At 69.0% G+C, this 56,541-nt stretch carries 51 protein-coding genes and 2 tRNA genes (1 of these 53 only partly in view); 44 read left to right on the forward strand and 9 right to left on the reverse strand.

What is annotated here, in order from left to right:
* Positions 1–361: 361 nt before the first annotated feature.
* The 9 genes from ACIBEJ_RS42580 (at position 362) to ACIBEJ_RS42620 (ending at position 9,563) form a co-directional block, all read left to right on the forward strand.
* Positions 362–1,291, forward strand: a complete 930-nt coding sequence (locus ACIBEJ_RS42580) for a hypothetical protein (RefSeq protein WP_397188658.1) — start codon at positions 362–364, stop codon at positions 1,289–1,291.
* 79 nt (positions 1,292–1,370) lie between these two features.
* Positions 1,371–2,312, forward strand: a complete 942-nt coding sequence (locus ACIBEJ_RS42585; RefSeq protein WP_397188659.1) for a hypothetical protein — start codon at positions 1,371–1,373, stop codon at positions 2,310–2,312.
* A gap of 152 nt (positions 2,313–2,464) precedes the next feature.
* A complete protein-coding gene (locus ACIBEJ_RS42590; protein WP_397188910.1) occupies positions 2,465–3,337 on the forward strand; it encodes an ImmA/IrrE family metallo-endopeptidase in 873 nt (290 codons plus the stop codon).
* An 80-nt stretch (positions 3,338–3,417) separates the two neighbouring features.
* A complete protein-coding gene (locus ACIBEJ_RS42595; RefSeq protein ID WP_397188660.1) occupies positions 3,418–4,446 on the forward strand; it encodes a hypothetical protein in 1,029 nt (342 codons plus the stop codon).
* A 486-nt stretch (positions 4,447–4,932) separates the two neighbouring features.
* Complete coding sequence (locus ACIBEJ_RS42600; RefSeq protein WP_397188661.1) at positions 4,933–5,619, forward strand: hypothetical protein; 687 nt, start codon at positions 4,933–4,935, stop codon at positions 5,617–5,619.
* Positions 5,620–5,801: 182 nt separating this feature from the next.
* Positions 5,802–6,659, forward strand: coding sequence for a DNA methyltransferase (locus tag ACIBEJ_RS42605; RefSeq protein WP_397188662.1), 858 nt, complete (start codon positions 5,802–5,804; stop codon positions 6,657–6,659).
* 9 nt (positions 6,660–6,668) lie between these two features.
* On the forward strand, positions 6,669–7,526 hold the full coding sequence (locus ACIBEJ_RS42610) for a TRM11 family SAM-dependent methyltransferase (RefSeq protein WP_397188663.1): 858 nt from the start codon (positions 6,669–6,671) through the stop codon (positions 7,524–7,526).
* A gap of 229 nt (positions 7,527–7,755) precedes the next feature.
* Positions 7,756–7,908: a hypothetical protein gene (locus tag ACIBEJ_RS42615; RefSeq protein ID WP_397188664.1), complete on the forward strand. Its 153-nt coding sequence runs from the start codon at positions 7,756–7,758 to the stop codon at positions 7,906–7,908.
* A complete protein-coding gene (locus ACIBEJ_RS42620; protein WP_397188665.1) occupies positions 7,905–9,563 on the forward strand; it encodes a recombinase family protein in 1,659 nt (552 codons plus the stop codon). The genes ACIBEJ_RS42615 and ACIBEJ_RS42620 overlap by 4 nt, the downstream gene beginning before the upstream one ends.
* Here the strand turns inward: ACIBEJ_RS42620 and ACIBEJ_RS42625 are convergent.
* Positions 9,545–9,630: transfer RNA gene (locus ACIBEJ_RS42625), tRNA-Leu, on the reverse strand. The genes ACIBEJ_RS42620 and ACIBEJ_RS42625 overlap by 19 nt on opposite strands.
* Before the next feature lie 311 nt (positions 9,631–9,941).
* Here ACIBEJ_RS42625 and ACIBEJ_RS42630 point away from each other — a divergent pair.
* Both ACIBEJ_RS42630 and ACIBEJ_RS42635 read left to right on the forward strand, forming a co-directional pair.
* Positions 9,942–10,523 carry a hypothetical protein gene (locus ACIBEJ_RS42630; protein WP_397188666.1) on the forward strand — a complete coding sequence of 194 codons (582 nt, stop codon included), beginning with the start codon at positions 9,942–9,944 and terminating at the stop codon, positions 10,521–10,523.
* Positions 10,524–10,728: 205 nt separating this feature from the next.
* Positions 10,729–12,708 (forward strand): chaplin family protein, encoded by a 1,980-nt coding sequence (locus ACIBEJ_RS42635; protein ID WP_397188667.1) that lies wholly within the window; start codon positions 10,729–10,731, stop codon positions 12,706–12,708.
* A 123-nt stretch (positions 12,709–12,831) separates the two neighbouring features.
* Here ACIBEJ_RS42635 and ACIBEJ_RS42640 read toward each other — a convergent pair whose 3' ends face one another.
* Positions 12,832–12,999, reverse strand: a complete 168-nt coding sequence (locus ACIBEJ_RS42640; RefSeq protein WP_397188911.1) for a DUF5703 family protein — start codon at positions 12,997–12,999, stop codon at positions 12,832–12,834.
* 209 nt (positions 13,000–13,208) lie between these two features.
* Here ACIBEJ_RS42640 and topA point away from each other — a divergent pair, with 209 nt between their 5' ends.
* From topA to ACIBEJ_RS42730, 18 genes are all read left to right on the forward strand, one after another.
* Positions 13,209–15,899, forward strand: coding sequence for a type I DNA topoisomerase (gene topA, locus ACIBEJ_RS42645; RefSeq protein ID WP_397188668.1), 2,691 nt, complete (start codon positions 13,209–13,211; stop codon positions 15,897–15,899).
* 56 nt (positions 15,900–15,955) lie between these two features.
* A complete protein-coding gene (locus ACIBEJ_RS42650; protein WP_397188669.1) occupies positions 15,956–17,182 on the forward strand; it encodes a metallophosphoesterase in 1,227 nt (408 codons plus the stop codon).
* Positions 17,183–17,252: 70 nt separating this feature from the next.
* Positions 17,253–17,762: a helix-turn-helix domain-containing protein gene (locus ACIBEJ_RS42655; protein WP_397188670.1), complete on the forward strand. Its 510-nt coding sequence runs from the start codon at positions 17,253–17,255 to the stop codon at positions 17,760–17,762.
* Positions 17,763–17,897: 135 nt separating this feature from the next.
* Complete coding sequence (tmk, locus tag ACIBEJ_RS42660; RefSeq protein ID WP_397188671.1) at positions 17,898–19,940, forward strand: dTMP kinase; 2,043 nt, start codon at positions 17,898–17,900, stop codon at positions 19,938–19,940.
* A 10-nt stretch (positions 19,941–19,950) separates the two neighbouring features.
* Positions 19,951–21,123, forward strand: coding sequence for a DNA polymerase III subunit delta' (locus ACIBEJ_RS42665; RefSeq protein ID WP_397188672.1), 1,173 nt, complete (start codon positions 19,951–19,953; stop codon positions 21,121–21,123).
* A 200-nt stretch (positions 21,124–21,323) separates the two neighbouring features.
* On the forward strand, positions 21,324–22,061 hold the full coding sequence (locus tag ACIBEJ_RS42670; RefSeq protein WP_397188673.1) for a VOC family protein: 738 nt from the start codon (positions 21,324–21,326) through the stop codon (positions 22,059–22,061).
* A gap of 257 nt (positions 22,062–22,318) precedes the next feature.
* On the forward strand, positions 22,319–23,482 hold the full coding sequence (locus ACIBEJ_RS42675) for an MFS transporter (protein WP_397188674.1): 1,164 nt from the start codon (positions 22,319–22,321) through the stop codon (positions 23,480–23,482).
* Entirely contained in the window at positions 23,482–23,847 is a 366-nt protein-coding gene (locus ACIBEJ_RS42680) for a MerR family transcriptional regulator (protein ID WP_397188675.1), read from the forward strand. Before ACIBEJ_RS42675 ends, ACIBEJ_RS42680 begins: the two co-directional genes overlap by 1 nt.
* A gap of 396 nt (positions 23,848–24,243) precedes the next feature.
* On the forward strand, positions 24,244–24,771 hold the full coding sequence (locus ACIBEJ_RS42685) for a SigE family RNA polymerase sigma factor (RefSeq protein ID WP_397188676.1): 528 nt from the start codon (positions 24,244–24,246) through the stop codon (positions 24,769–24,771).
* Positions 24,768–25,421: a permease-like cell division protein FtsX gene (locus ACIBEJ_RS42690; RefSeq protein ID WP_397188677.1), complete on the forward strand. Its 654-nt coding sequence runs from the start codon at positions 24,768–24,770 to the stop codon at positions 25,419–25,421. Before ACIBEJ_RS42685 ends, ACIBEJ_RS42690 begins: the two co-directional genes overlap by 4 nt.
* A gap of 108 nt (positions 25,422–25,529) precedes the next feature.
* A complete protein-coding gene (locus tag ACIBEJ_RS42695) occupies positions 25,530–26,387 on the forward strand; it encodes a stage 0 sporulation family protein (RefSeq protein WP_397188678.1) in 858 nt (285 codons plus the stop codon).
* A gap of 74 nt (positions 26,388–26,461) precedes the next feature.
* Positions 26,462–26,761, forward strand: a complete 300-nt coding sequence (locus ACIBEJ_RS42700) for a hypothetical protein (protein WP_397188679.1) — start codon at positions 26,462–26,464, stop codon at positions 26,759–26,761.
* Between the two features lie 3 nt (positions 26,762–26,764).
* Positions 26,765–27,697: a sigma-70 family RNA polymerase sigma factor gene (locus tag ACIBEJ_RS42705; protein WP_397188680.1), complete on the forward strand. Its 933-nt coding sequence runs from the start codon at positions 26,765–26,767 to the stop codon at positions 27,695–27,697.
* Between the two features lie 44 nt (positions 27,698–27,741).
* Complete coding sequence (locus ACIBEJ_RS42710; RefSeq protein WP_397188681.1) at positions 27,742–28,650, forward strand: LLM class flavin-dependent oxidoreductase; 909 nt, start codon at positions 27,742–27,744, stop codon at positions 28,648–28,650.
* On the forward strand, positions 28,640–29,290 hold the full coding sequence (locus tag ACIBEJ_RS42715) for a TetR/AcrR family transcriptional regulator (protein ID WP_397188682.1): 651 nt from the start codon (positions 28,640–28,642) through the stop codon (positions 29,288–29,290). Before ACIBEJ_RS42710 ends, ACIBEJ_RS42715 begins: the two co-directional genes overlap by 11 nt.
* A gap of 54 nt (positions 29,291–29,344) precedes the next feature.
* The gene (locus tag ACIBEJ_RS42720; protein ID WP_397188683.1) at positions 29,345–30,793 is read left to right on the forward strand and encodes an alpha/beta hydrolase; all 1,449 of its coding nucleotides are present in this window, start codon (positions 29,345–29,347) and stop codon (positions 30,791–30,793) included.
* A 57-nt stretch (positions 30,794–30,850) separates the two neighbouring features.
* Positions 30,851–30,924 (forward strand) — tRNA-Thr (locus ACIBEJ_RS42725).
* 325 nt (positions 30,925–31,249) lie between these two features.
* Positions 31,250–31,816, forward strand: a complete 567-nt coding sequence (locus ACIBEJ_RS42730; RefSeq protein ID WP_397188684.1) for a DUF4352 domain-containing protein — start codon at positions 31,250–31,252, stop codon at positions 31,814–31,816.
* Positions 31,817–32,295: 479 nt separating this feature from the next.
* On the opposite strand, the gene ACIBEJ_RS42735 is transcribed toward ACIBEJ_RS42730, so the two are convergent.
* Complete coding sequence (locus tag ACIBEJ_RS42735; protein WP_397188685.1) at positions 32,296–32,697, reverse strand: VOC family protein; 402 nt, start codon at positions 32,695–32,697, stop codon at positions 32,296–32,298.
* A 38-nt stretch (positions 32,698–32,735) separates the two neighbouring features.
* Positions 32,736–33,329 (reverse strand): GNAT family N-acetyltransferase, encoded by a 594-nt coding sequence (locus ACIBEJ_RS42740; RefSeq protein ID WP_397188686.1) that lies wholly within the window; start codon positions 33,327–33,329, stop codon positions 32,736–32,738.
* 89 nt (positions 33,330–33,418) lie between these two features.
* Between ACIBEJ_RS42740 and ACIBEJ_RS42745 the strand changes: the two genes are divergently transcribed.
* Positions 33,419–33,943: a DUF305 domain-containing protein gene (locus ACIBEJ_RS42745; protein ID WP_397188687.1), complete on the forward strand. Its 525-nt coding sequence runs from the start codon at positions 33,419–33,421 to the stop codon at positions 33,941–33,943.
* Between the two features lie 200 nt (positions 33,944–34,143).
* On the opposite strand, the gene ACIBEJ_RS42750 is transcribed toward ACIBEJ_RS42745, so the two are convergent.
* On the reverse strand, positions 34,144–35,262 hold the full coding sequence (locus ACIBEJ_RS42750; protein ID WP_397188688.1) for an alpha/beta hydrolase: 1,119 nt from the start codon (positions 35,260–35,262) through the stop codon (positions 34,144–34,146).
* Between the two features lie 65 nt (positions 35,263–35,327).
* Between ACIBEJ_RS42750 and ACIBEJ_RS42755 the strand changes: the two genes are divergently transcribed.
* From ACIBEJ_RS42755 to ACIBEJ_RS42785, 7 genes are read left to right on the forward strand one after another with little or no spacing between them, the layout of a single operon-like run.
* The gene (locus tag ACIBEJ_RS42755; RefSeq protein WP_397188689.1) at positions 35,328–36,035 is read left to right on the forward strand and encodes a FadR/GntR family transcriptional regulator; all 708 of its coding nucleotides are present in this window, start codon (positions 35,328–35,330) and stop codon (positions 36,033–36,035) included.
* A gap of 10 nt (positions 36,036–36,045) precedes the next feature.
* A complete protein-coding gene (locus ACIBEJ_RS42760) occupies positions 36,046–37,293 on the forward strand; it encodes an ABC transporter substrate-binding protein (RefSeq protein ID WP_397188690.1) in 1,248 nt (415 codons plus the stop codon).
* An 11-nt stretch (positions 37,294–37,304) separates the two neighbouring features.
* A complete protein-coding gene (locus tag ACIBEJ_RS42765; protein WP_397188691.1) occupies positions 37,305–38,132 on the forward strand; it encodes a carbohydrate ABC transporter permease in 828 nt (275 codons plus the stop codon).
* Entirely contained in the window at positions 38,129–38,938 is an 810-nt protein-coding gene (locus ACIBEJ_RS42770; protein WP_397188692.1) for a carbohydrate ABC transporter permease, read from the forward strand. Before ACIBEJ_RS42765 ends, ACIBEJ_RS42770 begins: the two co-directional genes overlap by 4 nt.
* The gene (locus ACIBEJ_RS42775; RefSeq protein ID WP_397188693.1) at positions 38,938–41,937 is read left to right on the forward strand and encodes a glycoside hydrolase family 38 C-terminal domain-containing protein; all 3,000 of its coding nucleotides are present in this window, start codon (positions 38,938–38,940) and stop codon (positions 41,935–41,937) included. The genes ACIBEJ_RS42770 and ACIBEJ_RS42775 overlap by 1 nt, the downstream gene beginning before the upstream one ends.
* Positions 41,924–43,156: an enolase C-terminal domain-like protein gene (locus ACIBEJ_RS42780; RefSeq protein ID WP_397188694.1), complete on the forward strand. Its 1,233-nt coding sequence runs from the start codon at positions 41,924–41,926 to the stop codon at positions 43,154–43,156. The genes ACIBEJ_RS42775 and ACIBEJ_RS42780 overlap by 14 nt, the downstream gene beginning before the upstream one ends.
* A gap of 10 nt (positions 43,157–43,166) precedes the next feature.
* On the forward strand, positions 43,167–44,591 hold the full coding sequence (locus tag ACIBEJ_RS42785; RefSeq protein ID WP_397188695.1) for a S10 family peptidase: 1,425 nt from the start codon (positions 43,167–43,169) through the stop codon (positions 44,589–44,591).
* Here the strand turns inward: ACIBEJ_RS42785 and ACIBEJ_RS42790 are convergent.
* The 3 genes from ACIBEJ_RS42790 to ACIBEJ_RS42800 are packed head-to-tail and all read right to left on the reverse strand — an operon-like array spanning position 44,580 to position 47,487.
* On the reverse strand, positions 44,580–45,380 hold the full coding sequence (locus ACIBEJ_RS42790; protein WP_397188696.1) for an SDR family NAD(P)-dependent oxidoreductase: 801 nt from the start codon (positions 45,378–45,380) through the stop codon (positions 44,580–44,582). The genes ACIBEJ_RS42785 and ACIBEJ_RS42790 overlap by 12 nt on opposite strands.
* Positions 45,377–46,339 (reverse strand): DUF4432 family protein, encoded by a 963-nt coding sequence (locus ACIBEJ_RS42795; protein ID WP_397188697.1) that lies wholly within the window; start codon positions 46,337–46,339, stop codon positions 45,377–45,379. Before ACIBEJ_RS42795 ends, ACIBEJ_RS42790 begins: the two co-directional genes overlap by 4 nt.
* Before the next feature lie 44 nt (positions 46,340–46,383).
* Positions 46,384–47,487, reverse strand: a complete 1,104-nt coding sequence (locus ACIBEJ_RS42800) for a DUF4185 domain-containing protein (protein ID WP_397188698.1) — start codon at positions 47,485–47,487, stop codon at positions 46,384–46,386.
* Positions 47,488–47,625: 138 nt separating this feature from the next.
* Between ACIBEJ_RS42800 and ACIBEJ_RS42805 the strand changes: the two genes are divergently transcribed.
* From ACIBEJ_RS42805 to ACIBEJ_RS42825, 5 genes are all read left to right on the forward strand, one after another.
* Positions 47,626–49,236: an ABC-F family ATP-binding cassette domain-containing protein gene (locus ACIBEJ_RS42805; protein WP_397188699.1), complete on the forward strand. Its 1,611-nt coding sequence runs from the start codon at positions 47,626–47,628 to the stop codon at positions 49,234–49,236.
* 64 nt (positions 49,237–49,300) lie between these two features.
* The gene (locus tag ACIBEJ_RS42810; RefSeq protein WP_397188700.1) at positions 49,301–50,104 is read left to right on the forward strand and encodes a hypothetical protein; all 804 of its coding nucleotides are present in this window, start codon (positions 49,301–49,303) and stop codon (positions 50,102–50,104) included.
* Between the two features lie 131 nt (positions 50,105–50,235).
* The gene (locus ACIBEJ_RS42815; RefSeq protein ID WP_397188701.1) at positions 50,236–51,678 is read left to right on the forward strand and encodes an RNA polymerase sigma factor; all 1,443 of its coding nucleotides are present in this window, start codon (positions 50,236–50,238) and stop codon (positions 51,676–51,678) included.
* A gap of 5 nt (positions 51,679–51,683) precedes the next feature.
* The gene (locus ACIBEJ_RS42820) at positions 51,684–52,340 is read left to right on the forward strand and encodes a hypothetical protein (RefSeq protein ID WP_397188702.1); all 657 of its coding nucleotides are present in this window, start codon (positions 51,684–51,686) and stop codon (positions 52,338–52,340) included.
* 81 nt (positions 52,341–52,421) lie between these two features.
* Positions 52,422–53,546 carry an NlpC/P60 family protein gene (locus ACIBEJ_RS42825; protein ID WP_397188703.1) on the forward strand — a complete coding sequence of 375 codons (1,125 nt, stop codon included), beginning with the start codon at positions 52,422–52,424 and terminating at the stop codon, positions 53,544–53,546.
* Between the two features lie 6 nt (positions 53,547–53,552).
* On the opposite strand, the gene ACIBEJ_RS42830 is transcribed toward ACIBEJ_RS42825, so the two are convergent.
* Positions 53,553–54,044 (reverse strand): inorganic diphosphatase, encoded by a 492-nt coding sequence (locus ACIBEJ_RS42830; protein WP_397188704.1) that lies wholly within the window; start codon positions 54,042–54,044, stop codon positions 53,553–53,555.
* A 112-nt stretch (positions 54,045–54,156) separates the two neighbouring features.
* Here ACIBEJ_RS42830 and dacB point away from each other — a divergent pair, with 112 nt between their 5' ends.
* Positions 54,157–55,533: a D-alanyl-D-alanine carboxypeptidase/D-alanyl-D-alanine-endopeptidase gene (dacB, locus tag ACIBEJ_RS42835; RefSeq protein ID WP_397188705.1), complete on the forward strand. Its 1,377-nt coding sequence runs from the start codon at positions 54,157–54,159 to the stop codon at positions 55,531–55,533.
* Between the two features lie 45 nt (positions 55,534–55,578).
* Positions 55,579–56,541: the 5' portion of a zinc-dependent metalloprotease gene (locus ACIBEJ_RS42840; RefSeq protein WP_397188706.1), read on the forward strand. It continues 114 nt past the right edge of the window; the window shows 963 of its 1,077 coding nt (coding positions 1–963); it begins with the start codon at positions 55,579–55,581; its stop codon lies beyond the right edge, outside the window.

A 56,541-nucleotide genomic window follows, 5' to 3' on the forward strand; every position in this document is an offset into this window, starting at 1 on the left:
GCGAGAAAGGCCTCCGCTGGGGCGGACGCACACGCACGAACGCAGCCTGAAGCCAGTCATCCAACCCGGCGATCGTTTCCGGTCACGGCACTAGCTGACCTGCGGCGATAGATGCACCCTGAAGTGACGCTCAAGGAGCGCACCAAGGCCGCCAGCCCTCACCTGACCTGCTGGTATGTGCTCGGCTAAGCGAGCTGTGAAAGTTCTCGTCAAGCCGTCGCGCTACGCCTGACGATGGTGGATGTGGTTGTAACACCTGCGGTCACCGAGCGATGAGACGAGACGTGTGGCTTGTGCCTGGTCTTCCTTGTTGCCGAAGGATTAGGTAAAGCCCGACAGACCTGTGCATACGGGAGCCGTCATGGACGCGTACCGCGAGCTGCAACAGTTCGGTCACTTCGATCAGCTCGGTTTGAAGCTGCTCTTCAAATTGATGCGGGAAGAGGTGCGCCGGTTTCCGGTGCTGGAGCCCGGCTCGGGGTGGACCGAGGACTCGGTGTGGGATCTGGTGCAGAGCTTCTTCGCCGCGAAGGGGCGCCAGGTGACGGCTGCCGTTCTGGCGCAGACAGCCAACCTTCCTTCGATGGAACGCTACCTGCGCAGGTCGATCCGGAACTTCCTTGTGAGCGAGGCGCGCAAGACCCCCGTGGGGTCGGTGCGACGTAAGATTGAGGAACTGCTGGCCGCGACGTTGAAGTTCGAGCAGGTGCCATCCGGTACTCCCGGTGCCGGGCGCTGGCAGTTGGTCGGCGCTCAGTTCGCCCCCTACTCGGGAGAGTTACGGCCATTAGTCGCTGCGGCGTACTCGGTACCTGGAGTACTCGCCGTCCGTTGGTCTGGTGAGCGGCGTGCGCCGCTGGCCAGTGACGATTCGTTGATCGCCATTTTGGAAGCGGTGTTTTCGGCGGCCACCGGCTCGCTTGAGGTAGCCGCGCTCACATGGATCTTTCTGCAGCGTTTCCCAGCCGCAGCGGAGTATGCCGACGCAACTCTTGATCAGACGGCGTTCGACTTGGCTGTCGCGCCGTTCGAGGATCGACCTGATGTTCTCGTCGAGGTCGGAGAGCGAGCTCAAGAGGTGTTTGCCCAGCTGTCCCCGTCGCAGCGGGCTCTGCTGCCGCATCTGAACAAGCCGGCGGGTGACCAGATGCAGGTCTTAGGCGTCGGCCGGACCCAAGCATACGAAGCGGCCAAGAAGCTCAAGGCTGTATTGAGTGAGATGGTGCCCGATGATGACCTGCGCGAGAACGTGATGCTGGAGGTACTACGGCTGTGTTTGGTCAATCCGTAAGGGAGCCCGGACAAATGGGGCCGTTTCGGCGTCAGCCATGGTGTAGGCCGTCAACCCGCTCGATGGAAGGGTGACCGTCGTGACATCCAGTGAGACCGGCCGAGTGCCAGAGCGTCTGGTTGCTCTAGCACAAAAAGCAGCCGCTCCTCAGTTAACCGAGGCGGCGCTGGTACGCCGATTCGGACCCCGCTCGACGTGGCTGCCATTGCGAGGGCAGATCTGGCGTGCTCTCCGTGACGACATCGGTGTGCTGGTGCTGCTCCTTGCCGTCGACACCAACTCGGTGACCGCCGTTCCGGTGACGATCGAGCCCATCGCGGATGATTCCGAAGCCATGCTGATCGAGGGTGAGGTCACTTCTCTCGAAGGTGCAGTAACCGTATGGCCAGGGCTGCGCCGGCAGCTACCGGCCAGCGCGCTGGACAGGCCCGTCGACATGGTGGGCGCCGATCTCTTAGGACGGATCGTCGACCGGGTAACGCGACCAGAAAAGGTACCTGAGGCCGCCACCTCATGGTTGGTCGATCCGGCGTTGTCCGAGGCCAGGGCCGCGTTGGAAGACGATCTGGCAGCGATGGCTGAGGTGACTGCGGCTGAGGCCGAGACAACCGAAACGGAGACCACAAGCGGCATCAACATCGACGCTCTTGAGCCAGAGGCGCTTGATGAGGTCGCCGCTCGGCTGAATGTCCCGCTCCCAGTCGTTCTCGACCTGATTGACGGTAAGCGGGCGACGACGGGTCAAGAGGCCGCCATCATGCGTGAGGTACTCGGCGCCGCACCTACAGCTGCTCCGCCTCCGCTGGGTCTCGTCAGGGAGCTCGACCAGCCTAGGTGGCGAGGCCTGGTCCGGCAGCGCAGGCGCCGGGACGAGCTCACTGACAGTGAGACCCGTCTCGCCATGGCCTATGAGGTCAGTGCGATGGCGGCGCGGCAGACCGGTGATCAAGAACCTTCTTGGCCCGATCGGATCCGCCGATGGGCGGAAGCGCATCAGCTCGATCCGGACGCCGCAGAATGAACGTTCTTCGCGTTGAGGCTGTCGCACAAGCGCGCCGCATGCTGCTACTCCTCGAGAAGAGGTGGCCGGGCGCAGCTGAGCGGCTGAATACTGACGCCCTCAACGAACTCGACACCTGGCCCGACGTGCAGGTCCGCAGGGTCCCTGACGAGATGATCGGGGCGCGATGCTCTGTCGCGGGCGGGTACGTACACTCCACCACCCCACCGACTCTCACCGTGACCGAGTCGCTCAGCCTCCGGCGTCGACAGTTCACTGCCCTCCACGAACTTGGGCACCACCTGCAGAAGACGGACTCCAGGCTGGCCCTTGCGGTTCGTCGGCAGTCGGCGGCCCCTGAAGCGTTTGAGGACGCTGCATGTGACGTGTTCGCCTCGCTGGTGCTCATCCCGGACGACACGCTTCAGCCCCGTCTTGACGGCCGGTCGCCATCCGCCGGCGATGTCGTCTCGTTGTTCGAGCGGACGCAGGCATCCCGTGCCGCCTGCTCTGTACGGATCGCTGAACAGTTGGGCACCGACGGCATTGTCGCAGTACTGGATAGCGCGGGGACCGTATCGTTCGCCGCCACCCATGGCGAGGTCTACCCTCCGGCCCGAGGCTGGAGTCAGGCAGACACGCCGTTGGTCCGGGCGGCCCTGCACCGCCGCACCAACGTGCAGGTCGACGACACCTACGTGCAATACAGATCCGGATCGACCAGCGTTCGGCTCTACGGTGATGCCGCATGGTCGGGCGACTATCTGATCACCGTTGCCGTCCTGGATCGGCCAGGTTGGAAGTCCTTCGCTCTGCCGCGCACCGGTTCCAGCGGTTTCGTCTCTCGGCAGCAATTCTGCGAGGTCTGCGAGGAACAGTTCTTTCCGGCGGAGAATTGCTCGAAGTGCCGCACCTCGCGCTGCCCGGCTGGGCATTGTGCCTGCACTTACGCAGCCGACCGCCAGTGCGAGCGGTGTTTTCTCACCTTGAACCCGAATCAGTTCGCCAGTCCCACGGCGCGGGTGTGTAAGGAGTGCGCGGAGTAGCCGGACGGTCCGGTGAGGTTCGGCGTCAGTAGGTGTGACAGGGGTGAACGACCCCTCTAACACCTGAAGGGACCCTCACCGTGGGTTACACCAACGACTATCTGACGTCCGTCGGCAGCGACATCGCTGCCGACGACGCCGCATTGACCGAGACCCGGGGACGGCTCGCGCTTGTCCGCAAGATCGCGATTGGCTTCCGGGGAGCGCAGCGTACGTACGCTTCTGGGTCTCTGGCCCATCACACCATCAACGACCCGGTCACTGACGGCGACGGAGGCGTTGTCCTGAACCGGAGCTACTACCCTCAGCTCGGCCCGGACGGTGGTGGGGAGGCGCCCAACAGCGTTGCCGCCGATCTGTGTGCTCTGCTTGGGCCCGAGATCCGGAACACCTACCCGAATGCCCGATGCGGAACCTCGAAGCGCGGGCCGAAGATCACTTTCGGCGAGCCTGTTAACGGCCAGGATCCTTCCGTTGACCTGGTCCTCGCGCTCACGCGCCGCGAGGGCAGTGGGCTGTGGATCCCCAATCTGCACATGGATCGCTGGGAGGCCTCCGATCCGGAGAAGCACGTCGAGCTCCTCAACGGTGGCACAGTGGCGCTGCGCCGTACCCGCCGCCGGGTCATCCGGCTGGCGAAGGCATGGAACAAGCAGTGGACCTTGCCGGGGCTTTCCTCATTCCACCTTTCGGCGCTGGCTCTTGAACATGTCACACCGGGCATGAGCGTCGCCACCGGGCTGCACGCCGTTTTCGATGAGGGAGCGACCTTCCTCGCCACCGGGTGCAACACCTCGGACCCCGCTGGCGTCTCCAAGCCTCTGAAGCTGATGAAGGGCGTTACCCGCGAGGCCGTGGTTCAGCGACTGCGTGCCGCCGCCGACGCAATGGCCGACGCTTTGGCCCATGACGACGATGAGACCGCTGTACAGTCCGCCCTGCACAAGGTGTTCCGAAACTATGTCGAGGCACCGGCGAGCGACCAGCTGGCGGCGGTCGTTGCGGCGATGCGGCCCCGCACGCCGATGACCACGGTCGCGCTAGGGCTCTCCGCTCCGGCGGTTGTCATTCCGCCGACTCGGGCATACGGCGGGCGCAGGGCGTCGTGAGACGAGTTCCTTCCTATCGGCACCCCGCCTGGTTCGAGCGTCCGGTGAATCGCCTGCGGCTCATCGCCGACTTGCATGCTGTGGGGCATGACGTCGCTGTGGTGAGGACTCTTAAGGCGAGATCGGTGACCGGGCGGCGAAAGGGGTTCGCCGTCCGGGTCACCCTCACACCCACCGGCCTCGATGCACGACGGGTGACCGTTGCGTTCGCCGTCAACAGCCCAGACACCCCGCAGATCTACGTGCCCGGCCCCGGCTCGCCTCACCGCTACGACGACGGCAGCCTCTGCATCTGGTATCCAGGCGACCCGCCCTCTCAGCGCTGGCGCTGGTACGACGGCGGCGTTGCCCTCGCCGGGCACATCTGTGCTCACTTGATCCGTGAGGCCTGGTGGCACCAGACCGGGGAATGGGTCGGAGAGGAGGTGCCCCACAGTCCACAATCACCCCTCGCGTGGCACGCAGGCTAGGGCCAAGACTGAGAATATGACCGGCCCCACCCCCAACCTGTCCAACGCTGTCGCGCCTGCGGTGCCCACCACAGGGATGCCAACTGTTCAGCCGTCAACCGTAAACATCGCTGTGGCCCCCGCCGTGGGTGACGGCCTCCTCGCCGCAGTGTTGTCCGGCGCGGTTGTCGCCGCCGTGGTGACCGCCATGATCAATTCAGCTCTCGCCCGGCGTAGCACCCGTCTCGAGGAACGGGCACGGGTCCGCAGCACCCTGGCGGAGGCATACCAGGCCTACGCCGACTACAAGGAGTTTCCCTACGCTATCCGCCGCCGTCGTACGGACCAGAAGGAAGCTGAGCGAATCAGGTTGTCAGAGGAACTCCGCAAGGTGCAGTCCCGGATCTCCTACTACCAGGCATGGACCCGAGCCGAGTCGCCAGAGACCGGCGCCGCCTATGGCGAGTTGATTGCCGCAGTGCGCAAGATTGCCGGCGGCGCTATGCACGAGGCATGGAAGGTCCCCGGGCTTGAGGATGACAAGGGCATGAATATTGGCCCCGATCGCGTCGACCTCACGGACTTGGGGGCAGCGGAGGAGAAGTTCATTGCCAGTGTTGAGCAGCACGTGGCTGCGATCACGTCTCCCTGGTGGAAACGCACCGGTACCTTGGCGCGGACATCGGTGTTGGCCCTCAGAGGACGCTCGACTCCCAAGGCTTGATCAAACGTCGGACCGAGTTCCACCGACCTGTGTGGCTCCCTTGGCCCATGGCGACGAAGGGCGGTAGTTGATGCGCCGTCCCGCTGAGCAGGGAGGCTGGAGGATCGAACGCGGTTCCAATCAGCGCCGATCAAGTGGTGTTTCATTTCATGGGAACGGGTGGCCGTCACGGGTCACCGTAAATGAGCAAGAACCATGGACCGCGGTCGAAAGGCTCGCGTGCCGTCGAGAGGCGGTTGGTGCCGCTCTCGGTGTGGCTGTGTTCTGACGCCACGTCCGGAATGTCCAAGGCCAAGGACGGTCCGCGCATTACCGAAGCAGTGTGCGGTCGGCATCATCAGGCTGTAGGGCGAGAGCTGGCGCGGCATCTGATCGAGGCCTGTACGCGTCCGGGCGGGATCGTCACAGACGTCTTCACGATGAGCGAGACGGTGCTCGTGGCGGCGGCGGAGATGGGGCGGCTGGGGGTCGGGTGCGTTCCTCGTTTCCCGGTCGCGCAGCATCTCGTCGGCCGGCTGCGGCAGGTGCTCTCGGCGGAGCAGCGGGCGGCGGTGAGGGTGCGTCCGCACGGGCCGCAGGACCTGCGGGAGGCTCTGCTCGGTTTCGCGGGCCGGGTCGAGTTGCTGATCGCGGCGCTTCCGCCCTATCCCGAATCGGGGCGGCCGGGCGATTCAGCGTTGGTCGCGTGTCCGTTGTGCAGGTCGGAGCGGCCGACGCTCAGCGCGCCGCAACTGGGTCGGTTCCTGGAGGATGCGCGGCATGTTCTCGCGCCAGATGGTCACTTGGCGGTGATCACCACGGCCCGGCATGAGCGGGGTCGGTTGGTGGACCTCGCGCCGGGAATCATCCGGCGCGCAGATGCGGCCGGGCTGGCCTATGTCCAGCACGTCATCGCGGTGCGGGTCCCGGTCGAGGGGGACGCGCTCGTTGTTCAGCCGGGGCCGGCGGAGCTGGCGCAGCTTCGTCGTGTTCAGTCTGCGGAGTTGCCGCCGGTTGCGTCGGTGCACGCGGACGTTCTCCTGTTCGCACGGACAGGCTGAGGTGGTCCGATGAACGAGAACAACGTTTTGCCGTCGGTGCTGGCCACGGGCCAGCTGCAATCGCGGGTCCAGCGGCGCGGCCGGTATATCGCGGAGTCGATGAGACATCCGGGCAAGATGCTCCCGGCGATCGCCTCCCAGGTCATCTCCGCCTTCACCGAGCCGGGGGATCTGGTGGTGGATCCGATGTGCGGGATCGGGACCACGTTGGTGGAGGCGGTGCATCTGGGGCGGCACGCGGCAGGGATGGAGTACGAGGAGGACTTCGCCGGCCTTAGCGCTGCGAACGTCCAGCATGCCCGCTCTCAAGGTGCTGCTGGATACGCCAGGGTGACCTGTGGGGACGCACGGAACATCGCGACCGTGCTCGCGGATCTACGGGGCATGGCCGCGCTGGTGCTGACCTCGCCGCCGTACGGTGTCCGGACGCATGGGCACGTCCGCTGTGGGAGCCGGGAGGGCGGCGGATCGGTCAAGAAGTCGAACCACCGATACTCCACCGACAAGGGCAATCTTGCCCACCGGCCGCTGCCACAGCTGATGGAGGGCTTCGGGCAGATCCTTGCCGGGTGCGGGGAACTGCTGCGGCCCGGAGGAGTGGTCGCGATCACGGTTCGGCCGATTCGGGTCGGTGGTCGGCTCGTGGATCTTTCCGGTCAGGTCATCGATACTGCGGAGGCGGCCGGCCTGGTGCTCACACACCGCCTGGCGGCGTTGCTGTGTGGGCTGCGTGACGGTGGGCTGGTGAATCGGGCGTCGTTCTTCCAGATGCTGGAGGCGTGGAGGGGCCAGGAGAAGGGGCGGCCGGTGTACGCGGCAGCGCATGAGGATCTCCTCATCCTGAGCAAGCGAGGGGGCCAGGGATGAGGCCCGCCTTCTCCGGCAGCGGGTCAAGCACGAGTGGCGCCGGTCTTCATCTGTCCACAGGCTGTGCACGGCCGTCTGCGGCTGGACGGGCGTGTGGTCGTGTCCAGGTGGTGATTGACATCGGCTGTGGAGGCGAGCGGTCATGTAGGCCCGCCGGGGTGGGCGGGCCCGTAGGGCCCGATCCGGTCGCCGGTGGGATGCGGGGGCCCGTTCCGAGCTGGGACGAGTCGTGAGCGGTGCAGAGGTCGGGCTGCGGTTGGTGGTGCCGGGGGAGGAGTTGGAGCTCACCCCCGGCGCGGGCAGCGTGTTGCTCCGAATTCTGCTCAAGGCCGTCGCCCGCGTGAAGCATCCGCAGACCGCGAAAGAGGGGCAGCAGAAATGACCATCAGGTTCGGCTTCTACGGCCGGGTGTCGACCGAGGACAACCAGGATCCAGAAGCGTCGCGGGCTTGGCAGTTGCATCGGGCGCGGGCGCTGATCGAGTCGCGGGGCGGGGAGATCGTCGCGGAGTTCTTCGACGTCGACAAGTCCCGCTCGATCCCCTGGCAGCTCCGGCCGTACGCGGCGGCGTTGATCGAGGAGCTGAAGGACCCGCGCCGAGGCTTCGACGCCGTGGTGATCGGTGAGCCGCAACGGGCCTTCTACGGCAATCAGTACAGCCTCACGTTCCCGTTGTTCGAGCACTTCGGCGTGCCACTGTGGGTGCCCGAGGTCGGTGGGCCGATCGACCCGGTGAACGAGGCCCACGACATGATCATGGGCGTCTTCGGCGGGTTGTCCAAGGGCGAGCGCAACCGCATCAAGATCCGCGTCCGGGCCGCCATGGCGGCGATCACCGCGACGGAGGGCCGCTTCCTCGGCGGACGCCCACCGTACGGGTACACGCTCCAAGACGCCGGACCGCACCCGAACCCGGGCAAAGCCGCTGACGGCCGGAGACTGCGCAGGCTGGTGGCCGATCCGGTCACCTCCCGCGTGGTGCGGTGGATCTACAGCGAGTTTCTCAAGGGACGGGGCTATCTGGACCTCGCCGAAGACCTCACATTGCAAGGCATCCTGTCGCCGTCCGCCAACGATCCCGGGCGGAACAAGCATCGGGATCAGCGGGCGTGGTCGAAGTACGCCGTCCGGGTGATCCTCACCAACCCGCGCTACACCGGCCATCAGGTGTGGAACAAGCAGCGCAAGGACGAGGTGCTGCTGGACGTGGAGAACGTCGCGCTGGGGACGACGACCAAGCAGCGGTGGAACACCAATGACCAGTGGATCTGGTCGGAGCATCCGGTCCACGACGCGATCGTGAGCGTCGAGGAGTACCAGCGGGTCCAGGAGATCCTCTCCAGGCGAGCGAACGGCCAATACAGCCAGCGTCCGCACCCGACCCGGCGCCCGTACGCCTTCCGGGGCGTGCTCTTCTGCGGATACTGCGAGCGCCGGATGCAGGGCAACTGGAACAACCAGCAGGCCTACTACCGGTGCCGCTTCCCCGCCCAGTACGCCATCACCAACGAGCTCGACCATCCGAAGATCGTCTATCTGCGGGAGGCGGAGATCCTGGATGAGGTGGATGGCTGGCTGGGGACCGCCTTCGGGGCGAGCAGGCTGGAGCACACGATCGCGGCCATGGCCCAGCAGGCGATCGACCCGAACGAGGCGGCCCTGATCGGCCTGCGGAAGCGGCTGTCGCAGTGTGATCGGAAAATCAGCCAGTACCGCTCGGCGCTCGACGCCGGAGGTGACCCGGTCGAGATCAGTTCGTGGATCAACGAGACCAAGAGCGAACGCGCCCGTCTGGAGGGGGAGCTGAAGGCCGTTCCGGCCGCGCAGCGCGTCAGCGCCGAGGAAATCCGATCGATGCTCGAGGAAGTCGGCGATCTGGTGCGGCTCGTCGGGGAGGCGGACCCCAACGACAAGGCCGCGCTCTACACCCAGCTGGGCCTGAAGCTCACGTACTACCCCGGAAAGCAGTATGTGGAGGCCCGGATCGATCCGGAACCCCCACATGTGCGTGCGGTGTGTGTCCGAGGGGGGACTTGAACCCCCATGCCCCGCAAAGGGCACTAGCACCTCAAGCTAGCGCGTCTGCCTATTCCGCCACCCGGACTTGGTGCCTGCACGCGGGACCGTCATCCCGCGTCGGCGAGAGAAAGGTTAGCAAACTCTGGGGGGTGCGTCATACATGGTTTCCGTCCAACCCCGTGAAGGGGTTGCGGGGAGCCCCCGGCCAACAAAGAAGGGCATGCCCAAGGGACGGGGATGAGCTGGTCCAGAGGCAGGGTTCTTGACCTCTTCCTGGTTGTCTGGTGAAAAGCCCTTGCGGCAACGTTGGGTGGTGCTACGGTTACGGACCGTTGAGGGGTGAGTCCATGGACCGGCCTCACACGGTGAGGTCGGTTCTGGAGCTTGGGAGGCCACGTGGCACGCACGCCGGTGCAGCAGCAGAGGGCGATCGCCCTGGCTGCGCGGCGCGTGCGCGTGGCCGTTCCCTCGGAGGGCGCGATCGCTGATCGGCAGGACCGGATGGCGCGGTTCGCGGCCGGCGCCGGTCACGTCATCGCCCGGGCAGTCGCGGTCGGGGCCCTGGTGGCCGCCGGATGGCTGCTCGCTCTTCTCTTCGGGATGCTCACCGCCGCTCCGGCGGCGGCCGACACCTCTCATCCCATGCTCGCCGCCGGACCCGTATCGGGTGATTTCCCCACGGCAGGCGACGCCGTCTCGGTCACGGACAATGCCGAGGCGATGGCAGGCCTGACGGTCGACGGGCTGACCAGCCAGTCGACCCCGGGCATGCCCGCACCATCCACCGCCTCCAAGAACATGGGCGCCAATGGGCTGGCCCCCAACGGCGGTGGCAGCGGCCCCTTCGGGCCGAGCGTGGGGGACGTCGCGAGGTCGTCGTTCGACCCGCGCCTCACGGCACAGCGCGCCCCCCTGGCGTGCGTGCTGCCCCCCGTCGTCCGCACGGCGGCGGACGACCCTTCCTTCTCACCTGACTGATCTAACGCGTCATCGGCCGGCCCTGGTTTGAGGCCCGGCGGCGGAGCGTGGGCGAATCCAGAATCCCCTCCGCATGCGAGTCAGTCACAGGTTCGCGTACCCCGTGATCTCCGCTGAGCGTCGCCCCGTCCAGAGGGCGCGCACGGTCTCGGGCTGCCCGCGAATCGTCAGGTAATCCCCCCAAGAACCACTAGGAGCATTCATCATGCGTACGTGGGCAAAGGCATCGGCCCCGGCGGCTCTGCTCGCCGTAGCGGTCATGTCCTTCGGCGGCGGTACGGCTGTCGCCGACACCTCGGGCAACTCATCGGTCGGCGGCGGGAACCAGGTCAACCTGCCCGTCTCCCTGCCGATCGACATCAGTGGCAACGCCGTCGGCGCGGCCGGCCAGTCCAGCGCCACCTCGCAGGGCGGCGCCTCGGTCGAGAACACCGGCAAGGGCGGCATCCCCGGCAAGACGTCGGGCAACAGCAGTGTTCTGGGCGGCAACCAGGTCAACGCGCCGATCAGCGCGCCGGTCAACGCCTGTGGCAACGCGGTCTCGCTGTTCGGCAGCTCCGACGCGGGCTGCAAGGGCGGCGCGACCGTCAAGAACTCCGGCAAGGGCGGCGCCGGCGGCAACAAGACCTCCGGCGACAGCAGCCTGCTCGGCGGCAACCAGGTCACCGCGCCCATCAGCGCCCCGATCAACGCCTGCGGCAACGCGCTGGCGATCTTCGGCGACGCGACCGCGGGCTGCAAGGGCGGCTCGTCGGTCAAGAACACCGGTGTCGGCGCCGGTGGCAACACCACCTCGGGCCGGAGCTCCGCGCTCGGCGGCAACCAGGTGATCGCGCCCATCAGCGGCCCGATCAACATCTGCGGCAACGCGATCGCCGTCTTCGGCCAGGCGTTCGCCGGGTGCAAGGGCGGCTCGTCGGTCACCAACGGCGGCGGCAAGCCCGGTCACGGCTACCACTCCGCGCACGGCAGGGGTTCGAGCGGCAACGACACCGACGGGCGCTTCGGCGCCGGCAGCGGCAACCAGGTCATCGCCCCGGTCAGCCTGCCCATCACGGCCTGCGGCAACGCGGTCGGCAACGCGCCGGCCGGGTGCAAGGGCGGCAGCACCGTCGAGAACACCGCCGCTGGCAGCGGCGCGGGCGGCAACACCACCTCCGGGCGTTCGGGCGTGCTGTCCGGCAACCAGGTCGTGGCTCCGATCACCGCTCCGATCAACGTCTGTGGCAACGCCGTGGCCGCGTTCGGCGAGGCGTTCGCCGGGTGCCGCGGCGGCGTGTCGGTGAAGAACGGCGGCAAGGGCGCCGGCGGCAACACCACCTCTGGCAAGTCGGGTGTCGGATCCGGCAACCAGGTCGTGGCCCCGATCACGGCTCCGATCAACGCCTGTGGCAACGCGGTGGCCGCGCTCGGCCTGGCCGAGGCCCACTGCAAGGGCGGCGCCAGCGTCAACCCGCACAACGGCATCGGCGGCGGTGGCAACACCACCTCGGGCCAGTCCGGCGTGCTCGCCGGCAACCAGGTGATCGCGCCGATCACCGCTCCTGTCAACGTCTGCGGCAACGCGGTGGCCGTCCTGGGTGACGCCGCCGCCGGGTGCCTGGGTGGTTCGCACGTCGGCAAGCCGGTAGACGAGGGTCACGGCTACGATCACTACGCGCGTCCGCGCCAGGGGAGCGTCGCCAAGAACAGCGGCCTGCTGCCCGCCCTGCCCCTTCCCGCTCTGTCGAGCCTGAAGGACGCCGGGAACGTGACCCAGCAGATGCGCTCCGGCGGTCTGCCCCCGCTGCCCGTCGTGGGCGACGTGACCCAGACCCTGGGCCTGCCCGCGCTTCCCGGTCTGCCCGGTCTGCCCGGTCAGCCGGCCACGCCTGCCACGCACGGCAAGACCAACCTGCCGGTCAAGAACAAGAACAAGATCAAGAACCACACCGCTTCCGGCAACCCGCTGTCGGCCCTCGGCCCGGTGGGCGGGCTGGCCTCGGCGACTCCGGTCGGCGGCGCCGTAGCCTCCACCGCGGGCTCGCTGCCCGTCGGCGACCTGGGCCTGATGAGCGCCGCTCAGCCCGCGGGCGTCACGGGGATGAACTCGACCTCGCTGTTCGCACTGGTGCTCGGCGCGATGTTCGCCGCGTCCACGACGCTGTTCGCGACCACCCGCCGGCTGCGGCTCGGCAGGAAGTAGTCCAGGTACGGCTCTCGCTCACAGCCAGTGAGTAAGGAGCGCCAGACGCTTTGCCCGTTCTGGGGGGCGCGGCCCCGGGACGGGCAAAGCCATGTCCACATTCGGCCGCCCGGGGGAAGGAAATCAGAGGGTGCTGCGAACTCGTATGATCTTGCGGCGCAGCCGTACACGGCGGCTTCCGTCGGGGTACAACCGCACGCGGGACAGTTCCCACTGGCCGTATTCGGCGTGTTCGGTCAGCAGTTGACGTGCGGCTTCGCGGGAGGTGTCGGGTGGAATGAAGATATCCATGTAGGAGTAGTCGGGCACAACGATTAGTCTCCAGGGTGAGTCAGGGCGCGAGGCTGCTCGGTGGGCCTTATTCTGCGTCCTTGTGGGTGGACCCGAAAGGTAGTGGGTAGCCCGGGGGAAGGAAAAAACCCGCAATCCGGGTTACCTTGCAGATCTGTGCCGGACTCCGGCAGGGGGAAGCGCGAACGAACAGCGAGGTAGGAAGCAGCGTGCCAGCCAACAACGGCGCCGGCGGAACACGCCTGGTGATCGTCGAGTCGCCCGCCAAGGCGAAGACGATCGAGAAGTACCTGGGGCGTGGCTACGTCGTCGAGTCCAGCATCGGCCACATCCGTGACCTGCCGGAGCGGGCCGACGACATCCCCGAGAAGTACAAGGGGGAGTCGTGGGCTCGGCTCGGCGTGAACGTGGAGCACGAGTTCGAGCCGCTGTATGTCGTCAACGCCGACAAGCGAGCCCAGGTCACCAAGCTCAGGCAGCTCCTGAAGGACGCCGACGAGCTCTACCTCGCCACTGACGAGGACCGCGAGGGCGAGGCCATCGCGTGGCACCTGCAGGAGGTGCTGAAGCCCAAGGTGCCGGTGCACCGCATGGTCTTCCACGAGATCACCAAGCAGGCGATCCAGGAGGCCGTCGCGAACCCGCGCACCCTCAACCTGCGCCTGGTCGACGCCCAGGAGACGCGCCGCATCCTCGACCGCCTCTACGGCTACGAGGTCAGCCCGGTCCTGTGGAAGAAGGTCAAGCCTCGGCTGTCGGCGGGCCGCGTGCAGTCGGTCGCGACCCGGTTGGTCGTGGAGCGCGAGCGGGACCGGATGGCGTTCACCGTCGCCAACTACTGGGACCTTTCCGCGCTTTTCGACACGGGCAAGGCCGAGGAGCGTCCGCGTGACTTCACCGCGACGCTGACGACGGTCGACGGCAAGCGGGTCGCGCAGGGCCGCGACTTCGCCTCCACCGGCCAGTTGAAGACGTCCGGGGTGCTGCACCTGTCGGAGGCGGCCGCCGGTGAGCTGGCCGGGCGCCTGCGCGCCTCGTCCTTCCGGGTCAAGTCGGTTGAGCGCAAGCCGTACACGCGCAAGCCTTATGCGCCTTTCCGGACGACCACATTGCAGCAGGAGGCCAGCCGGAAGCTGGGCTTCTCCTCGAAGCACACGATGCAGGTCGCGCAGCGGCTGTACGAAGAGGGATTCATCACCTATATGCGTACCGACAGCATCACGCTGTCGGAGACCGCCATCGCCGCCGCGCGCTCTCAGGCCATCAAGCTGTACGGCGCGGCCTACGTGCCCGACAAGCCGCGGGTATATGCGAGCAAGGTGAAGAACGCGCAGGAGGCGCACGAGGCGATCCGGCCTTCGGGGGAGGAGTTCCGCACTCCCGGCGAGACGGGGCTTTCCGGCGACAAGTTCCGCCTGTACGAGCTGATCTGGCAGCGGACCATCTCCTCGCAGATGAAGGACGCGGTCGGCGAGTCGGTCACCGTCAAGGTGGGCGGCGCGTCGTCGGCGGGTGAGGAGGTCGAGTTCAGCGCCTCCGGCCGGACGATCACCTTCCACGGGTTCCTCAAGGCCTACGTCGAGGGCGCCGACGACCCGTCGACCGACCGCGACGACTCCGAGAAGCGCCTGCCCAACCTGGCCGAGGGCGACGCGCTCGACCTGAGCAGGCTCGACGTGGCCGCGCACGCGACCAAGCCGCCGGCCCGCTACACGGAAGCGACGCTGATCAAGGAGCTGGAGGACCGGGAGATCGGGCGTCCTTCGACGTACTCCTCGATCATCGGGACGATCCTCGACCGCGGCTACGTGTTCAAGAAGGGCACGGCGCTGGTGCCGTCGTTCCTGGCGTTCGCGGTGGTCAACCTGCTGGAGCAGCATTTCGGCAACCTGGTCGACTACGACTTCACGGCCGAGATGGAGAAGGTCCTCGACGACATCGCCAACGATCGCGCCGAGCGGGTGCCCGAGTTGCAGCGGTTCTACTACGGGGCCGACGGCGACGAGGGACTGAAGGAGATGGTCACCGACCTCGGCGAGATCGACGCCAAGGAGATCAGTTCCTTCGCGATCAGGGACAGCGACATCGTCCTGCGTGTCGGTCGATACGGCCCGTACCTGGACAGGGAGGGCTCGCGCGTCAACGTCCCCGAGGACATGACGCCGGACGAGCTGACCGCGGAGAAGGCCGAGGAACTGTTCTCGCGGCCGACGGGTGATCGCGAGCTGGGGCACGACCCGGTGACCGGCAACATGATCGTGGCCAAGGACGGGCGGTTCGGGCCGTATGTGACGGAGATCCTGCCCGCTCCGCCCGAGGACGAGACGCCCAAGAGGCGGACGAAGAAGGCGGACGCCCCCAAGCCGCGCACGAGCTCGTTGTTCAAGACGATGTCGCTGGACACGATCACGTTCGAGGACGCGCTCAAGCTCCTGGAGATCCCGCGGCTCGTCGGCGAGCTGGAGGGCGAGCAGGTCGTCGCGCACAACGGCAAGTTCGGCCCCTACCTGAAGAAGGGGACGGACTCGCGCTCGCTGGCCGCCGAGGACGACCTGTTCACGGTCACGATCGAGCAGGCCAAGGAGCTGTTCGCGCAGCCCAAGCAGCGTGGCAGGGGCCGTGCCGCGGCGGCGGCGCCGCTGCGCGAGCTGGGCGAGGACCCGCACTCCAAGAAGCCGATCGTGGTGAAGGAAGGGCGTTTCGGACCGTACGTCACCGACGGCGAGACCAACGCGTCCCTGCGCAAGGACGACACCGTGGAGGAGATCACCACGGAGCGGGCGGCCGAACTGCTGGCCGAGCGGCGTGAGCGGGCGCCGGCGCCGAAGAAGAAGACGACCACGACCAGGAAGGCTCCGGCCAAGAAGGCGCCGGCGAAGAAGCCGGCCGCCAAGTCCTGAGAGGGCTCTCAGGCGGCGCCGCGCGCATTGTCGGCGCCGCCTCGTAGCATGACCGCGTGGGATTCGCCGTCATGATGATCGTGGTCGTTCTGGCCGTGCACTACTACCTGTGGCGCAGGCTGGTCCGTTCGACCACCGTGCCCGGGCGCTCGCGCCGGGCGCTGACCTGGGCCATGGTCGGCCTGGTCCTGCTCGTGGTGGCGACCTTCATCGGCACCCGTGTGGAGGCCGGGCTGTGGTGGCTGGCCTGGCCCGGTTACATCTGGTTCGCGATGATGTTCTACCTCGTGGTCTTCCTGGTGATCCTGGAGATCCCGCGGGCCGTGGTGAGCCGGTTGTGGCGGCGGCCGGCCGTACCTGAGGTGAAGGAGCCCGTGCTGGTCTCGGGCGGGGCGCCGCCCGAGACGGAGCCCGCGCGGACGTCCGCGCAGACGTCCGGCGACGCGGACGACGTGAGCAGACGGCTGTTCATCGGGCGCACCACCGCGCTGGTCGCGGGCGTCGCGGCCGCGGGGACCGTGGGGTACGGCATGCGCACCGCCCTGGGGCCGCCGGTGATCGAGCCGGTCAAGGTCACGCTGCCGAAGCTCGATCCCCGGCTGGGCGGGCTGCGGTTCGCGGTGGTCAGCGACATCCACCTGGGGCCGTTGACCGGGATCGGGCACACCGAGCGCATCGTCCGGATGATCAACGAGCTCGAGCCCGACGTGGTGGCGATCGTGGGCGACCTGGTGGACGGGTCGGTGGCGGAGCTGGGGGCGCTGGCGAAGCCGTTCCGGAGCCTCGAATCCCGATATGGCTCCTATTTCGTGACCGGTAATCACGAGTACTACACGGCCAACGGGCCGAACGAGTGGGTCAAGGAGCTCGACGGGCTCGGCGTGCGGTCGTTGCGCAACGAGCGGGTGGAGATCCGGCACCAGGGCGCGGTGCTCGACCTGGCCGGGGTCAACGACATCAACGGCGCGTCGATGGACGACGGGCCCGACTTCGACAAGGCGCTCGGCGGGCGGGACGCGGCGCGGCCGACCGTGCTGCTGGCCCACCAGCCGGTTCAGGTCGATCGGGCCAAGGACTACGGCGTGGACCTGCAGCTTTCCGGGCACACGCACGGCGGGCAGATCGTCCCCTTCAACCTGGTGGTGCCGTTGCAGCAGCCGGTGGTGTCCGGGCTGGCCACGGTCGACGGCGTGCAGGTCTACGTCACCAGGGGCGCCGGCTTCTGGGGCCCGCCGGTGCGGGTGGGGGCGCCGCCGGAGATCACGTTGCTGGAGTTGCGCTGACTTCCCCATTCGCCTGACGCACCCACCCTGCCCGGCGTAGTATCCAACCGGATACCGAGGAGGTGGCCGGGTGAGTACGCCTGACGTCAGATTCTGGGCCGAGCGCGGCGGGTTGCTGCTCAAACGGGCCAGACAGGCCGCGAGCATGAACCAGACCGTGCTCGCGGACCTCAGCGGCACGTCGCGCACGACGCTGTCCGCCTACGAGCACGGCCGCAAGTCGCCGACGCTGGAGACCGCGGGCCGCATCCTCGACGCGGCCGGGTTCCATCTGGCGCTGGAGCCGAAGATCGAGTTCACCGAGCACGAGGGCCCCTTCCACGTGCCCGACCGGCTGCCCCGGCTGCCGGCCGAGCGCGCGCTGGCCATGGTCGACTACCCGGTGGGCCAGCGGCGCGACCTGGCCGACAGAGCCGATCGCGGCAAGGTCTACTCCGCCGTGCTGCGCGAAGGAAGCCCCGATGACCTGCTGCGCTACGTCGACGGCGTGTTGCTGGTGGAGCTCTGGGGAGATCTGGAGCTGCCGGAGACGGTGAGAGCCGCCTGGACGCCTCTGGTGCGCGAGTGCCGAACGGCATAGCGATGGGGGCCCATTCGGGGTTTGTGCCCTGCACACGGGCCTCAGGACGTAATACCCTCAGGCGCGAGCAGCCGGGTATATCCGGCTCGTCTCGTGACCTCCCACGCCCGGCGAGCACCTGGATACGCTGACACTATGACCGCCCCTGGCCGACGCAGACCAGCACAGTTGCTGGCTAACGCCCCATTTCGCAAGCTGTGGACGGCCACGTCGGCGTGCAGCATGGGTGACTGGCTGACCATCCTGGCGCTGACCGCCGTCGCCGGGAACCTCTTCCAGGGCGACCCGCGCACGCAGGCGCTGGCTGTCGGCGGCGTCTTCGTCGCCAAGATCCTCCCGGCGGTCCTGCTGGGGCCACTGGCGGGCGCGTTCGCCGGCCGCTTCGACCGCCGGCTGACGATGGCCGCCGCCGATCTGGTCAGGTTCGCGGTGGTGCTGTCGGCCGTGTTCATCGGCGGCTACCAGTGGCTGGTCGTCGCGATGTTCCTCGCCGAGTGCGCCAGGCTGCTGTGGACGCCGGCCAAGGACGCGACGGTGTCCGACCTGGTGCCCGCCGAGCAGCGGGAGGCGGCCAACCGGCTCGACCTGCTCGCGGCCTACGGCACCGCGGCGCCCGCGGCCCTGCTGTTCGCCGCGCTGTCGGTCGTCGGCGACCTGCTGCGGGACGTGACGCCGTTCTCACCCGCGACCGCGACGGCCGGACCGGCGCTGATCATCGCCGCCGTCGCCTACCTGGTCTCCGCGGCGCGTGTCTTCATGCTCGGCGACCTTCCCCGGCGCTCCGGCACGGTCGCGACCCCGTCGGTGATCAGGGAGATCGCCGAGGGCCGCCGTGCCGTCGGCGGCGACCGGCTGGTCCGCGGCCTGATCATCGGCATGTTCGGCGCCTTCGCCGCGGGCGGCGCGGTGGTGGTCGTGGCGGAGCAGTACGTCAGTCAGCTTCGGGGCGGCGACGCCGCGTACGCGATGGTGTTCTTCGCGGCCTTCGCCGGTGTCGCGTTCGGCGTCTTCTTCGGGCCGAGGCTGCTGGCGGGGCTGTCGAGGCGGCGGCTGTTCGGGCTTTCCGTCGTGCTCGCGGGCGTGGTGCTCGTCGCGATCGCGCTCATCCACAACCTGGTGATCGTGGTCATGCTGACCGCGCTGCTGGGCGCGTGCGCGGGCCTTTCGTGGATCATCGGCTACACGCTGATCGGGCTGGAGGCCGAGGACTCCCTGCGCGGGCGGGCCCTGCCGTTCCTGCGGGCGGCCGCGCGGGTGACGCTGCTGCTCGTGGTCGTGGTGGCCGCCGCGCTGGCGGCGGCGTTCGGGGTGCACAACATCGCCTTCGCCGGGTACGACTACCGCTTCGACGGCGTCAACCTGGTGCTGGTCATCGGCGGCGTGCTGGTCACCGTCGTCGGCGTTCTGAGCCTGCGCCACCTGGACGACCGCAAGGGCGTCCCGCTGTCGGAGGACCTTGTCGCGGCGCTGCGCGGGCAGCGGTACGCGGCCGACTCCGACGAGGAGACGCCCGGGCTGTTCCTCGCCTTCGAGGGCGGAGAGGGCTCGGGCAAGACCACGCAGTCCAGGCTCGTCGCGATCTGGCTGCGCGACCAGGGCTACGACGTCGTGCAGACCCGCGAGCCAGGATCCACCAAGGTCGGCATGCGGCTGCGCGCCATCCTGCTCGACGCGGCCGAGCGCGGGCTGTCGGCGCGCTCGGAGGCGCTGCTTTACGCCGCCGACCGGGCCGAGCACGTCGAGAAGGTGATCAGGCCGGCGCTGGAGCGGGGCGCCGTGGTGGTCACCGACCGCTACGTCGACTCGTCGCTGGCCTACCAGGGCGCCGGGCGGGAGCTCGAACCCGGCGACGTCTCCAAGGTCAACGCCTGGGCGACCGGTGGGCTGGTGCCGCACCTGACCGTGCTGATCGACACGCCGCCGGAGATCGGGCTGACCCGGCTGGGCGGGGCGGCCGACCGGATCGAGTCCGAGCCGCTGGAGTTCCACGAGCGGGTGCGCAAGGAGTTCCGCGCGCTGGCCTCGGCGGCGCCCGCGCGTTACCTGGTGGTGGACGGCACGCTGCGGCCCGAGGAGATCACCCGTACGATCCAGGACCGAGTCAGGGAGATCCTGCCCGACCCGGTGCCGCAGGCCTCAGAAGACATCACGGGCACGATGCCGGCCATCCGCGACTAACCTTGCTCCCGTGGGCGTCTTCGATGACCTTGTCGGCCAGGACCAGGCGGTAGCCGTACTCTCGCGTGCCGCGGCGGCCGCGCGCGAGGTCGTCGGCGGCGGGCGGGGCGCGGGCATGACGCACGCGTGGTTGTTCACCGGCCCGCCGGGTTCCGGGCGTGAGGACGCCGCCCGGGCCTTCGCCGCCGCGCTGCTCTGCCCGGACGGCGGATGCGGCCACTGCGACCAGTGCCATCAGGTGATGATCGGGTCGCATCCCGACCTCGAATCGGTCCGGCCGCAAGGGCTGTCCTACGGCGTCAAGCAGACCCGCGAACTCATCCTGCGGGCCGCGGGCGCGCCCACCCAGGGGCGGTGGCGGGTGATCCTGTTCGAGGACGCCGACCGGGCCACGGAATCGGCCCAGAACGCGGTGTTGAAGGCGATCGAGGAGCCGCCGCCGCGTACCGTGTGGCTGCTGTGTTCGCCGGCGCCGGACGACATGATGATCACCATCAGGTCCCGCTGCCGGGTGATCACGCTGACCACGCCCGGGACCGAGGCCGTGGCGCACGTGCTGGCCACGCGTGACAGCGTGCCGCAGCCGATGGCGGTGTTCGCGGCGCGGGCGGCGCAGGGGCACATCAGCCGGGCGCGGTCGCTGGCGCTGGACGAAGGGGCCAGGTCGCGGCGGGAGGCGGTGCTGGCGATTCCCCGGTCGTTGACGGGGGTGGGGGAGTGCATCACCGCGGCGGAGCGGCTGGTCAAGACGGCTGAGGAGGAGGCCGCCGCGGCCACGGCGGCGCTCAACGAGACTGAGACGTCCGAATTGCGCAAGCTCTATGGCGAGGGGTCCACGGGGAAGGGGCTCAACCGGGGGTTGGTGCGTGGGGGCGCGGGGGCGCTGAAGGAGCTGGAAGATCGGCAGAAGTCCCGCGCTACACGGATAAAGCGGGATTCACTGGATTCGGCGTTGCTGGAGCTGGTCTCGTTCTATCGGGACGTGCTGGCCATGCAGTTTGGGGCGGGGGTGGAGTTGGCCAACGACGACCTGCGGTTCGATCTGGATCAGGTGGCTCGGGGGGGCACGGCGGAGGAGACGTTGCGGCGGATCGAGGCGATCATGATGTGCCGGGAGCGCCTGGAAGCCAACGTCAACCCGCAGATCGCGGTCGAGGCCATGATGCTGTCCCTGCGCGGCTGAACCCGGTTCAGCCTTGCGGTCTGTGCTCTCTGCGCGATGCTTTCCGCCCTTTCCCGTTACGGCAAGCCACCCCACGCCACCCGCCGACCCGGGCGGGCGTGTCGTGGGGATCGCTTCTCACGTCGGACGTGGCTCTCGCCGTAACGGCGTACGGAGGGCGTGAGCCGGTTCGGGTTTCGGCTGGTCGTAGGATCGGCGGCATGGCGACGCGAGTGGTGCAGATCAGTATCAAGGCTCAGGACGACGCCGCGGTCGGCCGGTTCTGGGCGCAGGCGCTCGGGTGGGGGCTGGACAGCGAGGCGCCCGGGGTGACGAACCTCGAACCCGAGAACTTCGTCTACCCGGACCCCGTCGCCGTCTGCGTGGACGTGGTTCGCGTACCGGAACCCAAGACGGTGAAGAACCGGCTGCACGTCGACCTCGCCACCACCTCCGCGGCTCATCAGGCGGAACTGGTCGAGCGGCTCCTGGATCTTGGGGCGACGCGTGCCGACGTGGGCCAGGGCGATGTCCCGTGGACGGTTCTGGCCGATCCGGAGGGCAACGAGTTCTGCGTGCTCGAGCCTCGTCCGGTCTACCGGGACACCGGGCCGATGGCCGCGGTGATCGTGGACTGTGTGGATCCGCGGGCCATGGCGCGGTTCTGGGACCAGGCTGTGGACTGGACCCTGCACGAGGTGACCGACGACCACGCGGTACTGCGGTCCGCCAAGGGCGTCGGGCCGTACCTGGAGTTTCTCCGCACTCCTGGCGCGGAAAGCGAGGGCCAGCGCATCCACCTGGACCTCCGGCCGTACCCCGACGACGACAAGGCGGCGGAGGTGGACCGGCTGAGGGCCCTCGGCGCCACCGACGTCGACCTGGGCCAGGGTGACGTGCCGTGGACGGTTCTGGCCGATCCCGAGGGCAACGCTTTCTGCGTCCTCACACCACGCTGACTTCGCCCCCCCGAACGAGCCCGACACCCCGAGGGCTGACCGCCTGAGGGCTGACCATCCGAGGACTGACATCCCGCAGGCCGACATCTTCCACGTGGCGTCGCCGCGCAGGGTTTCCGCCCTCCCGGTAGGACGCAGATCTGAGGCAGTGGGGCTTGACCTTGACGCTGGCGTCAAGCTCCTACCGTCGCCGCATGACGACGTACGGCACCCGCCCAGCTCCACTCGGCACAAGCCCCCCGCTGTCGATGTGGCTGTTGAGCCTCTTTCTCCTCGCCTTTTCGTTCGGCACCGACGACCTGATCATCGCGGGCATCCTCCCGGCCATCTCCCACGACCTGAACGTCTCGGTCGCGATGAGCGGACAGCTCGTAACAGCCTTCGCACTGACATACGCCCTGGGAGCGCCGATAGCCGCGTTCCTCACGGCCAGACTGCCCCGGCGGCCGGTGATGATCGGCGCGGTCGCCGTGTTCGTCCTGGCCAACGTGGGGGCCGCGCTGGCTCCCGCGTACGGTCCGCTGCTGGTGGCGCGCATCCTCTCAGGGCTGGCCGCCGCGACAGCCTCGCCCGCCGCCTTCGCGATCGCGGCCACGTCCGCCCCGCCAGGCCGTAAGGGACGGTTCCTCGCGATCGTGGGGGCCGGACTGACCACCAGCCTGGTGGCAGGCGTCCCGCTGGGCACGTGGATCGGCGGCGAGCTGGGCTGGCGGGCCACGATGATCTACGTCGCCATCGTGGCCGTCGTGGCGGGACTCGGCCTGCTCCTGACGTTGCCACCGTTGCCCGGCGAGGCAAGGTCCGCGCTGAAGGACCGCCTGGCGCCGTTGCGCAACCCGGTCGCGTCGACGGCGCTCCTGGCGATGATCCCCAGCGGAGCCGGAGGCATGATGTCGTACGTCTACGTCACCGAGATCGTCCGCACCCTCGGCGACCTGCGCGGCTCCGCCGTAGCCCCGCTGATCATCGCGGTGGGCCTGGCCGGGATCGTCGGCGCGCTCGCCGGCGGCCGGTTGGTGGACCGGCTCGGCGCCCTCCGCGCGCTGATGATCCTCCTGGTCGGGGTGCTCGCCGCCCCCGTGCTCATGTTCGTCCTGGGCGTCGCCGGAGGCCCGTACCCCATCCTCGTCATCGCGCTGCTCCTGATCTTGTACGGCCTGGCGACCTGGGGAATCGCCCCCGCGACCCAGGCATGGCTGCTCGAACGCGGCGCCGGCCCCGCCGCGGCCGGCGAGCTGCTCGCGCTGAACAACAGCGCCATGTTCCTCGGTTTCTCGCTGGCCGGAGGGTTGGGCGGGCTGGTGCTGGAGGCGTACGGCGTGCTGGCGGTCCCACTCACCGCGGCGGGATGTGTGCTGGTGTCACTCGTGTTGTTCTGGGTGGCTTTCAGATCCGACCGGCGAAGGAGAGCGGCCAGTTGATGCGGATCGGCGAGGTGGCGCGCTGCGCGGGGGTGTCCACGCGCGCCCTGCGGTACTACGAGGAGCAGGGCCTGATCAACGCGGAGCGCGACCACAACGGCTACCGGATGTACGACGCCGACACCGTGCTCCTGGTGCGCGACATCGCCCGCCTGCTGCATGCCGGGCTGAATTCTGATGATGTACTGCAGTTCGTCCACTGCCTGGGCACGGGAGAACCCGATCCGCCCAAGGACTGCGTGGCCCTGATCAGGACCTACTCCGAACGCCTCGGTGCCCTCGACGCGCGCATCGCCGCCATGACCGAGGTCCGCGAACGCCTGGCAGCCGAAACCGACCGCCTAGCCAACCTCCTGCAACCCTAACGAGCCCCCCGCCTCAGAACATCTCCCTCGCCTCAGGACCCGTCAGGACGTCTCCTCACGCCAGCACCTCTCCTCACGAGCTCCTCTCACCTCACGAGCTCTCCTCGTCTCAGTGAAGGAAATGCTCCGTTACGGCAAGCCGCCCCACCCCCACCCGCCGCACCCACCTGAGGGCACCTCCAGGGAAACGGCCGTCGGGCGCTCCCGTACAGCGCCGCGACGTGCGCCCCCATGACCAGCGACGCGGAGATCTCTGAGACGAGGCGACCTCAGAGGGGCTGACTCCGAGACGTGAACCCCTGGAACAGGGAGATCTCCGAGGCGAGGAGATCCCGGAGGCGGGAAGATATTGCGGTGACGGAAGCAGCAGAACGGCTTCGCAGGCGTCTCTGTGATGTGGAAGTCGAACTGCTCACCCACGGAGGCCCCCCGACCCGGCAACACGTCGACGTCGCGGCCATCTTCGCCGAGCACCAACTGGGCCTCGTCCGGCTGGCCCTGCTCATGCTCGGCGATCAGGCCAGCGCCGAAGACGTGGTCCAGGACGCGTTCGCGCGTACCCATGCCGGCCGCGCCAGGCTGCGTGATCCCGACAAGGCGCTGGCCTACGTGCGTTCGGCGGTGCTCAACGGCTGCCGGTCGGTGCTGCGGCGCAGGGCGACGGTGTTCCGGCGGGCCCTGCCGTACGATCCGCCGGTCTGGTCGGCGGAGAGCGCCGCGCTGGTCGGCGAGGAGCGCCGTGAGGTGCTGCTCGCGCTCCAGCGCCTGCCCCGCAGACAGCGCGAGGCGCTGACGCTGCGCTACTACCTCGACCTCTCCGATCCGGAGATCGCCGAGACCATGGGGATCAGCGCCGGCACCGCTCGATCCACGATCGCCAGAGGGCTCGCCGCCCTCGCCAAGCAGTTGGGGGAGAGATCATGAACAGCCCTGTGGAAGAACGCCTGCGGCAGGCCCTGTCCGAGGCGGGGGCGGTCATCGACCCGGAGACGCTGCGTCCGCTGCGCACGGTGCCGACGGCGCGACGGCACCGGGTGGACCTGCGGTGGATCGGGGTGAGCTGGGCGAGTATGCGCCTGCTGATCGGCCGGGTGGGACGTCGCTGGGTGGCCGTGTCCTCGGTCGTGGCGGTGGCCGGGCTGGTGGCGGGGGTCGTCATCGTGGCGCCCGGCGGGCATCAGAGCACCGCCGCCGCGGTGTTGCCTCCCAACCGCGACCGGGCCGACCTGTCGGTCTTCCTCTGTCACGCCCAGTCCACGTCGCCGACCTGCCGGGGCGAGGCCATCACGGACGAGCAGCGCGCAGCCGTACAACAAGCTCTGGGGGAGGCACCCATGGTGCAGACGATCACCTTCGAGAGCCAGAGAGAGGCCTACGAGAATTTCAAGTCCGACCCCGACCTGCCCGAGCACGTCAAGAAGGTCGTCCAGGTGCGGGACATGCCCGAGTCGTTCCGGGTGAAGATGAGAGCAGGAGCGGATTACCGGTCGCTGATCGCCAAGGTCAAGGTCATGCCCGGCGTCGCGCAGGTGGTGGATGCCAGGCTCGTCCCCCAACCGGCCGGAGGAGCGTAGCCGTGGGCCGGGAAACTAGTGCTAGTGACTCTCACGTTCGGGCGGTCCGCACACGTAGTGTGGCAATGGCAGGCACCCCCGACGCCGTCAGGAGGCGAGCTCTAGCCCATGGGAATGATCATGGCCGTGAGCTTCACCCGCTACGGGAGGCTTTACTACCTCGACCCCGGCGGGCACAGTCCCAAGGTGGGCGACAAGGTGCTGGTGCCCACCGACTCCGGTCCCGAGGTCGCGGAGTGCGTGTGGGCGCCGCAGTACTCGAGTGAGGACATCGACGGGCTGCCCGTGTGCGAAGGCGTCGCCGGTGACGAGCACCTGGCCAGGGACGAGAGCAACAAGCGTCGCCGGGCCGAGGCCCGCAGCGTCTCCAAGCGCCTGATCAAACGCCACAGCCTGCCGATGAAGGTCGTCGGCGTCGACTACCTCGACAGGGACAACGTCTACACCGTCTACTTCTCCGCGCCGCACCGGGTCGACTTCCGGGCGCTGGTCCGCGACCTGGCCCGCAACCTGCGTGCCCGGGTCGAACTCCGCCAGATCGGTCCCCGCGACGAGGCCCGCCTCCAGGGCGGCATCGGCCCGTGCGGCCGTGACCTGTGCTGTGCGACCTTCCTCAAGGACTTTGAACCGGTGTCGGTCCGCATGGCCAAGGACCAGGACCTGCCCGTCAACCCGCTGCGCATCGCGGGGGCGTGCGGGCGCCTGATGTGCTGCCTCAAGTACGAGCATCCGCTGTACGTCGAGACGCGCTACCGGATGCCGAAAGCGGGCAGCCGCGTGACCACGCCCCAGGGCGACGGGACGGTGACGGGGCACAACGTTCCCTCGGACACGGTCCTGGTCCGGCTGGACGACGGGGGCCGCCGATGCGCGTGCCCGTCGGCGTCGGTGTGCTCGCCTCGCCAGCAGCACGACAAGCTGTACGGCCCGGAGGGCGCCAACCCCGAGGGCACCCCCGGCCCGTAGCCGTGATGAGTTTCCTGCCGACGGCGTGTCTGTATCAGTGAGGGAGTTGCCGACACGCCATTGAGGAGACCCAGATGAGCAGGATCGTGATGGTCCGCTACCAGACCCGCCCGGAGGCGGCCGACCTCAACCAGCAACTGGTCGAGAAGGTCTTCGCCGAGCTCAACGCCGACGATCCGGGCGGCCTGCGCTACCTGACGCTCCGCCTGGAGGACGGCGTCAGCTTCGTACACGTGGCGATCACCGAGAACGAGGACTCACCACTGTCCGGTTCGCCGGCGTTCGCCGAGTTCCAGCGGGGGATCGGCGATCGGGTGGTGGCGCCGCCGACCGTGAGCAGCGCGACGCTGGTCGGTTCCTACCGCGCCGTGTGAGCGATGAGTGAGCCCACCGATGAGTTCGTCCTGAAAAGTACCCCTTACCGGGGCGAACTCCTGGCCCTGTGCTACCGCATGCTCGGTTCTTTCCATGAGGCGGAGGACGCGGTTCAGGAGACGTACCTGCGGGCCTGGCGGTCTTATGACGGGTTCGAGGGGCGCGCGTCCATGCGGACGTGGCTGTACAAGATCGCCACCCGGACCTGTCTGCGTTCTCTGGAGAAGGCGGCTCGCCGGCCGTTGCCCTCCGGGTTGTCCGCGCCCAGCGGCGATCCGGAGGGTCCGCTGGCGCCCGGGGTTCATGACATCGCGTGGTTGCAGCCGTTCCGTACCGAACCGGCCGAGCGGTCGGACCCGGCCCTGCTGATCGAGAACCGGGCCGGGCTGCGGCTGGCGCTGATCGCCGCGCTGCAGCACCTGCCGCCGCGCCGCCGGGCGGTGCTGATCCTGCGCGATGTCCTGGAATGGCGGGCCGCCGAGGTGGCGGACCTGCTCGGCACCACCGCGACCGCGGTCAACAGCCTGCTCCAGCACGCCCGCGCCCAGCTCAAGCAGGTCGACAGCACACCGCCGCCGCCGTTGGACGCACGCCAGCGGGAGCTCCTGGACAGGTACGCCGCGGCGTTTGAGAAGGCGGATATTTCAGGACTTACGAGCATCCTGGCGGAAGACGCGGTCTGGGAGATGCCGCCGTATCCCACGTGGTTCGTCGGCAGGGAGAACATCGTCCGCTTCCTCGCCACCCGCCTGACTTCTCCGGGCGCCACCAAGGTGATCAGCACCGAGGTCAACACGCAGCCCGCGTTCGCCCTGCACACCGCGGACGGCCCGCACGCCCTCCACGTGCTCACCCTCTCCGGCGACGCGATCACCCGCGTGGTCGCCTTCATGGACCAGACCACACTGAACGGTGTAGTTGACACTCAATACTGAACGGTTTAGTTTCGGAGGGAGGCCCTAAATCGGAGGTTGTCATCATGGAGTTCGGCTTTTCGCTTGTCCCCACACCCGACATAGCGGCACATCGTGAGCTGGTCACGGCTGCCGAGGAATCCGGTCTTGACCTGGTAGGAGTGCAGGACCATCCGTATGCCCCCTCCCAGGTTGACGCCTTTGCCCTGATCGGCACCCTGCTGGAGCACACGGAGCGGATCCGGTTCTTCCCCGATGTCGCAAGCCTGCCGTTGCGTCCGCCAGCCGTACTCGCGAACACCGCGGCGACGCTGGATCTGGCGTCAGGCGGGCGGTTCGAGCTGGGCATCGGCGCGGGCGGCTACTGGCGGGCGATCGCCAGCATGGGCGTGCCCGAGCTGAAGCCCGCGGCGGCGCTGGACGCGCTCGGCGAGGCGATGGAGATCATGCGCGCGCTGTGGAGTCCGGACCAGCCCACGGTACGGCTGCGCGGCGAGCACCACACGGTCGACGGCGTCCACGCCGGCCCGCCACCCGCGCACCCGATCAACATCTGGGTCGGCGCCCAGGGCCCGCGCGCGCTGCGGTTCACCGGCCGGGCGGCCGACGGATGGGCCGCGCCGATCCCGTCCTACCTGCCCTACGAGACCTGGCCCGAGGCGAACGCCCTCATCGACCAGGCGGCCCGTGCGGAAGGCCGCGACCCGGCCGCCGTCATGCGCATGGCCCAGATCGTCGGCACCATCACCACAACCCCAGGCGAACTACCCCAGCAAGGCTCCGACCCGGTACGCGGCACGCCGGACCAGTGGGCCGATTTCCTGGCGAAGCTCGCGATCGAACAGCCCTTCACCACGTTCATCTTCTGGCCGGAGCGGCAGTCGATCGATCAGGTCGTGCGCTTCGCGAGCGAGGTCGTCCCGCTGGTCAGGGACAAGACACCAAACGGTGTAGTTTACGCCCATGAACGTTGACGAATTCGGCCTCCCGATCATCCCCGATGCGGTCAACGTCTCGCAGCGCAAGCGCGAAGCAATCATCGAAGCGGCCAAGGCCGAGTTTCTCAAAGAGGGATATACCGCCGCATCGGTGGACGCCATCGCCTCCCGAGCCGGGGTCTCCAAACCCACGATCTACAAGCACTTCGGCAACAAGGAGCGGCTCTTCCTGGCGGTGATCGGGGGGATCCTGCCGCAGACGTACGCGCATCTGGAGCCGTGCAAGTCGAAGATCGCCCAGGCGGACGACCTGCGGGCGGCGCTCATCGGCCTGATGACCGAATGGGCGGAAATCCTCCTGCGTCCCGACATCATGGCGCTGCGGCGGCTGGTGATCGGCGAGATCGACCGCTTCCCGCAGCTTGGGCGGGCGTGGTACGGCATCAGCGACAAGATGAACAATGTGCCGCTGGTGGAGGCGTTCGAGATCTTGCATGAGCGGGGACGGATCAGCGTGCCCGACCCGGCCCTGGCCGTGCGGCAACTCGTGGCGTCCACCATCGGAGTACCCCAACTGATCCGCACCTTCGACGGCGACGCGGAGGTCGACCTCCAGGGGATCATCACCTCGGGCGTCGACCTCTTCCTGGCCCGCTACGGCACAGCGCCTCCGTGACCTCGCGGGCCAGCCCCGTCAACCACCTCATGCTCGCCACCGGCGCCGCGTACCATGGCGACAGTGTGGTGCCGAGCCCTCATAGCCGCCCTGTTGCTGCTGACCTCCGGCTGTACGACCGCCGAACCCCCCGAGCCCGCGCCCCTCACCTGGTCCGACTGCGGTGACGACTTCGAGTGCGCCCGCCTCAGCGTCCCGCTGGACCACGCCCAACCATCCGGCGAACACATCCAGATCAGCGTCATCCGCCTGCCCGCCACCGGCGACCGCATCGGCTCCCTGCTGATCAACCCGGGCGGCCCCGGCGGCTCCGGCATCGACTACGCCCGCGCCGCCCCCGCCATGCTCAGCCAGGACCTCCGCGCCCGCTTCGACATCGTCGGCTTCGACCCCAGAGGGGTAGGCGCATCAACCCCCATCAAATGCCTGACCGACGACCAGCTCTCCACATTCATCGCCCTGGACAGCACACCGGACACTCCAGCCGAGCAAACCGCCCTGGAACAGGCCTCGAAGAACTTCGCCGAGGCGTGCCAGGCCCGCTCCCCGAATCTCCTCCCGCACGTCAGCACCGCCAACGCCGCCCGCGACATGGACCTCCTCCGAGCCGCCCTGGGCGACGAAAAGCTCACCTACCTCGGCAAGTCCTACGGAACCCTCCTAGGCGCCACATACGCCCACCTGTTCCCGGGCAGGGTCCGCGCACTGGTCCTGGACGGCGCCGTAGATCCGGCGATCACCCGCGAACGCCTCAACCTGGACCAGGCCAAAGGCTTCGAAACCGCCTTCCGCGCCTACGCGAAGGACTGTCAGGGCACAGCAACCTGCCCCCTGACGTCGAAGACCCCAGAAGCCGCCTTAACCGAGATGTCAGACCTGCTCCGCCAAACAGACAAGTCTCCCCTGGTCAGCGCCCCAGGCCGCCCGGTTACGGAAGCCCTGGCAACGCTGGGCGCCCTGACCCCGCTGTACGACCGCAACACCTGGCCGGCCCTGTCCGAATCCTTGGCCGAAGCCCAGAAGGGCGACGGCACCCTGCTCCTCTCCTCTGCCGACCAGTTGGTAGGCCGCTCCGACGACGGCACCTACTCCAACCAGACCGAATCCAGCCTGGCCATAACCTGCGCCGACACCCCAACCCCGCCAAGCTCCCAGGCATTGGCCCAAGCCGCCACCACAGCCGCAAAAGCCGCCCCCGTCTTCGGCTCCTACGTCATGTGGAGCATCCTCCCCTGCACCTTCTGGCCCCGAGCGGTAGGAACCCCCGTAACGTCCCCGAAAGCCCCCGGCGCCGCCCCCATCCTGGTGGTAGGCACCCGCCGCGACCCCGCAACCCCGTACCACTGGTCGCAATCCCTAGCCGACCAACTCGAATCCGGCACCCTCCTGACCTACGAAGGCGACGGCCACACCGCCTACGGCAGCGGCTCCACCTGCATAGACACCCATGTGGACGACTACCTCATCACCCTTGCCGCGCCGGCCGACCGCACCCGCTGTTGATCGACGGGAGCGAGAAGTGCCCCGCCTCCTGTAGACTTCATCACGCCATACGGCAGCGCCGCCTTAGCTCAGTCGGCCAGAGCACTTCACTCGTAATGAAGGGGTCTCGGGTTCGAATCCCGAAGGCGGCTCCGCAGATCAAAGGCCATCCCTCGGGTCGAGGGGTGGCCTTTGGCGTTGGCGAGACGTCCGAGTTCTGGGAGCAGTGGCTACCGGGAGTGGGCCTCTTCGCGTTGGATGGCCACCGGCCGCTTCTGATCAGCACGGCAGGTTGAAACGCCATGAAGGCCCGCCCTCCCGGAAAACGATTCAGGGCTACGTAGGGCGCTTATGTGTGTAGCTCCTGCCTGGTATCCCTCGGGTCGGAATTGTCAAGCTTGTGGCTGTTGGGGGCGGAGTGGCAAGCTCGTTGTTCATGACGAGGCGCGCACGCCAGCAGCGGATTAGGAGACTTTGATGTCTGAGGGTTACGGGCAGATGTCTACGTACCCTGGTTTAGGTCAGAACCCGTATGTGCCCCCGCAGGCCCAGCCGAGGAAGCGCCTCCGGGAATTGTTCATCTTTTGTCTCGGCGCTGCCGTTGGCGTTCTCGGCGTTCTCGGTGCCGTGGTCGTCGTGGAAGATTTCGGGCCCGTAGCTCAGCAAGCGCGTATGAGCGAGATGGTCACGGTTGGCGATTTCCGCATCATCGTGCAAGAGGTCGAGCGCAAAGGGCCTGGCGAGACCGGGTCGGCTGAGTGGACTCCCCGAGGGGAGTTCGTCTTTGTCACCGTGTTGGTGCAGAACGTCGAGTCGAGCGCGCAGACGTTCGAGGTCGGCCGTCAGAAGTTGCTGGCGGGCGGGTCGGAATATGACGCCGTTCCCCTTGGTGAGGGTGGGCGGATGTTCGAACGGATCCCGCCCGGTGCCACCATCAATGGACTTGTCGTGTTCGATGTGCCGAAGGGCACTCCGCTCGAAGCGATCGTGCTTCACAGCGGCGCATTCTCGTGGGGCGCGAAGGTGACGCTTTCGAGAAGCTGAGCCTGGTTTCCGATTGAACTGGGCGGAGGGCGCCAGTGATCCAACGGGTGCGTGGAGCGAAGTCACGTGAGAGAGCGGGGCGTGGCGGTGCTACTTTTGTTTGTGGCCGCATTAGGTGTCACGCGGGCGTCCCTCGGGTCAGAAGAAGAACCGCCTCAACGGCCTGAGACGCTTCCCTCGGTGCCGGAACTCGCGTCCGTTACCGATGTTTGGCCTGACGGCGCACAGCACCGATGGGGCGGCATGAGGTGGTTGCTCAGCTTGGCGTGATCGGGCTTCTACCTTGCGTCTCATCTGGTTGAGCAGGCTCGATGAAAGCGCCGGCAGTCCAACCGGTGGGAGTATCGTATTTAAACGTTCGTCGAAATGGGAGTCGGTGCTGCTGGGGGATGAGGCGGCGCGAGAAAAGAAATCCAGGCTCCAGCGGCAGAGTTCTAGAGCCTGGATGTCGAGTTTTGGGTATTCGCGGTCTGGGCTTGTTACGCCTGCTGAATGCGTACCGTGTTGCCTGAGGGGTCGCGGAAGGCGGAGTCGCGGGGGCCCCAGGGCTGGTCGATGGGTTCCTGGAGGACCTCGGCGCCGAACGCGCGTACCTTCTCGAAGGTGGCGTCGAGGTCGTCGGTGCTGAAGACGATCATGGGCAGGATGCCCTTGACCAGGAGCTCCCGCAGGGCGTCGCCGTCCTCCTGGGAGCGTCCGGCGTGCGGCTGCGACAGGACGAACTCGAGGTCCGGCTGCGTGCCGCCGCCGAGGGTGACCCAGCGGGCCACGTCGGAGCCGACGTCGTTGCGGACCTCCAGGCCGAGCGCGTCGCGGTAGAAGGCGAGCGACTCGTCCAGGTCGTTGACGGTGATGTGGAGGTACTTGAGTCCGAGGTTCATGTTCTCGACGCTAGGGGGAGCGGGTGCGGGATGCTTCTTCATTCCTGCTCGGACCGCCTCGCGGTCAGATTCTCGCGTACGGCGGGCCATTCGGAGGCGATCACCGAGTACACCGCGGAGTCGCGCAACATGCCGTCCTCGCCGGGGGCCCAGGAGGCGGACCAACTGCGTAGCACGCCCTCGAACGTCGCGCCCAGCCGTTCCAAGGCGCGGCGGGAGCGGGTGTTGCGGGCGTCGGTTTTGAGGTCCACCCGGGCCACGCCCATCTCCTCGAAGGCATGGGCGAACATCAGCAGCTTGGCCTCGGTGTTGATGCCGGTTCCCTGGGCGGAGGCGGCGAGCCAGGTGAAGCCGATCTCGATGGCGGCGAGGTCGGTACGGCCGGGCCAGGGGCGGGGATTCCAGAAACCGGTGCAGCCCACTGCCGCGCCGTCCAGGGTGCGTACCTGGGCGAAGGGGGTCAGGCCGGGGCGGGTGAGCTGGGCGGAGATGTACGCCTCGACCTCGCCGGCCCGCGGGACCATCGTGAACGCGTAGGCCGAGCGGTCCTCCTCCGCGGCCTTCGCCAGGTCCGGGGCGTGGGCGAGGGACAGGGGCTCCAGGCGGACGAGCGTGCCGTGCAGCGTACTCATCGGTTGATCTTAAGGGAGAATTAAGCACACTTAAGGTCGAACTTCGGGTCTCGACTCAAGAGCCGTAACGTGTCAATCTCGGGGCTGAGATGAAACGAGTATTAGCCCTGGGGCTGCTGCTGCTCGCGGCCGCGTGTGCCGCGCCGGAGGACGATCCCGTCAACTCCGAGGACGTCATGTTCCTTCAGATGATGATCCCGCATCATCAACAGGGCATCGAGATCGTCAAGCAGGTACGCGACAGACCGGTCGCGGACCAGCTCAAGGTGCTGGCGGCGGCGATCGAGTCGACGCAGGGCGACGAGGTCAAGAAGATGATGGGCTGGTTACAGTCCTGGGACCAGCCGACGGTCGCGCCGACGAGCGCCCACGCGGCTCACGGCGGGATGCCGGAGACCAGCCGCGAGAAGATCGACAGGCTGGCCAAGTCCAAGAACTTCGAGCGCGACTTCCTGAACCTGCTCATCGCCCACCAGGACGACGCCGTCCAGATGGCCGGAATCGAGACCTTTAACGGCATAAATCCGGACGTCAAGCAGTGGGCCGACCAGATCAGCAAGTCCCGCAAGGCCCAGATCGACCAGCTGATGATCCTCCTCAAGAAAAAGCCGTAGCGCTCAGGGAGCGAAGCCCAAGGGCGACGGGGCCTCGGGGCCATAAGGTCCGAGGGCGATGGGGCCTCAAGGGCGAAAGGGCCCAAGGACGACGGCGGCTCAAGGGCGATAGGGCCCAAAGGTTGATGGGCCCCAAAGGGCATAGGGGCTCAAGGGCCATGCGGCCTCAAGGGCCGTGAGGGCTCAAGGAGCGAGGGTGCTCAGGGTGAGGTTGTGGGGAGTTTTGTGGTGAAGTCGGTGACTGTCTTCTCGTAGGCTTCCGGGTCCACGTTCCAGGAGCCGACGTGGCCGCCGCCCTTCGTACGGACAACGTTCACCAGATCCGGCCGTATCCGGGCAAACTCCAAGGCCGGCCCAGGCGGTACCCCGGTGTCGGTGTCGTCCACGAACAGCAGTACCGGCACGGTGAACTCCTGCGCGTGCGCCACATGATCCAGCTCGGCCAGCGAGATCCCGGTCCGCCGTTCGATCACGAACTTGCCCACCGACGCCAGCCACAACGGCACCCCCTGCTCCCGCGCCCCCGCCTCGATGGGCCCGTTCCAGTCCATGACGGGGCTGTCCAGCACGATTCCCCTGATCGGCTCCTTGGTGAGCTTGCGGGCCGCCATCCCGACGATCGCGCCGCCCATCGAGTACCCGTAGAGCACCACCCCGCCGGCCCCCTGCGAGCGGGCATACGTGATGGCCGCCGCCACGTCCTCCCACTCCGAAGCGCCCAGGTGGAACTTCCCGTCGGGCCCCGCCGGCGCCCCGGGGTCGTTGCGATAGGAGATCCCCAGCACCGGCATCCCCAGCCGGTGGAAGGCGGGGGTGATCCGCAGCGCCTCGCCGGCGTTCGCGTTGCGCCCGTGCACCGCGATCACCCACGTCTTGGACCTGCCCTCGGTCTGCCAGGCCGGGAAGTCGCCCAGCGGCGAGGGGACCTTCACCTTCTTGTACGGCAGGCCGAGCGCCGACCGGGGATCCTCGTGCCCCCACATCCACCGGTCGAGGTAGGCGCGCACCCCGGTCTCCAGCCGGCCCCGCCGTACCTTGAGGACCTCGCGCGTCACCGTCCCGGGACCGGTGGAGAGCACCTTGCCCAGCGTGGCGTTGCCGTCCTTCCACGTCAGCCCGTAGGTGCCGGGCGCGGCGGCGTCGGTGCCGCCCCTGAGCGTGACCTGACCGCCGGCGGCCGCGGTGACCTCCAGCGGGTAGGAGCTCTGGCCGTGGGAGGGGTCGATGACCATGCCGGAGTAGTACCAGCCGGCCGCGCCCACACCGGCGGTGGCGAGGATCAGGAGCACGCCGACCGTCCACGCCAGGAACCTCTTCATGGCCTGCAAAATACTCCCAAAGCACTCGTAGACGCAGTGCACATAAGGTGATTAGATGACTTGATATGTCGGCCGAAGTCACCCGTCCCACGCTCTCCGACGCGCTCACCGAGCGCATGCTGGAGCTCATCCGCACCGGAGGTCATCGCCCGGGTGACCGGCTGCCCTCGACCAGGGAACTGTCCCAGCGCTTCGCCGTCACCACCCCGACGCTCCGCGAGGCGCTGCGCAGGCTCGAAGCCACCGGCGCGATCGAGATGCGCCACGGCTCCGGCATATACGTCGGTTCCGCGATCGAACGCATCGTCCTGCCCAACCCCAACATGCGCGAGATGCGCGGCGCCCAGCTCCTGGAGCTGCTCGGCGCCCGCATCGTCATCGAGCCGCCGCTGGCGGCGATGGCCGCGCAGCACGCCACCGCGGAAGGCATCGCCGCCCTGCGCACGATGCTCGACGAGGCGGCGCTGCACCTGCGCGGCGAGGACGCCGAGCTGCACGACGCCAACATGACCTTCCACCGGGCCACCGCCCGGCTGGCCGGCAACGGCGTCCTGCACGAGATCGTCGACTCGTTGCTGACCGTCCACGCCAACGAGCAACGGGAGATCCTGCAGATCTTCGACGACCGGCGGCGTGACTACGACGAACACCTGGCGATCCTCGAAGCGATCGAGTCAGGTGACCCCGAGGCCGCTGAGCGGCTGATGAAGGCCCATCTCGCGGACGTGAAGAGCGTCGTCGAGCTGAGGCTGCACCATCCCCCCATGGAGTAAGGAGTCCGGCATGCGCACTCTGGCCGCGCTCGGATTGGCCGCCACGTTGACGCTGGCGGCCTGCGGTGGCAACGACGCCGCAGCACCGCAGAAGAAGAGCGAGCTGTCGCTCTACAACGACAAGGGCGCGTGGAGCAAGTATTTCGAGGAAATGGGCGCCCTGTCCAAGCAGCAGATCAGCCTGTCGATGAAGCCGGTGGGTTACACCGACTCGGCGCAGTACCAGGCGTTCATCAAGGCCTCGTTCCGCACCGACGTGAAGCCCGACCTGTTCACCTGGCAGACCGGGGGGATGCTCGAAGAGATCGTCAAGCAGAAGCAGGTCGCCGACACCACCGCCGTCTGGCAGGAGGCCATCAAGGCGGGTGACCTGCCGCAGGACCTGGCCCCCTACTACACGGTCGGCGGCAAGCAGTACTGCGTCCCGCTCAACGTCGCCTACTGGGGCATGTTCTACAACACGGCGGTCTTCGACAAGCACGGCGTCAAGCCGCCGACCACCTGGGAGGAGCTGATCAAGGCCGCGGACACGCTGAAGAAGGCCGGGGTCACGCCCTTCTACCACACCAGCGTGTTGTTCTCCTTCGTCTGGTTCGAGCAGCTCATGGCCGGCATGGACCCCGACCTGTACGACCGGCTGTCCACCGGCAAGGCCAAGTACACCGACCCGGGCGTGGTCGCGGTGATGGACAAGTGGAAGGAACTCATCGACGCCGGATACTTCGTGAACGCCGGTGACAAGACCGACCCGGCGGACCTGCTGAAGACCGGCAAGACCGCCATGGTCTCCTTCGGCACGTTCTTCAACACGAGCATGACCACGCGCAGCATGGCGCCGGGCAAGGACTACGGCTTCTTCGTCATCCCGAACGTCAACGCGTCCCTGCCCAAGACCTCGGTGATCTTCGAGAGCGGCCCGCTGTGCGCGCTGGACAAGGCCGCCGACCCCGAGTCCTCGCTGAAGTACCTGAAGTGGTGGACGAGCGCGCAGGCCCAGGAGAAGTGGGCCACCAGCAGGGGCGACGTCAGCGCCAACCCCAAGGTCACGGTCAAGGACGAGGCGCTCAACGCGATCACGAAGGACGCGGGCAGCGGCAAGTACCGCCTGGTCAACCGCTACTTCGAGGCGACACCGCCGCCGATCCTGTCGGCCGCGCTCGACGGCTTCGGCAAGTTCGTCTCCGACACCAGCACCACCAAGGAGGTGCTGGAGACGATTCAGAAGGCCGCCGACGAGTACTGGAGCACGCACCAGTGAGAAGCGCCCCCATGCTCGGGCGGTTCAGGGGCGGGTACGTGGCACCGGCGGTCCTTCTGGTCGCCGGGCTGCTGTACGCGCCGTTCCTGTGGACGGCCTACCTGAGCTTCACCGCCTACGACGGCCTGGCCGACCCGGAGTTCGTCGGGCTGCGCAACTTCACCAGGCTCTTCGACGACCCGGCGCTGCTCACCTCGACCAGGAACACGCTGATCTGGGTGGTCGGCACGATGGTGCTCCCGGTCGGGCTGGGCCTGCTGGTGGCGGTGCTGTCCTACGACATCAAGGGCGGGGCCTGGTTCCGGGTGCCGTTCATGCTGCCGTACGCGCTGAGCGGCGCCGGGCTCGGCATGGTCTGGAGCCCGATCCTGTCCCACGACGGCATCGCGAACCTGCTGCTCGGCACCGACACCGCGTACATGCAGGAGGCGCCGCACAACACGATCGCGATGCTGCTGGTGTGGACGTGGCAGCAGCTCGGCGTGAACACGCTGCTGTTCGTCGTCGGACTGCAGTCGATCCCGAAGGCGCCGATCGAGGCGGCCAGGCTCGACGGGGCGTCGGGGTGGTCGTTGTTCCGGCACGTGATCTGGCCGCTGATGCGCCCGCTGACCGCGGTCGTGGTGGGGCTGGCGCTGGTGGCGGGGCTGAAGACGTTCGACATCGTCTGGGCGATGACGCAGGGCGGGCCTGGGCGCAACTCCGAGACGCTGGCGGTGATGATGTACCGCGAGACGTTCGTCGCCACCAAGTACGGCTACGGCTCCGCGGTCGCGGTGCTCCTGACGGTGGTGGCCGGGCTGGCCTCCTGGCTCTATCTGAGGAGGCAGGTGCGATGATTCGGCGCGTTGTTCTGGTGGTGCTCGGGCTGATCTGGCTCGGTCCCACCTACCTGCTGCTGGTCAACGCCTCCCGTCCCGCCGACGCCTACGACCCGGCCGGGGCGTGGATCCCGTCGGTGGACTTCGCGCTGTTCGACAACGTCGCGACCGCGCTGGAACGGGCCGACCTCGGCCAGAGCCTGGCCAGCACCGCGCTGTACAGCGTGGTCTCGCCCCTGCTCGGCGTGCTGATCGGCGCGATGGCCGGATACACGATCGTGGTGCTGAGGCTCCGCTTCGGCTTCCTGTGGTTCATGCTGATCTTCGGCGGCACGATCTTCCCGTCGCAGATGCTGCTGGTGCCGCTGTTCATCGGCTACAGCGAGGCCGGGCTCTACGACGACCGCCTCGGCATGCTGCTCCTCTACACCGCGATCAACGTGCCGCTGGCCGCGTTCGTGCTGCGCAACTTCTACTCGGGCGTGGCCTTCTCCATCTTCGAGGCCGCCAGGATGGACGGCGCCTCGACCTTCCGCATCTTCTTCCGGATCTACCTGCCGCTGTCGATGAGCGCGCTGGCGGCGGTCTTCATCCTCGAGTTCACCTTCATCTGGAACGACCTGATCTTCGGCCTGGTGCTCACCCAGTCCGAGGGCGTGCGGCCGGTCATGGTCGCGCTCAACGGCCTGATCACCGACGTCTACGCGGGCACGCCCGTCCCCGTCGGCCTGGCCGCCGGCCTGATGGTCTCGCTGCCGACGGTCGCGTTGTTCCTGGCCACCCAGCGCCTCTTCGCCAGGGGCCTTTCTCTAGGGAGTGTGTGATGACGAGCCGGTTGCTGCAGAGGAGCCTCGGTTCCCCGGACTACGACGGGATCAGGCAGGCGCTGCGGCACGACACCTCGACCCCGGTGATCAGTGTGCGCGGCCTGGAGGTACGGCTGGCCGTACTGCCGTTGTTCACCCATGACGGCCGCCAGGCGGTGAGGGTGTCGTGCACCGGGCTGATCGGCTCCGACCTGGTCGTGTCGCTGAAGGACGTCGACCAGCAGGCCGGCGCCGACGTCACGTTGCTGGTCCCCGAGGTGAGCGAGCCCAGGACGTTCACGCTGGAGGTGCGCGACGCCGAGGGCGTGATCGGCTCGGCCGAGGTCACGGTGACGCCGCAGCGCAAGTGGAGCGTCTTCGTCGTGCACCACTCCCACCTGGACATCGGCTACACCGACCCGCAGGGCACGGTCCTGCGCCACCACCTGGAATACCTCGACGCGGCGGTACGGCTGGCCGACGAGACCGCCTCCTGGCCGGACGACGCGAAGTTCCGCTGGACGGTCGAGTCGTCGATGCCGGCGGCCAGGTGGCTGGCGGCCCGCCCGGCCGAGCAGGTGGAACGCTTCAACCGGGCGGCTCGCGAGGGCATCATCGAGGTCACCGCGCTGCCGTTCCAGTTGCACACCGAGGCGTGCTCGACCGAGGAGCTCTACCGGCAGCTCCGCCAGGTCTTCGACTTCCCGGTCAAGTCGGCGATGCACACCGACGTGCCCGGCGCCGTGGTCGGGCTCGTGGACGCGCTCAACGCGGCCGGCGTGCGGTATCTGGCCGCGGCCCACAACTGGGCCGGGCGGTCGGTGCCCTATCTGCACGGCGGCGACAAGCTGACCAGGCCGTTCTGGTGGCAGGCGCCGTCGGGGCGGCGGGTGCTGGTGTGGTTCACCGACACGCCGCACGGCATGGCGTACATGGAGGGCAACACGGTCGGGCTGACCGACTCCTACGAGCTGGCCGACGACCTGCTGCCGCGTTACCTGTCGGCGCTGGCCAGCCGCGGGTATCCGTACGGGCCCGGGACGTTCGGGTGGCAGGGGCCGGACGCGCCGCGGGAGCCGTACGAGCTGGATGTGCTGCATCTGCGGGTGCAGGGGGCGCACGCCGACAACGCGGGGCCCTCGATCGTGCCCGCGTCGATCGCGCGGCGCTGGAACGAGCAGTGGGCGTGGCCGAGGCTGCGCTCGGCGGTCAACAGCGACTTCTTCGAGCACGTCGAGGAGCGTTACGGCGACCGGCTGGCCGTGCACGAGGGCGACTGGACCGACTGGTGGGCCGACGGGCTCGGCTCGGGCGCCCGCCCGCTGGGCTACGTGCGGCGGGCGCAGTCCTCGCTCAGGGCGGCCGAGACCCTGCACACGCTGGCCGGGGTGGACGCGACCGAGCAGATCTCGCTGGCCTACGACAAGGTGGCGCTGTTCAACGAGCACACCTGGGGCGCGGCCAACCCGTGGGAGGACGCCGAGGAGGCGGGCGACTCGGGCGGGCTGCAGTGGACCAGGAAGTCGGCGGGCGCCTACGACGCCCAGGACGACGCGGCCGACCTGCTGCACGCGGGCGTCCGCCGCTTCGGCGCGGCGCTGGGCGGGGACGGCGCGGCGTCGTTCGCGGTGTTCAACCCGGGCACGCACGCCAGGACCGACGTGGTGAAGGCGTTCCTGCCGCGCGACCTGGTGCCGATCGAGGCGCCGATCGCGCTGAAGGACGCCAGGACCGGGCAGATCCTGCCGCACCACGAGGAGGTCGTGCTGCCGGAGGACTGGCCGACGCGGCCGATCGGGCGCCACCTGCACGCCGTGGTCCCCGACGTCCCCGGGTACGGCTACGCCCGCGTGGACGTCGTGCCCGCCGAGACGCAGCCCCCCGAGCCGGTCGAGATGGGCCAGGAGCCGGTGATCGAGAACGAGTTCTACCGGGTCACCTACGACCTGCGCGAGGGCTACGTCCGCTCGATCTTCGACAAGGTGGCCGGTCGCGAGCTGGTCAACGCCGACGCCGCCGCCGGATTCGGGCAGTACGTCTACGACCGCTACGCCACCGCCCCGCATTTCAACCACATGTCGGGACACGTGGGCGCGCACGACCGTACCCTGCTCGGCGACCGGGCGATCGCGAGGAACGCCGCCGTGGTCAGGTCGCAGCGCACCGCGGTCAGCGAGAAGCTGGTCGTGGAGCTGCAGGGCAAGGGCGTCGACTGGCTGCGTACCACGATCGAGCTGCACAAGGGCGTGCCGCGGCTCGACCTCACCTACCAGCTCGCCAAGCAGGGCACTCCGGCGAAGGAGGCGGTCTTCCTGGCCTTCCCGTTCGCCGCGGGCGCGCCGACGGCCTGGGAGCTGACGGGTGGCGTCGGCGGCCCGGGCGTGCCCCGGGTGCCGGGCTCGGCGGAGTACATGTTGCCGATCCGCCACTGGATCGCCTACGAGGACCCCGAGCTGACCATCGCCTGGGCCACGATGGAGGCGCCGCTGGTCCAGCTCGGCACCATCCACATGCCGTACGCGCCGTTCCCGCCGACGCTGGAGGAGGAGGCGGGCACCGTCTACTCCTGGGCGCTCAACAACATCTGGGACACCAACTTCCCCGCGCAGCAGCAGGGCGAGACCACGTTCCGCTACGCCGTCACCTCCGCCGCCGGGGTCGAGGCCAGGCGGTTGGGCGCGCGGGCCGCGGCCGGGATGACCGAGCCGTTCATCGGCGTGCTGACGAGCGGCGCGGACGGCGGGGCCGCCGACGTGCACGAGTACGTCCGCGTCGACCATCCCGACGTGCTGGTCACCTCGCTGGGCCGCGCGGAGGACGGCCTGGTGGTGCGCCTGCAGTCGCTGTCGCCGCGGCCGGTGGAGGCGCGGGTGACGCTGCCGGGCCTGCGCGCCGCGCGGGTCAGCTCCGGGCTGCGCACCGACCTGGAGCCCGCGGCGGTGGACGGTGAGTCGGTCAAGGTAACGCTGCCCGCCTGCGGGGTGGCCGCCGTTTGGGGGACCTGTGAAGATCGTTGACATCCGGGCGACGACGGTCGCCGTCCCGCTGGAGGCGCCGCTGCGGCACAGCAACGGCGCGCACTGGGGCCGGTTCGTCCGCACGATCGTGGAGGTCGAGGCGGACAACGGGCTCGTCGGGTTGGGCGAGATGGGCGGCGGGGGCGAGAGCGCGCAGGCCGCGTTCACCGCGCTGCTGCCCTACCTGACCGGCCACGACCCGTTCCAGCTCGAAGCGCTCCGCTTCAAGATCGCCAACCCGACCGCCTCGCTCTACAACAACCGCACGCAGTTGCTCGCGGCCATCGAGTTCGCCTGCCTCGACCTCATGGGGCAGCACCTCGGGGTGCCGGTGCACGACCTGCTCGGCGGGCGCGTGCGCGACGAGGTGGCCTTCGCGTCCTACCTGTTCTTCCGGTACGCGGCCGAGGGCCACACGGAGATCAGGACCCCGGACCAGCTCGTCGAGCAGGCCCGCGCGCTCAAGCGGGACCACGGCTTCACCGTCCACAAGCTCAAGGGCGGCGTCTTCCCGCCCGACTACGAGCTGGAGTGCTACCGGGCGCTGGCCGCCGCCTTCCCCGAGGACCGGCTGCGCTACGACCCGAACGCCGTGCTGTCGATGTCGGAGGGCCTGCGCTTCGGCCGGGCCATCGAGGACCTCAACAACGACTACCTGGAGGATCCGGTCTTCGGCCTGGAGGGCCTGCACCAGGTCCGCGAGCAGGTACGGGTGCCGCTGGCCACCAACACCGTCGTGGTCAACTTCGAGCAGCTCGCCTCCAACGTCATGCGGCGCAGCGCGGACGTGGTCCTGCTGGACACGACCTTCTGGGGCGGCATCCGGCCGTGCGTGAAGGCGGCGGGCGTGTGCGAGACGTTCCAGCTCGGCGTGGCGGTGCACTCCTCGGGCGAGCTGGGCATCCAGCTCGCGACCATGCTCCACCTGGGCGCCGTCCTGCCCAACCTCGGGTACGCCGCCGACGCCCACTACCACCAGCTCCGCGACGACGTGATCGAGGGCGGCAAGCTGCCGTACTCCGGCGGCGCCATCGCGGTGCCCTCGGGGCCGGGGCTGGGGGTGCGGCTGGACAGGGACAAGGTCGCGCGCTACGCCGAGCTGTACCGGGAGCTGGGCGGCTATCCGTACGACCGGGACCCGGGCCGGCCCGGGTGGTACGCGACGGTGCCCAATGAGCGCTTTGCCGACCCTGAAATATCACAAGAAGTCCGGACATAGTCTCATCCCCATGACGCACACGACTCCCGCCGACAACCTGGTCACCACCTTGCACACGCTCACCACCGGCCAGCCGTACACGGCCAGGACCGGGACCATGGTGCTGCGGGAGGAGAGGTTCACCGACGGCGCCTTCGACGGACATCAGGCCAGGGCCGAGATGTTCGTCACCGCCTACACGCTCGACGGCGCCGACCCTCTGACGCGTCCCGTCACCTTCGCCTTCAACGGCGGTCCCGGGTCGTCGAGCGTGTGGCTGCATCTCGGGGTGCTCGGGCCGCGCCGGGTGATCATGGGTGACGCCGGGGCGCTGCTGCCTCCGCCGTACGGGCTGGCCGACAACGCCGAGACGCTGCTCAACGAGAGCGACCTGGTGTTCATCGACCCGGTCTCCACCGGTTTCTCCCGGGCGGCGGAGGGCCGCGAGCCCGGCGCCTACCACGGCTTCTCCGGCGACGTGGAGTCGGTGGGGGAGATCATCCGGCTCTGGACCACGCGCAACGGGCGGTGGATGTCGCCCAAGTTCCTGGCCGGGGAGTCCTACGGCACGCTCAGGGCCGCCGCGCTCGCCGACCACCTGCAGACCCGCTACGGCATGTACCTCAACGGGGTCATGCTCATCTCCTCGGTGCTCGACTTCATCACCGGCGAGTTCAACCCGGGCAACGACCTGGCCTACGCCCTCTACCTGCCCACGTACGCGGCCATCGCCCACTACCACGGCCTGCACGGCGAGCGCCCGCTGGCCGAGGTGCTGCGCGAGGCCGAGGAGTACGCCTCCCGCGACTACCCGTGGGCCCTGTCGCGCGGCAACCGCCTCACCGCCGGGGAACGCGCCGCCGCCGTCACCAAGGTCGCCGCGCTCACCGGCCTCGGCGCCGACTACGTGGACCGGGTCGACCTGCGTTTGGAGCACATCCGCTTCTTCACCGAGCTGCTGCGCTCGCGGCGTACGATCGTGGGCCGCCTCGACGGCCGCTTCACCGGCTGGGACGAGGACGGCGGGCGCGAGCACTTCGACCGCGACCCCAGCATGAGCGCGATCATCGGGCCCTACAGCGCCGCCCTCAACCACTACGTGCGCGCCGAGCTGGGCTACACCAGCGACCTGCCCTACGAGTTCCTCACCGACCGGGTGCAGCCGTGGTCGTACAAGGAGTTCGAGGGTGCCCACGTGCACGCGGCGGACAGGCTGGCCGCGGCCATGCGCGACAACCACCACCTGCGCGTCCACGTGGCCTGCGGCTACCACGACGGCGCGACGCCGTACTTCGCCGCCGAGCACACCTTCGCCCAGCTCCGCGTCCCGCGCGAACTGGGCGGCAACGTGGAGTTCAAGTACTACGAGGCCGGCCACATGATGTACGTCCACGAGCCGAGCCGGCTGCGTCAGTCCGCCGACCTGGCCGCCTTCGTCAGGGGCTCACTCGGGTAGCGCGACCGGTATGCCGGCCAGCAGGCCGCCGTCCACGCGGTGCTCGGAGCCGGTGACGAACGAGGCCCGGTCACTGGCCAGGAACGCCACCATCTCGGCCACCTCCTCCGGCCTGGCCACGCGGCCGAGCGGGTGCGAGCGGCCCCACTCGGCCACCATCTCCTCCTGCGTGCGCTCGCCCCGCCACAGGTCCGCGGCCCAGCGCAGCATGGGCGTGTCCACCGAGCCGGGGCAGACCACGTTGGCCCTGACGCCGTCGGCGGCGTGGTCGAGCGCCATCGACCTGGTCAGGCCGAGCAGGGCGGCCTTGCTGGTGGAGTAGGCGGCGACCCGCGTCTGCGCGGCGAACGACTGGACGGAGGCGACCACGACGATTGACCCGCCGCCGCGGGCGCGCAGGTGGGGGAGCGCCGCCTGGCAGACGAGGTAGACGCCCTTGACGTTGACGTCCATGACCTCGTCCCAGGTCTCCTGCGGGGTGTCCTCGACGGTGCCGTAGCGCTGCACGCCCGCGCAGGTGACCACGATGTCCAGCCCGCCGTGGCGGGAGACGGCCAGCTCGGCCAGCTCGCGCATCTGCCCGGCGTCGCGCACGTCGGCGGCCACCCCGGTCACCCGCTCGCCCTCGAACGGCACGCCCTCGCCCAGGCCGCAGAAGACCACCGAGGCCCCGCCGGCGACCAGCCGGTCGACGACCGCGCGGCCGATGCCCGTGGAACCGCCGGTGACCAGCGCCACCTTCCCGCCGACATCGCCCCCGCCGACATCGCTCCCGTCGCCATGGCTCATGCCAGCACCTCCGCGCGCCATCTCAACACCTTGCTCTCGTACGGTCCCAGCGCCATCGCCGAGCCGTTGCCCACGGCCGCCGCCAGCCCGTCGGTCGGCATGCCCGCGAACGGCTCCAGCCCGAGCACGTAGGCCCGGCCCCACCAGGGATAGTCCACCGAGGCGCCGAACTCCTGCCACATCCACAGATACGGCAGCATCTCGGCATCCCATTCCACCCGCAGGCCGATCTCACCCGCGATCTCGTACCAGCCTTCCCTGAAGCCGGTCAGGTACAGCATCTCGCTCGGCGAGCCGGGCGGCTGCACCACGCCGAGGTCGGTCGTGCCGCCGCCATAGGCGGGCACCAGCGGCCACTCCCAGGGCCCGCCCGGCGCGACCCTGCGGCCCGCCGGGTTGATCGCCTCCTCGTGCGGCACGACCCGCACGCCGCCGGGCAGCCTGATCCGGTGGCCCGGCCTGAGGAACGGCGCGCCGTACACGAGGTGCTGGCCCCACATCGCGTGCAGGGGCAGGCCGCTGTCGTTGGCCGCGCGGCCCTCGACCTCCAGCGCGGGCGATCCGGCCGCGAGCGTGAGCGTCCTTTCCAGCCGGTACGGCAGGCGCCGGGTGCGCACGCTCAGCCGTACCGAGACCATCTCGGGAGTGTCGGCCACGACCGCGCACTCCCACGGCAGCCCCGACACCTCACCGTGCTGGGCCAGGCGGGCGCCCCGGTAGAGGCTGGGCGCGCCGCCGCTGGGGAAGACCTCCTGCCAGCCGCCCTCGTAGTGGTCGACGAACTGGGCCACGTCGTCGGCCGCGCCCTGGAGGTGCCCGGCCGGGGCGCGCAGGCCCTGGGGAGAGAGCCAGACGAAGTCGGTGTCGGTCGGCTTGTGCAGGAACTCGACGACGTCGCCGCCCTTGCCCGGCAGGACGGTGACGCGGAGAAGCTCGTTCTCCAGCGTCACCGCGTCCATGCCGTCAAGGGTCAGGCGACGTAGACGGGCGGCCCAGTTACGCCTCAACCGAACCTCACGTCGATGAACCGCGGGCGGTAGATCGACACGTCGCGGTAGTGGTCGGTGTTGACGAAGCTGTTGACGTTGTAGGAGACCACGAGGCCGTCACCGGTCACGCCGGGGTGGGCGTGGGCGTTGTAGGTGAAGATGTTCCCGTTGGTCTCGGGGGTGGTGTAGAGGACCTGCTTGCCGGTGAACGGCCCGGTCGGCGAGCAGGACGAGTAGGCCACGATCTTGGCGCTGAGCGCCTCGGTGGTGTCGTGGGTGATCAGGACGTAGCCGTCGCCGACCTTGGTCACGCTGTACTCGTTGGCCACGCCCGCCATCACGCGGGCCGAGTCCCGCTCGGACGGCGACCAGGTGCCGGCGGCGGTGCGGAACTCCCAGCGGCCCAGCAGGCTCTGACCGCGCACCCTGGCCTGGTGCATGTACTTGGTCGCGCCCTTGTCCTCGACGCCGTAGACGTAGGTGTAACCGTCGTCCTTGAGGATGCCGGACGCCCAGGCCACGCCGTTGCCCGAGGGCAGGTCGTGGACGCTGATCGGGCGCTCCATGCGCCCCTGCGGGAAGCGGGCCACGACGTTGCGGTGCCAGCGCCAGTCCCAGGCGCCGGTGCCGAAGCGCTCGTACTCCTGGTAGGTGACCTCGACGAGGCCGCCGGCCAGCGTCACGTCACCGGCCCAGAACCAGTGGTTCTTGTCGTGGGGCGGCATCACCGCGGCGGGCTTGCCGGGGCGGCCGCCGTAGATCGTGCGCAGCCGTCCGTCGCGCTCCAGCGCGAAGGTGTTGTTGAGGAACACGGTCGTGCCGCCCTCCTCGACCACCGGCGGCCGGGAGCCGTCCGGGTTGACCTGGCCGAGGAAGGTGTCGGAGAAGACCCAGAGCTCCTTGCCGCTGGGCAGGCGGACGGAGTAGGTGCCGTCGGCCCCCGTCCAGTCGTCGAACCGGGAGTTGTCGTTGCCGTAGTTGCTGAACAGGCTGGTCAGCCGGGAGTTGACCGACGAGCCGCGGAACTCGGGCGCGCAGTTGGCCTCGGCGGCCATGGCCTGCTGAGGCAGCAGGAGCGCGAGTAGGAACGGGACTAAGACCAGGCGCAGACGCTTCATCACACATCCAGGGGGGAGGAGGTGAGCCGACTACAGTTCTAGTCATTAGATGACTTATTGTCTAGCCCCGAAAACCCGGATGACCCGATCAGTCCCCGGCAGATAGCCTGCGCGAGGAACCGGGGAGGGGAATCCGCTATGGGTCACGTCGAGGTCGGACACCTGACGTATGTGCTGCCGGACGGGCGGCCGCTGCTGAACGACGTGTCCTTCAGGATCCCCGACGGGGTCAAGGCGGCGCTGGTCGGGCCGAACGGGGCCGGCAAGACGACGCTGATGCGGCTGGTCGCGGGCGACCTGCAGCCGGTCGAGGGGAGCGTGGCCAGTTCCGGCGGGCTCGGCGTGATGCGCCAGTTCATCGGCAGCGTGCGCGACGGCTCGACCGTGCACGATTTGCTGCTGAGCGTCGCGCCCCCGGCGGTGCGGGAGGCCGCGGCCAAGCTGGAGCGGGCCGAACTGGCCATGATGGAGCGCGAGGACGAGAAGACCCAGTTGCGCTACGCCCAGGCCATCACCGACTACACCGACGCCGGTGGCTACGACATCGAGGTGCTCTGGGACACGTGTACGGTGGCCGCGCTCGGCGTGCCGTACGACAACGTGAAATATCGGGACGTGGCCACGCTGTCCGGCGGCGAGCAGAAACGGCTCGTGCTGGAGGCGCTGCTGCGCGGGCCCGACCAGACGCTGCTGCTCGACGAGCCCGACAACTACCTCGACGTGCCGGGCAAGGAGTGGCTGGAGGGCCAGCTCAGGGAGACGCCCAAGACGGTCCTGCTGGTCAGCCACGACCGGCAACTGCTGGCCAACGCCGCCGACCGCATCGTGACCGTCGAGTCCGGGAACATCTGGATCCACGGCGGCAGCTTCACCACCTACGCCGAGGCCAGGCGCGCCCGCAACGAACGCCTCGAAGAGCTGCGCCGCCGCTGGGACGAAGAGCACGCCAAGCTCAAAGCCCTGGTCAACATGCTCAAGAACAAGGCGCGCTACAACGACGGCATGGCCCCCGCCTACCACGCCGCCCAGACGCGGCTGCGCAGGTTCGAGGATGCGGGCCCGCCGGAGGAGACCCCCAGCGAGCAGAACATCCGCATGCGCCTCAAGGGCGGCCGCACCGGCAAGCGGGCGGTCATCTGCGAGGAGCTTGAGCTGACCGGCCTGATGAAGCCGTTCTCCACCGAGATCTGGTACGGCGAGCGCGTCGCCGTCCTGGGCTCCAACGGCTCGGGCAAGTCCCACTTCCTGCGCCTGATCTCCGGCGAGGACGTGCGCCACACCGGAGTCGCGAGGCTCGGCGCGCGCGTGGTCCCCGGCCTGTTCGCCCAGACCCACGCCCGCCCCGACCTGCGCGGACGCACCTCGGTCGAGATCGTCATGACCGAGCACGCCAAGCTCAAGAACGAGGCCATGAAGATCCTGGCCCGCTACGAGCTGGCCGGGCTCATCGCCGACCAGCGCTTCGAGACGCTGTCCGGCGGCCAGCAGGCCAGGCTGCAGATCCTGCTGCTGGAGCTGTCCGGCGCGACCCTGCTGCTGCTCGACGAGCCCACCGACAACCTCGACCTGGCCAGTGCCGAGGCGTTGCAGCTCGGCCTGGACGCCTTCGAGGGAACGGTGCTCGCGGTCACCCACGACCGCTGGTTCGCCGCCGACTTCGACCGGTACCTGGTCTTCGGCGCCGACGGCACCGTTTACGAGGCGCCTGAGCCGGTGTGGGATGAGTCGCGGGTGGTGCGCCCACGTTAAAGAATGGGTACGCGATGCGCGTGTCTCACGCATGACGTGCCCATGCACCGGCTATCACGGCAAAGTGATCCTGCGTAGCCGAACCGTCACTGTCCTCGCACTCGGCGCGATCTTCTTGACCGGGTGCTCAGAAGACGCGCAGCAGCCTGCCCAGCTCAAGCCGCTCGCGCTGAAGGAGCAGGTGTCCAGCACCGTCAAGACCGCCTCCGGCTACGCCGTGAACTGGGCCGGGGTGCTCACCAACGCCAACCCCTGGCACTTCGGCGAGCACGTGGTGGCCACGGTGATCGGCCGCGATGCCGCCGGCGCCGAGGTCGTGCGCATGGACCAGCCGCTGGACGCGGTCCCGCCGGGCGGCACGCTGTCGTTCGCCGGCCAGGCCAGCGCCGCGGAACGGCCGGCCAAGGTCACCATCGAGTACCGCCCCGCCCAGTGGCGTCCGGCGGCGAGGATCGCCTCGGCCTTCCGCACCTTCCCGGTCTCCGGCGTGCAGACGCTGAAGCAGAAGGACGGCACCTACCTGGTCACCGGGTACGTGGACAACCCGTACGCGCTGCCCGCGAGCAGCCTGGTGGTCAACGCGCTGCTGCGCGACCCGGCGGGCAAGCTGGTCGGCGGCGGATACGCGTTCGTGGACGACGTCAAGGCGGGGGCGCCGCCGCGCTTCATCCTCACGGTCGAGGGGCTGGCCGAGGGGGCGAAGGTGGCGAAGACCGAAGTCGTGGCGAGGACCTGGGGGTCGACCGGCCGGCCGTACGAGGAGCTCGCGCTGGCGGGGGCGGTGCCCGTGCACACGGTGATGCCGACGACCGAGCCGTTCTCCGTGGACCGCGGGCGCACTGTGCCCGGCGTGGACGACAAGGAGTGAACCGCCGCGCCCTCAGGGCGCGGCGCTTTCGCAACAATTCCTTTTTATTCGGACTTTTTATCGGCGGGCCATTCTGTCATTAGCGCTGAATCGGTAGAACTACTAGTTACCAATCCATTACCTTCAGCAACATGACTGACCGCGTCCTGGTCGAGGCTCTCCGCGCCGACGACCCGGGTGCTCTGGCTGCGCTCTACGACACGTATGCCGAGGGCATCTACCAATACTGCTGGTCCCTTCTCCAAAGCTCCGACAGCGCCCAGGTGGCGTTGCGCGACACGCTCATCGCCGCGGAGGCGCACATCGGCGCGCTGGCCGAGCCGGAGCGCCTGCGCCCCTGGCTCTACGCGCTGGCCCGCGGCGAGTGCGCCCGCCGCCGCCTGGCCGCCCCCGCCGACGGGCAGGCGCTCACCGAGGCTCCGGAGCCGGACGACCCCGAGGACGCGGACCTGCGGGTCATGGCATGGAACGCGGTCCGGAGCCTGCCCCCGGGCGACCGCGAACTCCTGGAGCTGAGCACCCGCCACGGACTGCCCGCCGCCGACCTGGCCGCCGTCCTCGCCGCCTCACCCCGCCAGATCGAGACCGCCGAGGAGGAGGCCCGTGAGCGCCTGCGGGACGCGATCACCGCCGAGTTCCTGGCCAGGAAGGGCCCCTACGACTGCCCGCGCCGCGCCGACATCCTGGCCGGCTTCTCCGGCGAGCTCACCGAGGAGATGCGCAGGCACCTGGTACGCCACGTGGCCCACTGCGACCTCTGCGCCCCCCACCGCAACCGGCAGATCTCGGCCGCCAAGGTGTTCGAGCTGCTCCCGGCGGTGATCCTGCCGGAGTCGCTGCGGGTCCGGGTGATGAGCTGCTTCGTCGATCCCGAACTCGTCCCCTACCGCCGCTACGTCGCCAGGCGCTCGGGCGCCCTGGACGCCGCCGGCTTTCCCGGCCCGGGGGAGAAGAAGGCTCGTAAGTGGCCTCAGGCGCTGGCTGGCGCGCTGGCGGCCGTAGCAACCGTGGTCGCGATCGGGATCGTCTTCCACCAGTTCGGCACCACGACCGGCGGCCTGTCGGACCTGGCCACCGGCGCCTTCCCCGCCACCGGCGAGCCGCCCGGCATCCGGCTGCCCTGGGCCCCCGACCCGCAGGACACCGCGATCCAGGTCGAACCGATCCTCGACATTGCCGCGACCCGCCCCGTCGGCATGCCCGAGGGCAGCGAACCGCCCGTGGCCACCCGGCCCGCCGCCGACCCCACCACCGCGCCGCCCGCGACCCGGGCTCCCTCCTCGCCGGCGCCGAGCCCGTCCGGGCGCGTCACGCCTCCGGCCGCGCCCGATCCCGGCGAGCCCGGTGACCCCGGCGGCGTACCCGGTGGACGTCCCACGCGGGACCCGCAGGGCCGTCCCACCCGCACGCCCTGCCCCACCACGCCCGCGCCGACGCCCACCCCGACGCGCAAACCCACTCCCGCCCCCACCCCCACCGCCTCCGCGACACCGACGCCGACGCGGACCCCCGCCCCCACGGCCACGCCGCCCTCCGAGACCCCCACCGCCGCCCCAGAACCGGCCGCGAGCTGAGCGCGATGCCGGCCTTCGAGCTGCGCCACGACTCGCACCTCGGCTGCCGCGTCTGCCCGCTGGCGGTCCGCGACGACCTCGCCGCGATGGTCCGCAAGGGCCACTGCGTCGCCTGGCCCACCTGGCTCGACCCGGGTCCCCGCATGCTGCGCGACCTGCTCGAACTGTGCCGGTTGCGGACCGCGCGGGGCCTGGCCGTCCTGTCCTGGCTCGCCGACGGCGAGCCGCCCGCCGAGCTCGACTGGCTCTGGACCTCCCGCCGCCTCACCGGCGCCCGCCAGGAGCGCATGTACGGCGCCGCCGCCACCGTGCCCGATCCCGTGCTCGGCCTCGTGCTGGCCAACTGGACCTGGGCACTGGACACCACCCACGGCGGCCGGGTCACCGCCCCCTACCTCGCCGGAACCGCCTACCCGGGCGACGGCCACCTCGCCGCCGCCGCCACGATGACGCTCTTCCAGACCTACGACCGGCACCAGGAGTCGCGCCCCGCCATCGCCGCCGCCTGGGCCGCCGCGCGGGTCAGCGCCGACTGGTGCAAGGCCGCCGAACTTCACGCTGCGTATGGAAGCCAGACACCCGTCTTCACCTATCCCCGTGGTGCGAAACCTCCCCCTATTGGCGTCCGTCCCTGGATAGAACGCCTGTTTCGCCTGCGATGACTACGTTGCGTGTGGTTCATGTGTGCGATGAGTGACGAGCGGGAACTGTGTGCATAGAGTGACCGTGAGCGAGGGGGATCTATGCACTCCGTCAGAGCCGGACTCCTGGTCGCCTGCCTGATCGCCACCCTTTGCCGGCCCGCCCACGCCGAGCCGCATCCGTCGGCCGACGACGTGGCCGAGGCGCGCGACGCCGTACGGGACAAGAACAAGGCGCTCGGAGCGGCGGTCGCGAAGCTCGCGGCCGCGCAGGGCAGGCTCGACGAGCTCGACGCGGCCGCCGAACGGCTGGTCGAGGCCTACAACGGAGAAGTGGTCAAGCTCACCGCGGCCAAGGCCGCCGTGGCGGCCACGCGCACGCGGCTGCTGGACGCCGAGAAGATGGCCGAGGCGGCCAGGGCCGACGTGGCGGCGATCGCCGCGCAGGCGTACGGCGGGTTCGACCTCGGGCGGCCCATGCTGACCATGATCGCGGACAGCGGCGACGGGTTCCTGCACCGGGCCTCGGTGCTGGAGCAGATGGGCGGCGAGCGCACGCTCGTCCTCGACCGCCTGCGGGCCGCGGAGAGCGTGGCCGAGATCCTGCGCGAGCAGGCCGACGACGCCCACACCGAGCAGCAGGACGCCATGGAGCGCGCCGCTGAGGCCAAGGTCGCGGCGCAGGAGGCGCTCGCCGAGCAGACGCGCGAGACCAAGACGTTGCTGGCCACCAAGAAGAAGCTGCAGGACCAGGTCGACGCCGCCCGCAGCCTCGCCGACCGGCTGGCCAGGGAACGCGCCGCCGCCTACGAGCGCACCAGCTTCAGCGCCGGGGCGATCCCGGTGTCCGGGCCCGGGTCCACGAACGGGGACATCGCCGCCAACTGGGCGCTGACGCAGCTCGGCAAGCCGTACGTGTGGGCGGCCGACGGGCCGGGCAGCTACGACTGCTCGGGACTGACCATGCGGGCGTGGGAGCGGGCCGGTGTCAGGATCGACCACTGGACGGGAACCCAGTGGACCTCGGGCCCCCACATCCCGCTACGCCAGCTCCGCCGCGGCGACCTGCTGTTCTTCGGCCGCATCACCAGTGACCCCGGCGACATCCACCACGTGGGCATGTACATCGGCCGCGGCCTCATGGTGCACGCCCCGCAGACGGGTGACGTCGTCAGGATCGCCTCCATGTGGCGCCGGGACCTCGTGGGCGCCACCCGTCCCAGGTGAGAGCCGTCAGTGGTGGCCCTGGTCCTTGAGCCGCTGGAAGGAGCGCTCGATCTCGGCCTCGGCCTCCAGGCGGCCCACCCAGTTGGCGCCCTCCACCGACTTGCCGGGCTCCAGGTCCTTGTAGACCTCGAAGAAGTGCTGGATCTCCAGCCGGTCGAACTCGGGCACGTGATGGATGTCGCGGATGTGCTCCATCCTGGGGTCGGTGGCGGGCACGCACAGCACCTTGTCGTCGCCGCCCTTCTCGTCGGTCATGCGGAACATGCCCACGGCGCGGCAGGTGATGTAGCAGCCGGGGAACGTCGGCTCCTGCAGCAGCACCAGCGCGTCGAGGGGGTCGCCGTCCTCACCGAGGGTGTTCTCGATGAAGCCGTAGTCTGCGGGGTACTGCGTGGAGGTGAACAGGAGCCGGTCAAGCCGGATCTTCCCGGTCTCGTGGTCCACTTCGTACTTGTTCCGTTGCCCCTTGGGAATCTCAACGACAACGTCGAACTCCACCGCGTTCCTCCGCTCAAGCCCCCCGGGCACCCCCGGCTGGGCGTTAATGTCTCGTAAGCGAACTACAGGAGAGAGGACAGGCGACGTGGCACGGCGCGAGCGTTGGGTGGCGATGGCCACTCTCGTCCTGCTCCAGGCCACGACGATCGCCACCGGCGTCTACGCGGTGCAGAACGACTTCAGCCTGGCGGCCCTGACGAGGCAGGCCCCGCACCCAGCCGATCAGCCGACCGCGTCTCCTTCCGTCCCGGTGATCACCGCTGGACCTGTGCTGGCCTCGGGTGGAGACGGACCTCTCCCGACTAAGGGTACTTTGACGCAACAGCTCACCGATGCGCTGGGTGACAACGCGCTCGGGAAACGTGTCGGCGCCGCCGTTCTGGACGCCACGACCGGCCAGCGCATCTTCGCCGCCAACGCCGACACCGGCATCGTGCCCGCCTCCACCACCAAGATCGTCACCTCGGTGGCCGCCCTCGCCTCGCTCGGACCCGACACCCGTTTCTCCACCCGCGTCGTCCAGGGCAAGGCGTCCGGCTCGATCGTGCTCGTCGGCGGCGGCGACCCCATGCTGGCCGGCCCATCCGCCAAGCCCACCAGCTACCCCAAGCCCGCCTCGCTGGCCGTCCTCGCCTCCCGCACCGCGGCCAAGCTGAAGGAACAGGGCGTGAAGAAGGTCACGCTCGGCTACGACTCCTCCCTCTACACCGGCTCGCCCGTCGGCCCCGGCTGGAAGCCCAGCTACATCCCCGACGGCCACGCCGCGCCCGTGCACGCGCTGGCCATCGACGAGGGCCGCCAGAACCCCGCCCGAAACCAGCCCCGCGTCGCCAACCCGCCGCAGTTCGCCGCCGCCGCCTTCGCCAAGCTCCTTTCCAGGTACGGCGTCGCCGTCTCCAAGGGCATCGCCCCCGCCAAGGCCGGGCAGGGCGCGACCGAACTCGGCAGGGTCGACTCGCCGCCCGTGTACGCGCTGGTCGAGCACGCGCTGACCTACAGCGACAACGACCTGTCCGAGGCGCTGGCCAGGCAGGTCGCGCTCAAGGAAGGGCAACCGGCCTCCTTCGAGGGCGGGGGGAGGGCGGTGCTGGCCGTACTCAAGAGACTGGACGCCGCACGCGGCATCCAGGTCTACGACGGCAGCGGCCTGTCCACCAAGAACCGCATCAGCGCCGACGGCCTCGCCAGGCTCGTGGCGCTGGCGGGCTCACCGAAGCACCCCGAACTGCACGCGGTCGCCTCCGGCATGCCGATCGCCGGGTTCAGCGGCACGCTGGGCAACGGCCGGCGCTTCTCCGGCTCCGACAGCAAGGGACAAGCCGGGCTCGTCCGCGCCAAGACCGGCACGCTCAACAACGTCAACACGCTCGCCGGCTTCGCCACCACCAAGGACGGGCGGCTGGTCACCTTCGCCTTCCTGGCCGACCAGGTGCCCGTGACCGCCGAGCCCGTCCTGGACCGCCTCGCCGCCATCGTCGCCCGATCCTGACGCGAGGCCGTCGCGGGCAGGGCTCCGACCACGTACGGTGGAGGCATGCAGGTGATCGACTGGGAACTGGCCGTATCGACCGGCACGCGCCTGGTGCGCCCCGGGCCGCAGGTGAGCCGTGAGGAGGCCAGGCAGGCGGTCACAGAGCTGCGCACGCTCTCCCGCGAGGCCGAGGGCCACGTGCGCGACTTCACCAAAATTCACACCGAGACACCCCCGCAGCCGGCGACCATCGTCGACCGGCCGGGCTGGATCAGGGCCAACGTCGAGGGCTTCCGCGTCGTGCTGGAGCCGCTGACCGAGCGCATGGGCAACAGCGACAACCCGCCGCCCGCCATCGTCACCGCCGTCGGCTCACGCATCACCGGCGTCGAGGTGGGCGCCGTGCTGGCGTTCCTGGCCTCGCGGGTGCTGGGCCAGTACGAACTGTTCCTGCCGCCGGACCCGACCGGCCAGGAGGCCGCGGGACGGCTGACGCTGGTCGCGCCCAACATCGTCCACGCCGAGCGCGAGATGAACGTCCACCCGCGCGACTTCCGCCTCTGGGTGTGCCTGCACGAGGAGACCCACCGGGTGCAGTTCACCGGGGTGCCGTGGCTGCGGGAGTACGTGCGCTCGCAGATGACCGAGTTCCTGCTCGCCTCCGACCTCGACCTGCCGACGATCCTCGAACGGCTGCGCACCGCCGCCGACACGGTCGCCGACGTGGTACGCGGCGGGGACGGCAGCCTGATCGACGTCATCCAGTCACCGGCCCAGAAGGAGATCCTCGACCGGCTGACCGCGGTGATGACGCTGGTCGAAGGCCATGGCGACTACGTGATGGACGCCGTGGGCCCGTCGGTGGTGCCGTCGGTGGCCGACATCCGCGCCAAGTTCGCCGCCCGCAGGGAGAGCACGTCCAAGCTGGACAGGACGGTGCGACGGCTGCTGGGGATCGAGCTGAAGATGAAGCAGTACGCGGAGGGTTCCGCCTTCGTCCGCCATGTGGTGGGCAAGGTGGAGATG

This window comes from Nonomuraea sp. NPDC050790, from assembly GCF_044456745.1.
Lineage (GTDB): Bacteria > Actinomycetota > Actinomycetes > Streptosporangiales > Streptosporangiaceae > Nonomuraea.

Bases quoted from the DNA above. Each gene is read 5' to 3' on its own strand.
- ACIBEJ_RS42580 (WP_397188658.1), top strand. From the start codon at position 362: ATGGACGCGTACCGCGAGCTGCAACAGTTCGGTCACTTCGATCAGCTC.
- ACIBEJ_RS42590 (WP_397188910.1), top strand. From the start codon at position 2,465: ATGATCGGGGCGCGATGCTCTGTCGCGGGCGGGTACGTACACTCCACC.
- ACIBEJ_RS42600 (WP_397188661.1), top strand. From the start codon at position 4,933: ATGACCGGCCCCACCCCCAACCTGTCCAACGCTGTCGCGCCTGCGGTG.
- ACIBEJ_RS42605 (WP_397188662.1), top strand. From the start codon at position 5,802: ATGAGCAAGAACCATGGACCGCGGTCGAAAGGCTCGCGTGCCGTCGAG.
- ACIBEJ_RS42610 (WP_397188663.1), top strand. From the start codon at position 6,669: ATGAACGAGAACAACGTTTTGCCGTCGGTGCTGGCCACGGGCCAGCTG.
- ACIBEJ_RS42620 (WP_397188665.1), top strand. From the start codon at position 7,905: ATGACCATCAGGTTCGGCTTCTACGGCCGGGTGTCGACCGAGGACAAC.
- ACIBEJ_RS42635 (WP_397188667.1), top strand. From the start codon at position 10,729: ATGCGTACGTGGGCAAAGGCATCGGCCCCGGCGGCTCTGCTCGCCGTA.
- ACIBEJ_RS42640 (WP_397188911.1), bottom strand. From the start codon at position 12,999: ATGGATATCTTCATTCCACCCGACACCTCCCGCGAAGCCGCACGTCAA.
- tmk (WP_397188671.1), top strand. From the start codon at position 17,898: ATGACCGCCCCTGGCCGACGCAGACCAGCACAGTTGCTGGCTAACGCC.
- ACIBEJ_RS42670 (WP_397188673.1), top strand. From the start codon at position 21,324: ATGGCGACGCGAGTGGTGCAGATCAGTATCAAGGCTCAGGACGACGCC.
- ACIBEJ_RS42680 (WP_397188675.1), top strand. From the start codon at position 23,482: ATGCGGATCGGCGAGGTGGCGCGCTGCGCGGGGGTGTCCACGCGCGCC.
- ACIBEJ_RS42690 (WP_397188677.1), top strand. From the start codon at position 24,768: ATGAACAGCCCTGTGGAAGAACGCCTGCGGCAGGCCCTGTCCGAGGCG.
- ACIBEJ_RS42695 (WP_397188678.1), top strand. From the start codon at position 25,530: ATGGGAATGATCATGGCCGTGAGCTTCACCCGCTACGGGAGGCTTTAC.
- ACIBEJ_RS42700 (WP_397188679.1), top strand. From the start codon at position 26,462: ATGAGCAGGATCGTGATGGTCCGCTACCAGACCCGCCCGGAGGCGGCC.
- ACIBEJ_RS42705 (WP_397188680.1), top strand. From the start codon at position 26,765: ATGAGTGAGCCCACCGATGAGTTCGTCCTGAAAAGTACCCCTTACCGG.
- ACIBEJ_RS42710 (WP_397188681.1), top strand. From the start codon at position 27,742: ATGGAGTTCGGCTTTTCGCTTGTCCCCACACCCGACATAGCGGCACAT.
- ACIBEJ_RS42715 (WP_397188682.1), top strand. From the start codon at position 28,640: ATGAACGTTGACGAATTCGGCCTCCCGATCATCCCCGATGCGGTCAAC.
- ACIBEJ_RS42720 (WP_397188683.1), top strand. From the start codon at position 29,345: ATGGCGACAGTGTGGTGCCGAGCCCTCATAGCCGCCCTGTTGCTGCTG.
- ACIBEJ_RS42730 (WP_397188684.1), top strand. From the start codon at position 31,250: ATGTCTGAGGGTTACGGGCAGATGTCTACGTACCCTGGTTTAGGTCAG.
- ACIBEJ_RS42735 (WP_397188685.1), bottom strand. From the start codon at position 32,697: ATGAACCTCGGACTCAAGTACCTCCACATCACCGTCAACGACCTGGAC.
- ACIBEJ_RS42740 (WP_397188686.1), bottom strand. From the start codon at position 33,329: ATGAGTACGCTGCACGGCACGCTCGTCCGCCTGGAGCCCCTGTCCCTC.
- ACIBEJ_RS42745 (WP_397188687.1), top strand. From the start codon at position 33,419: ATGAAACGAGTATTAGCCCTGGGGCTGCTGCTGCTCGCGGCCGCGTGT.
- ACIBEJ_RS42750 (WP_397188688.1), bottom strand. From the start codon at position 35,262: ATGAAGAGGTTCCTGGCGTGGACGGTCGGCGTGCTCCTGATCCTCGCC.
- ACIBEJ_RS42755 (WP_397188689.1), top strand. From the start codon at position 35,328: ATGTCGGCCGAAGTCACCCGTCCCACGCTCTCCGACGCGCTCACCGAG.
- ACIBEJ_RS42760 (WP_397188690.1), top strand. From the start codon at position 36,046: ATGCGCACTCTGGCCGCGCTCGGATTGGCCGCCACGTTGACGCTGGCG.
- ACIBEJ_RS42765 (WP_397188691.1), top strand. From the start codon at position 37,305: ATGCTCGGGCGGTTCAGGGGCGGGTACGTGGCACCGGCGGTCCTTCTG.
- ACIBEJ_RS42770 (WP_397188692.1), top strand. From the start codon at position 38,129: ATGATTCGGCGCGTTGTTCTGGTGGTGCTCGGGCTGATCTGGCTCGGT.
- ACIBEJ_RS42775 (WP_397188693.1), top strand. From the start codon at position 38,938: ATGACGAGCCGGTTGCTGCAGAGGAGCCTCGGTTCCCCGGACTACGAC.
- ACIBEJ_RS42785 (WP_397188695.1), top strand. From the start codon at position 43,167: ATGACGCACACGACTCCCGCCGACAACCTGGTCACCACCTTGCACACG.
- ACIBEJ_RS42790 (WP_397188696.1), bottom strand. From the start codon at position 45,380: ATGAGCCATGGCGACGGGAGCGATGTCGGCGGGGGCGATGTCGGCGGG.
- ACIBEJ_RS42795 (WP_397188697.1), bottom strand. From the start codon at position 46,339: ATGGACGCGGTGACGCTGGAGAACGAGCTTCTCCGCGTCACCGTCCTG.
- ACIBEJ_RS42800 (WP_397188698.1), bottom strand. From the start codon at position 47,487: ATGAAGCGTCTGCGCCTGGTCTTAGTCCCGTTCCTACTCGCGCTCCTG.
- ACIBEJ_RS42805 (WP_397188699.1), top strand. From the start codon at position 47,626: ATGGGTCACGTCGAGGTCGGACACCTGACGTATGTGCTGCCGGACGGG.
- ACIBEJ_RS42815 (WP_397188701.1), top strand. From the start codon at position 50,236: ATGACTGACCGCGTCCTGGTCGAGGCTCTCCGCGCCGACGACCCGGGT.
- ACIBEJ_RS42820 (WP_397188702.1), top strand. From the start codon at position 51,684: ATGCCGGCCTTCGAGCTGCGCCACGACTCGCACCTCGGCTGCCGCGTC.
- ACIBEJ_RS42825 (WP_397188703.1), top strand. From the start codon at position 52,422: ATGCACTCCGTCAGAGCCGGACTCCTGGTCGCCTGCCTGATCGCCACC.
- dacB (WP_397188705.1), top strand. From the start codon at position 54,157: ATGGCCACTCTCGTCCTGCTCCAGGCCACGACGATCGCCACCGGCGTC.